We start from the raw sequence: 55816 nt of genomic DNA, 5'->3' as shown, positions 1-55816 counted from the left end.
TGACCCGGCGTGCGGTTGTCGCCGGCATGGGCGTTCTCGGGCTTGGCCTGCTGGCAGGCTGTAGCCCGGCCCGGGGGCTCGAGTTCAAGTACGGCAAGAACATGAGCAACGAAATCCTCGGGCGCAAGTTCAGCCTCAAAGACCCGCAAGGTAACGTGCGCACCCTGTCGAGCTTCTACGGCAGCATGCCGATGGTCTTCTTCGGCTTCACCCAGTGCCCAGCCGTCTGCCCGACCACGCTTGCGCGTGCGGCGCAGATTCGCAAGCTGCTGAGGGGCCGCGACCGCGACCTGTTCCAGGTGGTGTTCATCACCCTTGACCCGGAGCGCGACACGCCCGAGGTGCTCGATGCCTACGTCAAGGCCTTCGACCCGACGTTCACCGCGCTGACCGGCACCCCCGAGGAAATTGCCGCCGTGGCCAAGGAATTCAAGGTGTTCTACGAGAAGGTTCCGGCCGGAGACACCTACACCATTTCTCACTCGTCCACCAGCTACGTCTACGATACACGTGGCACCCTGCGCCTGAGCCTGGGCCATTCCCTGAACGCCAAGGAATGCGCCGAAGATCTGGTCACCCTGATGGAGATCTGCTGAATGTCGATGCAACCGATCAAACGCGGTCTGGCTGCCCTGGTACTGATGGGGCTGGCCCTGCCGGCCCTGGCCCAGACCACCGTGAGTGATGCCTGGGTGCGTGCCAGCGTGCCGCATCAGCAGTCCACCGGTGCGTTCATGGTCCTGACTGCCAGCAGCGACAGCAAGCTGGTGGGTGTGGCTTCGCCCGTGGCCAAGACCGTGCAGGTGCACGAGATGACCATGAACGGTGACGTGATGGGCATGCGTGAGGTCAAGGCTGTCGAATTGCCAGCCGGCAAGGCAGTGACCCTGGACCCGAATGGCCTGCATGTCATGCTGATGGGCCTGAACAATCAGGTGAAGGAGGGTGACAAAGTGTCACTGACCCTGACCATCGAGGATGCCAAGGGCGCCAAGGAAACCCTGGACGTTCAGGCGCAAGTGCGTGCGCTCAACGCCGACGCAGGTGGTGGGCATGATCACATGCACATGAACCACTGACAGATCAAAGGGCCGCGTTCAGCGGCCCTTTTCTTTTCAACTGCGCCTTTCAGCTACGAAAGCGCGGCAGCGGTCTGTCGAGGGTCAGCGACGTCAGGGTCTTGCGAACCTGGGCCTCATCGGCCTCCAGTGCCTTCAGGCTAGCGCGGATCTTGCCGGCGGCGGGCACATCGCCCTGCCGGTCGATCCAGTCGGCAATCTCCTTGCAGGCACTGCTCAGACAGGCCTGGCGCTGGTTCATCAACGACAGAAGGGTGGTGAGCTCTCTTTCGGACATGACAGGATCCTCCATTCAGCCTTGTCAGTGTAGCAGAGGGTTGGTCAGGCTCTTGTGGCCTTTGCAAGGCGCGCTGCGGCAGCTGCCAGTGGCTGCTCTTGCGGCGCAGTAACAACTCGTTACTTATAAACAGCATGTTTAAATTTGATGCTCGTGCCGTGCAAGGGATTCAGGGCTCGGTTTCTGAACGTGACCTGTTGAAGTGCTCAACTGCACAGTCGGGAAAATGCCGGCGGGTCTGCATTCAAAGAATGGTTGTTGTAGGAAAATTCCGGGTTTCTGATTTTCGCTTACATAAAGCATCGGCGTTGTTACAACTTTCATGTTGAGCTCAATCCTGGCCGAGTCTTAGATTGAGTTGGCCAATATTTGGCAATCTCAATCGGCTCAAAGGAGTGCCCATATGAATCTGCAATCCGAGTGTTCAGGAGCGATGTCGCCAGGAAGTACCCGCTAATGCTGGCATTGCGCCTTAACCCCGGAACGCGTTCGCTGTCGCTGGGCTACAGCTTTTCCAAATGTGGTGAATTTGCCTTCGAGGCTGCATTTGCCGTGGCGATCGTGTCCATCACAGATGCGGATATGCTTTTGATCGGCATCGCCTACTTTTTTCGTTACTTGCCAAGTGTGGTGTTTTCGCCATTGGGTGGCTGGCTGGCAGATAACGCCAACAAGAAACACACACTGTTAGCAATCGAGGTGACAAAAGGCCTGCTGGCACTTTCCTTCTTTGCCTTGTTCAGCGTGTTCACGCCAGTATTACTTGCGTTGGTGGGCCTCGCAATGGTCATGACAGCGCTCGAATGCCGGCGGCGGCAAAAACTGAGTGCAACACCTGACCTTTCCGGTAGGGTGTTGCCATGTCTTATCACGAACTCAGCGTTGAAGAACGCTCCGATATCCAGGTCAGTCTGCTGCGTGGCATGAGCCAGCGCGCCATTGCCCGAATGCTCAACCGCAGCCCCTCAACGATCAGTCGCGAGATCCGTCGCAATCGTGATGCCCGGGGTGAGTACACCACCCAGCATGCCCAACAAGCCATGCGCGATCGTCGATTGCCCTGCCGGCCCCGGCAAAAGCTGGTGCCCGGCAACGAATTGTTCGAGCTGGTCGCCCACCTGCTGCGACAGCGCTTTTCTCCCGAGCAGATTGCCGGCAAGCTGCGAACCATGAAATCCCCAAGCTTCGAAGACGCCTACGTCTGCCGCGAGACGATCTACAACGCGATCTATGCCCTGCCGGTCGGCGAACTGCGCAAGGAGCTGATCATCTGCCTGCGGCAAGGCAAAACCTCCCGCCGTCCGCGTTCTGGCGGCGTAGATCGCCGTGGCCAGATCCCGGACATGGTCAGCATCCATGTGCGTCCGCCGGAGATCGAGGATCGCGTGATGCCGGGACATTGGGAGGGCGACTTGATCAAGGGCAAAGCCAACGCATCGGCCGTGGGTACGCTAGTCGAACGCACCAGCGGCTACCTGATGCTGGTGAAGATGCAAGACGCGACGGCGACCTCGGCCGTGGAAGGCTTCAGTTCGGCGCTGAACCATATGCCGCTGGCGGCCCGCAAGAGCATGACCTACGACCAAGGGCGGGAGATGGCGCGTCACGCGGAAATCACCCAGAAGACCGGGGTGGCAATTTACTTCTGCGACCCGCACAGCCCCTGGCAGCGCGGCAGCAATGAGAACATCAACGGACTGATCCGCCAGTACCTGCCCAAGGGCACGGATCTGTCGGTGTGCAGCCAAGAGCAGTTGGATGCGATTGCCTACGAGTTGAACATCCGACCGCGTAAGCGCTTCGGTTTCAAGTGCCCCATCGAGGTCATGACCGAGCTGATGGCCAAGCATCACGAGGCTCCCGCCTCAATCCAGTAACTGTGTTGCACTCAGCTCCTGCAACCGCCGCCTTTATGTGCCCACGTTTCGCGCGTACTTTCCGGACCTTGTCGAAAAGGATGAGTTAGCCACGGTGAACAGCGGTATCCAGGTAATCGAGGACGCCGCCTCGATCCTCGGGCCGCTGGTCTTTTCGGCCTATGTGTTACTGCTGTCTCGAGAAGCCACTTTCTTGTTTTTTGCAATGTGCCTTGTCGTGTCGGCCATTTGTATCGCTACCCTGACGCCTGCCAGGCGTAGTGTCCAACAGGCATTCGATGGGTGCGCCATAATCAGGGATGCGGCGGGCAGTGTGAGTCAGTTGAGGGCCGGCAATGCGCCGTTGTTCGCTGTCATTGGCTGCACCACACTCTGTGCGATGTTCGCCACGTCGGTGATTCGCTTTATCCTTCCAGCATCGGTGCTGGAGCACTTCGCCTCTGAAGCGGCGGTTGGATACGTGTTTTCACTGCTTGCGGCAGGCACGGTGGTGGGGGGCATGCTCTACACGCGCTTCAATCCGCGCACAACCGCAGGGTTGGTGCTGCGTTACTGGATGCTCTATGGCGGGCTGTTTTTTGCTGCAGCAGTGGCGCTGCAATTCAATAACTGGCTGTTCCTGTTGATTCTGTTCCTGGTTGGCTTCATTGGTGCATTTGTCGATATCGCAATCGTGACCAACATCCAGTGCCTGTCGAGGGAACATGAAGTGGGCAGGAATTTTTCCCTCTATTACTTCACCGCCGTGATGGGTGATGCCGTATCAGGGTTGATTGCCAGTTTGGTCTTCGTGCTTGCGGGGCCGGCAACCTTTATCTGGATGACGCTCATGTTATTCATCGCGCCAGTGCGCTGGAACATGAAAGGACGTGGCCCAGATATCAACAATCGTACATAGCTTGGCCTGGCGCATAGACGCAAGTTGGAGAGGGCGCTGCCGCCCTCTCACGCGCGTAGAGCAGAGTGAACGCAGGCTTGTCGATACGCCCCCGGGGTCACCCCATAGGCTTGCTTGAACTGCCGGCTCAAATGGCTCTGGTCGGCAAAGCCGAGGTCGAACGCCACTTGCGAAGCGGCCAGGCCGTGCTTCAGCATTTCGCGGGCGCGGGCCAGGCGGCGTTGCTTCAGCCAGGCATGGGGTGGCAGTCCGGTGGCCTGGCGGAACACCCGGGCGAAGTGGAACGGCGACAGGTTGACTGCTGCCGCCAGCGCTTCCAGTGAGGGCGGGTCGGCCAGTTGGCTTTCCAGCAGTTCGCGGGCGCGGGCTACGGCGAGGGGTTCGTGGCCAGGGGCCGAAGGCTCGGCGCACTGCCCGTGCCGCTGCACCAGGGCCAGCACCGCCTGGCGCCAGGCCGTCTGCTGCTGCAAGGCGCTGGCGCTGGCTTCGGACAACTGATGCAGCTGGCTGAACGCGAGGGCCAGGGCCGGGTCATGGATCACGCTGTCCTTGAAGCTGGGCATGCCGTGGCGGCCCAGTTCCAGTTCGTCAAGCACACCGGTCACCCGCTCGTGCTCGGGATAGAAGCCGCGATAACGCCAGCCGGCTTCATGGGCCGTAGCGCCGGTATGCAGTTCGTCGGGGTTGATCAGCACCATGCTGCCGACCGGTGCCAGGTGCTCGCTGCCGCGGTGCCAGAAGCGCTGGGCGCCCGACTCGATCACGGTGAATACATAGCCCTCGTGCACATGCGGGGCGAAGCGCTGCTGGTAATAGCGAGCGTGCAGCATCTCGACGTCGCCAAGGGCTGGCGCCTGCCAGAGGTGTGTCTGCTCGCGCAAGGGTGGGCTCATGCCAGCCAGCTGCGCAGAAGGAAGAAGATCAACATGCTCACCAGCATGCTCAGCAATACGCTGCGGGTCAACAGCACCAGGGCGATGGCCACAAGGGAGCCCAGCAGGTAGGGGTTGAGCAGGCTCAGGTTGAGCTGGTGGTCAGCCATGAAGATGATCGGGCCGCAGATGGCAGTGAGCATGCCCGGCACGGCAAAGCCGAGAAACTGCCGGGCATTCGAGCTCAGGCGCAAGGGCAGGCGCGGCTCCAGGAATGCGTAGCGGTTGAGGAACACGATGGTGCCCATGGCGAAAATCAGGATCCAGGTCATGCGCGGGCTCCGGCGAATTTCTGGCAGATGAACCCGGCGCTCATGCCCAGCAGGCCTGCGACCACCAGGGCGGTTTCCCAATGCCAGTAACTGAACAGCACTGAACAGAACAGCGACACGGCTACGCACACCACGGTGGCCAGGTTGCGCACCAGCGGGGCGATCAGGGCGACAAAAGTGGCGACAATGGAGAAATCCAGGCCGAACTGGTCCAGGTGTGGAATATTCTGGCCCAGCAGTATGCCGGCCAAGGTGAACAGGTTCCAGGCAATGTAGAAGGTCAGGCCCACCCCCAAGGCATACCAGCGGTTGAATTGCTGCTGGTCGTACTGGCTGGTCAGGGCGAAGAATTCGTCGGTCAGCAGAAAGCCCAGGCCCAGGCGCCAGCGCAGCGGCTGGCTGGACAGTACCGGGCGCATCGACAGGCCATACAGCAGGTGCTGCGAGGTCAGCAGCAGGGTGGTGAGCAGGATCGACGCCAGGTTGGCACCCCCCTTGAGCATGCCAATGGCCACCAGCTGCGCGGCGCCGGCGAAGACGATGGCCGACAGCCCTTGCCCCTGCCAGGCGCTGAGGTTGGCCTCGATGGCCATGGAACCGGCCAGCAGGCCCCAAGGGGCAACGGCCAGGGACAACGGGAGAATGGCAATGGCGCCGTGAAGAAAGGCTTGGCGGGCGATGTGGGGCATGATGGCTGCATGACGGCTACGAGGCAGGCCAGCATGACAGACGGGGCAGGGGATGGCTTGAACGATCTTGCTGGTCTAGGCGTGTTCGCCTCAACCTCAGTGGCCAACTGACAACAGGGCCGTAAGGCGGCCCCGAATGACCCTGGGTTATGGGCGGCTGGTCAGCAGCTGTTGCGCCGTTGCGCAGCCATTGATGTCTACGGCTTTCTGCAGCAGGCTCGTGCGCTGCTGTGGGTCGAGGTCGCCAAGCAGGCGGTACACCTCGGCCTGGTAATCGCGCTGACGCCCCCACAGCATTTCCAGGCCTTGTGGCCGGCTGCGGTTGCAAGCCAGGCGTGTGGCCGGTTGCGGGTAGTAGGGGGCGTACACGGTGGCCATGCTGGGGATGGCCTCCAGCGCTGTACGGTACTCGCTGCTGACGTTGTACGGCTGGCACCAGGTGGCAATGGCTGGCGCCGGTGCGGCAAACCCCTGCTGGAGGCTGGCTTCGAGCAACGGGCAGGCGGCCTCCGGGATTTGCGCGGCGGGCAGGTACGTCATGTAGTACAGGGCCAGGCGGTACTGTGCGACAGGGTGGCCAAGCTCTACCGATTTTTTCAGCAGGGCAACCGCTGTCGGCAAGGTGTGAGCCATGGCCTGGCCCTGGCGGCTAAGCTCAGGGTCACCGCCTACTGCGGTGCGCAGCGTGCTGTTAGCGTCGCCCTGATCATCGGCCTGCTCCAGCAGCGGCAAGGCCTGACGGTAGAGCAGGTCGGCATGAGGGTCGATGCGTACCTCCAGCGCTTGCGCGACCAATGGCATCAGCGCAGCCAATAGCGGGGGCAGGCGCCGCACAAGGTTCACAGGCAAACCCCATGGATGGCCAGGTACGGAAGGACGGCTTCGGTGTTCATGGCGGTCAAGCGTGCGCCTCGGGCAAATCGTAACGACGACGTATTCTAGCCACCCAAGGGGGGTGGCCGAAAGACCACCCGACAACTGTCAGACGAGCTTGATCGGCGTGACCTTGCGCTGGGCATGTTTTTCCTGGGCCAGCCCAAGCTTGGCGGTGATCACCTTGGCCAAGGCATTGTTGCCCAGATCGTTCAGGTGCAGGCGGTCGATGAACAGGTCGGCGCCGAACACGGGCGAGCTGTCGAGCATGCAGTTCATGTCGTAGCAGGGCACCGGGTCGGCCTGGCTTTTGATGCGGCGGAAAAATGCCGAATGCAACTGTCTGTCGAATGCGCCCTCCAGCAGCCGGTCGAAGTTCGCCGGTTGTTGCTGCAGCGCGGTCAGCATGGCTTGCTCACCGGCGGGTAGAGTATCCCGGCACCAGGGCAGCAAGGGTTGCAGGATGAAGGTGAGCGTGGCGTGGCTGTCTGCCAGCAGGCGATCCCATTGGCGCAAGGTGCGGCCAATGTTGTCGGCGGCACGGGCCAGCCGTTTTTCCGGGGGCGACAGTGGCCAGCTGACCGGAGCTGCGACCACGGGAGGGGTCAGCGCCTGGCCGATGCGCCGCCACAGCGACTGCCGACGAGGTGGTGCGCAGGGCTGCAGGCCTTCGCTGAAACTGTTGAGAAAGGCCTGGTAGGCCTTGGCGTGCTGCGGGTCGTTGGTACCTGCGAGGACTTCACACAGGGCTTCGTGGGCCAAGCTGTTGAGGCCACTGAGCACCACCACATGGCCGAGCTGACCAAGGCGGTGCTGGTGGGTCAGGAACATCATCAATTCCTGGGTGGCGTTGAGCCCGCAGCCGGCCAGGCTCAGCCAGACTTCGCCCGTGAGCATCGACAGGTGCGAGGCCACCGTGTGTTCGTCGGAGCTGGCGCCGATGCCCAGGGCTGTGGAGCCGCCGACCAGCAGGTTGATGCGCGACGCACCACCGTGCTCGGCCGCCGAAAAGCGCTTGCCGGCGCAATGGCTGTAGCGCAGGCCAAGGGCATCGGTGTTGATGGTGCCGGAGCGGTAGCCGGTTTCGTGCACATGCAGGGTATAGGGGGCACGGCGACTGCCCAGCAGGAGAAAACGCTGGTAGTCCTGCTGCAGCGGCGAAGGAGACGGGCGCGTGTCAGTCGTGGTCATGGTCTCTCCTTCGCTGATGCCGGGTGCTTTGCAGCAGGTTCAGGCCGCCAGTTCCTTGAGGTTGTACAGCAGGCCGCCGGCGGCGATCAGCAGCAGGGCGACGCCCGACGCCAGGCTGATGATGCGGTTGCTGCGCTGCGAGGCGATCTTGCCGATGGCGAAGATGTACAGGCTGAGCACGGCGAAATCGATGGCCACCCACAGTAGCGACAGCACCACCATGCTCTTGCCGAACGACTCGGTGATCTGAATGAACTGCGGGAAGAAGGCGATGAAGAAAATGATGTCTTTCGGGTTGGAAATGCCCACCATGAAGCCTTGCATCAGCCCGCCGCGCCCAGCCTTGGGGGCCTCTCTCGCCGCGTCTGACGCGGGTGCCTGCAGGGCGTCCCTCAGCGTGCCCACGGCAATGTAGCCGATGAACAGGCAGCCCAGCAGGCTCATGGTGCTGAGCCATGTTTTGTCGATGGCGGCACTGGTGAGGATGATCCACGCTGCCGCGCCAATCAGCACCAGTGATGCCCAGTTGGTGCCGACGGCGGTGAACATGGCCTTGCGCGAGCCGGAGGCGGCCGCAGTGTTGACGATCAGTGCAACCACCGGGCCGGGAGTGGCGATCAGTAGCAGCACGGTGAGGGCGTAGGTGGCGGTGAGTGCGGTATTCACGGTCAGTTCTCGATCAGTATGTCGGGTGTCGGCTGGTGTGCGGCATGGGCGTGGAACGGGCAGCGTGACGGGTTGAGCGAGCCTGCCTCCTGCAGTTGATACTGCTTCCACTCGTAGTTGTCGGTATCGCCGAAAAAGCCAAGGGTGTCGGGCACAACGCCGTCGTTGTAGTGGTGCACGCGCTCGCGAATGCGCTCGCGGATGCGCTTGCCACTCTCGGTGTTGGCGTTGGCCACTTCGTCGAAGTTCTCCCGCGGGTTGATGACGAAGGTGATGTGCTGGCCCAGGTTGCGGCTTTTCATCTGCTGATGGCCGGGGAAGTTCATGTTGATGAACAGCGGCATGCCGGCATAGCAGAACGACCAGCCGGTATCGTCGGGATCGGTCGGGATGCCTTGAGGCCAAGGGTGCGGGTCGCGCGCATGCACGCCGCGCAGTACCTTCCAGGCCAAGGCCTGCTGCTCGGCCAGGCTGCTGCCGGCTGCGGTTTCGAGAAACACCACCAAAGGGCTGCCGATGCGCTGCTTGGGTGCGATCGGTGCGACGGTGCGCACATAGTTGGCCAGGCCCTGCGCGATATCATCGGCCAGTTGCTCGGCGCGGGCGAAGAGAATGTGGCAGGTTTCGCCGTTTACCGCCTTGCGGCCGAACAGGCAGGGGAATTCGGGGTTGGCGAGAATACTGCGAAAGTGTTCTATGGTTTTGAACGTCCAGTGTTGCATGGTGTGACCATGTTCAGCGGCAAGCTCCAGCGCATCCAGGCGATAGCAATTTCCATATCCCGTAAACATGATTTCCCCAGGCGTTGATTTAAGTGAACGTTCCAGTCACATGCAGGCAGGATCTTGGTTATGTTTGTTATTTACCGGCATTTTCCGAGACGCTCTTGTCGTTGTAAAACGCGTGGAGTTATGACCTACTATTAGTCCTACTCATGCTCGGGACGCCGCCATGTCGGAACGGATTCAGGCCTTGCACGCGCTGCGTGCCTTCGAGGTGGCCTCTCGCTATGGCTCTTTCACCCGTGCGGCTGAAGAGCTGGCCCTGACCCAGGGCGCCGTCAGCCACCACATCAAGACCCTCGAAGCCCTGTTCGGCTGCGACCTGTTCGAACGTCGGGGCCCGAAACTGAGCCTGACCGAGCACGGCCGCCTGCTGGCGCAAGAGCTGAAGGTCGGTTTCAAGATCATCGAGAATGCCTGCGCACTGCTGCGTCAGGATCGCTATGGCCTGCGCCTGAAGGCGCCGTCCACGCTTACGGTGCGCTGGCTGCTGCGGGCGCTGGATGCGTTCAAGAAGGTCGAGGACAACTGCAGCGTGCAGCTGTCCAGTGTGTGGATGGATATCGACAGCGTGGATTTCTATTCCGAGCCCTACGACTGCGCCATTCTCCTGGCAAGCGGGCGTTTTCCCGCCGATATCGAGAGTTTCAAGCTGTTCGATGAATGGCTGATCCCGGTATGTCATCCGGATTACATGACGCAGGCACAACCGCAACTGTCCGACCTGCCCCGATGCGAGTTCCTGCACCCGTCACCCGACCGGCGTGACTGGCGGCGTTGGCTGGCGCGAATGGACGCGCTGGACATCAGCATCGACCAGGGGCAGGTGTTCGATACCCTCGACCAGGGCATATCGGCCGCCCAGCAAGGCCTGGGCATTTCAGTGGTCGATCTGGTACTGGCCAGCACCGACCTGGCCGCCGGGCGCCTGGTCACGCCTTTCAAGCATGCCGTGGCCACCGGCGACGGTTACTACATGACCTGGCTCAAGGCCAGCCCAAAAGCGCGGCAGATGCACAAGCTGCGTGACTTCCTGCTCGGCCAGGTACCGCCGCTGGCCTACAAGGACATCAACTACCTGTACGGTTGAATACCCGAGCGAGCATGAAGTCGATGAATACCCGCAACTTTGGCGGCATCTGCCGCCCGGAAGGCCACAGCAGATAGAAGCTGCCGCGCCGTTCCATGAAGTCGTCGAGGACACTGACCAGTGAGCCATTGGCCAGTTCGCGACCCACGTTGAAGTCCGGCAGACAGGTAATGCCGCGGTGGTTCAAGGCAAAGCAGACGCGCGTTTCGACGTGGTTGCAGACCATCGAGATGGGGATGTCATAGGCTTGCTCGGGATGCTCCTGGCGCAGCGGCCAGGTTTCCAGCTTGCCGTTGCTGGGGAAGCGATAATGCAGGCAGGTATGCGCCGCCAGGTCGCGTGGGTGCAAGGGTGTGCCGCGTTCGCGCAGGTACTCGGGCGAGGCTACCAGGCGGTGCTGAAAGTGCCCGAGGAATTTGGCGCTGAGCCGGGAATCCACCGGCTGCCCGCCGCGCATCACCACATCGAAGCCTTCGCCGACGATATCCACCATGCGGTCGGAGAAGTCCAGGTCCAGTTCAACCTGTGGGTACAGTGCCATGAACTCGGCCAGGGCCGGCATTACCAGTCTGGTCACCTGCGGCATGCTCACCCGCAGGCGCCCGCGCGGCGTTTCGCTGGCCTGCGACAGCTCCTGCTCGGTGGCTTCGATTTCGGCGAGGATGCGCCGGCTGCGTTCGAGGAACATCGTGCCCTCGGCGGTGAGGGTGATGCTGCGTGTGCTGCGGTGGAACAGGCGCACGCCCAGGCGGCTTTCCAGGCGCGCCACGCGCTTGCCCACTGCAGAGGCACTGATCCCCAGTGACTGGCTGGCGGCAACGAAGCTGCGGGTTTCGGCCACCCGGTTGAAGACCACGAAGCCGCTGAGGCTGTCCATGTCGCACTCCTGATTGCGGACGCTGATGTCCTGGGTGAGCGGCATTGTAACCGTCTTTTTCCGTAATGGCCTTGTCTAGCAGACTGTTCGCCTCGTTTCTCACTCAAGGCATTTGCAATGTCCCAGACATCTTCCGCACCGTTGCTGGCTGCCAGCAACGAACGTCTACCCGTTGGCGGTCTGCTGGCGCTGGCCATGACCGGTTTCATCGCCATTCTCAGCGAAACCCTGCCGGCGGGTCTGCTCGATCAGATCGCCGATGGCATGCACATCAGCCAGGCCATGGCTGGGCAATGGGTCACGGCGTATGCCTTGGGCTCGTTGCTGACCGCCATCCCGTTGGTGACGTTGACCCAAGGCTGGTATCGGCGCCGGGCGCTGTTGCTGGCGATCATCGGCTTCGTGCTGTTCAACGGGCTGACGGCCTTGTCGGACTCCAACACGCTGACCCTGGTGCTGCGCTTTTTCACGGGGGCTGCGGCCGGCCTGGCATGGGGCCTGATCGCTGGCCATGCCCGGCGCATGGTGCCGGTGCCGTTGCAGGGCCGGGCCATGGCCCTGGCCATGCTCGGTCAGCCGATTGCCTTGTCGCTCGGCTTGCCGATTGCGACCTGGCTGGGAGCGGGGCTGGGCTGGCGCGCGACGTTCGTGGTTGTCACGCTGGTGGCGTCGCTGCTGGTGGTGTGGGTGTTGCGATCCGTGCCGGACTACCCGGGGCAGGCTGCCGGCAAGCGCCCGGCGGCCATGCAGGTATTGCGCACGCCGGGGGTGTTGATCGTATTGCTGGTGATCCTCACCTGGATCCTTGGCCATAACATCCTCTACACCTATATCGTGCCGTTGCTGGCGGCGGCTGGCATGGCTGCGGACATTGGCCCTGTGCTGATGGTGTTTGGTCTGTCGGCGCTGGCCGGGATCGGCCTGGTAGGGCTGCTGGTCGACCGACACCTGCGCAAACTGGTGTTGCTGAGCCTGGCCGGTTTTGCCTTGGCCACGCTGGCATTGGGGCAGGCATCGTCGTGGTTTGTGTACTTGAGCATCGCCTTGTGGGGAATGACCTATGGCGGCGCCCCGACCCTGCTGCAGACAGCGTGCGCCGACGCCGCAGGCCCGGGTGGTGACGTGGCGCAGTCGATGCTGGTGACGGTGTGGAACTGCGCCATTGCCCTGGGCGGGATCATTGGCGGATTGCTGCTGGCTGGGGCCGGTGTGGAGTGGTTTGGCGGGGTGGTGCTGGTGTTGATCGCCTTGGCCTGGCTGCTGGCCGTGGCCGGGCGGGGGAGCGGTTTTGTGGCGGGGAAGCGCTAAAACACTCATGCCAGGCACGACACAGGTAGAATAACGCCATCTACAGACAATCCAGAGGTCGACGCAGTGGAGTTGCAGCAGGGTTTTGTCCTGACCCGGCACTGGCACGATACGCCGGAAGGCACCTGCGTGGAGTTCTGGCTGGCCACCGATGACGGGCCGCGGCTGTTGCGGCTTGCGGCGCAGGAGTCGGTGGCTTTCATTCCTCAGGCGCAGGCCGAGCACGCCCGTGTGCTGCTGGCCAACGAAACCGGGACGAAGCTCAAGCCACTGCGCCTGAAGGACTTCGAGCATCGCCCGATGCTCGGCCTCTATACCCGCCAGCATCGCCAGTTGATGCAACTGGAGCAGCGTCTGCGCACGGCCGGTATCGACGTGTTCGAGGCCGATATCCGGCCGCCGGAGCGTTACCTCATGGAGCGGTTCATCACGGCGCCGGTGCAGTTTACTGGCCAGCCGGATGCGCAGGGCGTTTACCGGGAAGCCCAGCTCAGGCCTCTGCCAGGCTATCGCCCGGCGCTGCGCCTGGTGTCGCTGGACATCGAGACCAGCGAGCGTGGTGAGCTGTACAGCATCGCGCTGGAGGGCTGTGGCCAGCGCCAGGTGTACATGCTCGGCCCGGCCAACGGCGATGCCAGCGGGCTTGACTTCGACCTGGAGTATTGCGCCGATCGCGCCGCCTTGATCACCCGGCTCAACCAGTGGATGGCCAGGCATGACCCGGACGCGATCATTGGCTGGAACCTGGTGCAGTTCGACCTGCGCCTGCTGCATGAGCACGCCAAGTCGTTGCAGGTGCCACTGGCCCTGGGGCGCAACGGTGCGGTCATGACCCTGCGCAGCCATGCCGGTGGCGGCCATGTTTTCGCCGATGCGCCGGGGCGGCTGCTGATCGATGGCATCGAGGCGTTGCGTTCGGCCACCTGGAGCTTTGCCTCGTTCAGCCTGGAGAACGTTGCCCAGACCCTGCTGGGTGAAGGCAAGGCCATCGACACGCCGTACCAACGCATGGACGAAATCAATCGCCGCTTCGCCGAAGACAAACCGGCCCTGGCACGCTACAACCTGAAGGACTGCGAACTGGTCACGCGCATTTTCGCCCATACCCGGCTGCTCGACTTCCTGCTCGAACGGGCCTCGGTGACGGGATTGGCCGTGGACCGCAGCGGTGGGTCGGTAGCCGCGTTCTGTCACTTGTACATTCCACAGATGCACCGCCTTGGCTTTGTCGCGCCCAGCCTTGGCAGCCGGCCGGACGAAGCCAGCCCCGGCGGGTTTGTCATGGATTCGCGGCCAGGGCTTTACGACTCGGTGCTGGTGCTGGACTACAAGAGCCTGTACCCGTCGATCATCCGGACCTTTCTCATCGACCCGGTCGGGCTGATCGAAGGCCTGCGCCAGCCTGACGACGCACATTCGGTCGAGGGCTTTCGCGGTGGGCGTTTTTCACGCACACAGCACTGCCTGCCAGCCATCGTCGAACGGGTGTGGCAGGGCAGGGAAGCGGCCAAGCGCGAGGGCAATGCGCCGCTGTCGCAGGCCTTGAAAATCATCATGAATGCCTTTTATGGCGTGCTTGGCTCCAGCGGTTGCCGTTTCTTCGACCCGCGCCTGGCGTCGTCGATCACCATGCGCGGCCACCAGATCATGCGCCAGACCAGGTCCCTGATCGAGGCGTGTGGCTACGATGTGATCTACGGTGACACCGACTCCACCTTTGTCTGGCTCAAGGGTGCCCACGCCGAGGAAGAAGCGGCGCGTATTGGCCGCGAACTGGTGGCAAAGGTCAACCAATGGTGGCAAGCCCATCTGCACGAGACCATGAACCTGCACAGCGCCCTCGAACTGCAGTTCGAGGTGCACTACCGGCGCTTCCTGATGCCCACCATCCGCGGCACCGACGAGGGCAGCAAGAAGCGCTATGCCGGCCTGGTGCAGCGGGCCGACGGTGCTGAAGAAATGGTTTACAAGGGCCTGGAGTCGGTGCGCACCGACTGGTCACCGCTGGCCCGGCAGTTCCAGCAGGAACTCTACGGCCGTGTGTTCCGCAGCGAGCCCTACCGTGATTATGTACGCGAGTATGTACGGCGCACGTTGGCGGGCGAGCAGGACGAACTGCTGGTTTATCGCAAGCGCCTGCGTCGCCCGCTGGCCGATTACCAGCGCAACGTGCCGCCGCATGTGCGTGCCGCACGCCTTGCCGACGACTACAACAAGCGCCTGCAGCGCCCTCTGCAGTATCAGCGTGGTGGCTGGATCAGCTACGTGATCACCACCGCCGGGCCTGAGCCGCTGGAAAACCTGCAGGCACCGATCGACTACGATCACTACATCAGCCGTCAGCTACTGCCGGTGGCCGACGCCATCCTGCCCTTTGTCGGCGATGATTTCGCGCGCCTTACCGACCATCAGTTACTGCTGTTCTGAGCGGGTGGTAGATAGCTAGGCGTCAGCATGACGCAACAGTCTTCAGACTCGGCCTTCCATGTCGTCGCGGAGGCAGAGATGCAGAACAATAGCAGTCAACCATCGGCTGCGGTCGATACCCTTGCCATGGCACAAGCATGCCAGGACCACTACATCGCACAGCGGTTGCCGGCCTGGATGAAGCGGCTGAGCATGGCCGAATTCACCCTGCTGAGCGAGGCGCTGCCTGAACTGCTGGCCTGCCGTGCAGGCTTGTCGTCAGTGCTGGCGCGGCTAGGCAACCTGAATGCATTTGCCCGGCCCTTGCTGCAGCAAGCGCTCGGTGCCCACGGCGACCTTGATGTCGATCGCCTGTACTTTCGCCAGTGGTACACCTTTCCCTCACACACGATCCATTATGTAACCAGTAGGTTTCCGGTTGTCGGCAGCGACTACTACGACATTCCTCTGCTCGAGGCCGCTTTGTGCAATTTCACTGCAGACCAGCAGCGCGACCAGGCACAGGGCAATTGCCTGGTCGATGTGCGCGGCGCAAGGCGCAGTGAGCTGTCTGCACCGGGCTTCGCCAGGCTGTGTCGAGCGCTGGATCTTGGGCAGAAATACCAGGCGCATCTGGATTCGGTACTTCAGCCCGAAGTCAGGGGATTGCTGACGCGACGGCAACGCTACAGCATGCTGGTGGATGCCCTGCAGGCCAGGGCGCAGGGCATATTGAGCGCAGACGAACTGCAGTGGGTGGTGGCGCTCTGCACCAAGGACACGCTCGACAAGCTCGAAGGCGCATCGGTTCGCGTGCGCCAGTTGGCGGTGTTCGGTTGCCGCTTGCAGCAAATCGTCGTGCTGGACGTGATCGACGCGGGCTTGCTGTTCAACACCAGCAAGCGCGTGCTGGTCTATGTACCGGGTGACCCGCACGGCCCCTGGAGCGTGCGCAGCGACCTGGAAGATTATGCCCGCCGGGTGCTTGGCAAACGCCTGCGCAAAGATGACTACCGGCGTTTCTTCAACCGCTTCGTGCGCCGACGCGATAGCCAGCGATTCTTCTCGGCCGTCAGTGAGCGGCTCGATGACGTGCCCGGCTGGGCAACCCGGGACCTCGATGAGCAGACCTTTGCCTATCGCCTGCCATTGTTCGAGCACCTTGCTGACGACTGGGTCGCGCGGATCAAGGACGATGCTGCGATCATCGCCCCGCCCGTGGCCTTGCTTGATCGCGAGGTCCAGGCCGAACACGCCCGCCGTTTGCGTGCTGAAGGCTGGACCCTGTTGGGTGTCGCAGGGTTCTTCGTTCCGGGCATCGGCGCGGTGTTGTTGGGGGTGATGGCCTGGGAACTGCTTGAGCAGACGTTCCAGGCTGTAGGGGACTGGCAGGAAAACGAACGCAATGCAGCGCTGGCGCACCTGCTGAATGTAGGCAAAGGGCTGCTGGCTGTCGGGGCAACCGTTGCGGTAGTCGCCACGGCCCGACGCGCCTGGAGTCTGGTGGACAACCTGGTACCGGCGCAGCTGGAAAACGGTGAGGAAAAACTGTGGAACGCAGACCTCGGCCCCTATCGCTGCGAAAGCCCGCCAGACACGGCGGTGCCGGACATGGAGGGTGTGCACCGTGTTGGCGAGCGCCGCTGGATCAGCATGGACGGGCACTGGTATGAGATGACCTGGCACAACGACGATGAACAGTGGCAATTGCTCCCTTATCAGGGCTATGCGCCGCCGCTCCGTCACAATGGGGCCGGTGCGTGGCGGCTGTGGTGCGAACAGCCCGCCGGGTGGGGCGACACACGCCAGTTGTTCCGCCGCCTGGGCGGGCCATTCAGCGACCTCGACGACGCGCAGATCGACCGGTCGCTGGCAATTCATGGCCTGGATGATCAGCATCTGCGGGCATGGCATGTGTATGGCCGACCGCCGGAGGCCGCGCTGCTCGACACCGTCACGCGCGTGCGGCTCGCCGGCAGGATTGGTACGTTGGTCAACCAGTTGCGCGAGGGCGGTGTAACCGCAGACCCGCAACTGCTGGAGCGGGTCATGCGCCTTCCACAAGCCGCCGGCAAGGAAGGAGCAGCGTTGGCCGATGTGGCTTGGGCCGGGCGACGAGAACTGCTTCAGGCGTTGTACGAAGAGCAGAATCTCGACACTGAAACTGGCCGCCTCTTACGACAGAACTTTGCCAGCCTGCACCGCTTGGCCGCGGATGAGGTGCTGCGCGATGCCAGCGAGGATGACCTGCAGCTTTTGCGTGAGACGGGGCGTGTGCCGTTGCTGATGGCCGAGGCAGCAAGGTTGCAGGTTGCGCGGATTCGAATGGCGCGGGTGTACGAGGCGCTGTGCATCGATACGCCGCAAAACCTCGACCTGGCGCGTGTGGTCCTGAACCTGCTGGTGCATGTGCCGGGGGCTGGCGGGCCGGGGTGGCGATTGTACGACGGTGATGCCAGCGAGCCGTTACTGACGGTCGAGGGATCGGCGCAGACGTTTGACCTGCTTCATCGTCATGGGCTGTTCCGCCTGCGTGCCCCAACGCACACGGTTGCCGGTGAGAGGGGCGAGTTGTTCGAGACCTTGGCCGCAGCCTATGACGACGCATCGCAAGCGGCCATCGGCCAAGGCCAGCCCTTCGTGCCTGCGTTGCGCCAGGCGCTGACCAACGTTGCTTTCGACCAGCGCCAGACCGTGGTGAACCTGCTCAGGCTGGAACAGCCGAGCGGCTCGTTTCTCGCGCCGCAACGTCTTGCTGATGGCCGGATTGGTTACCCCATGGCGGGCGGCAGGCTCTGGGGGGCGTTAGGGCGAAACCGGCCAAGGGCGCTTCAGGCCCGGTTGCGAGACCTGTACCCGGCCTTTACCGACGAACAGATCGGGCGCTGGTTGGCCTCAAGTGACGCGCAGGCCCGGTTATCTGTGCTGGAACAGCAATATGGGGTGCTCAAAAGGCACTTGACCCAGTGGGCACGCAGTGCCTTGCTGTCACCAGAACTGGCCGCCCGGCGTGAGTTCAGAAAGGGGCTGATCAACTGCTGGCGCTGTCTTGTGCCGGAACTGCAAGGGCAAGCGGCACTGGACGACGGGCGTTTCATGCTGACCCAGACCATCAGCCGTTTGCGCCATCTGCCGGCCCTGCCCGCGCAAGTGGGCTTTCCTCACGTCTCGATCCTGGCCTTGCGCGCCATGCGCGTGGAGCACGTTCCGGACGAGTTTCTGCGGGCGTTTCCCAACTTGCGCAACCTGGAAATCACCCATTGCCGACTCACGCGCTTGCCATTGCCTCTGATGCTTGTCCAGAAGCTGGAGGTACTCGACTTGTCTGGTAACCAGATCACGCTCGACCAAGGCCAGGCGTTGGTCCTGGCAGATTGCCGGTCCCTGGTGTACCTGAACCTTTCGGACAACCCGTTGCGCAGGGCATTTTCCGTCCAGGCAATGACCGAGCTGAATGCCCTCTACCTGTCAAACACCCAGATGCCCGGGTTTCCCTACGGGCTGATGGACGCGCCAGAACTGCACACCCTGAACCTCAGCGACAACCGTATTTCTGAACTGCCCGAGGGTTTTCATCAGTCGCAGTTGTGGCGTTCGGGCAGGGTCGAGCTTTCCGGCAATCCGCTGGAGGCAGCATATGACGGGGTTTCAACCTGGCATTTGCTTGAGGCCAGTCGCGTGCCTTACCGGTTGCGCTTTCTGGATGCGTTACCTGGCGAACGTCGAGATGAAATGGCCGCACTGTGGGCCCATGTGGAGTCCGAGGAGCAGTCGGAGGAATTCTTCAATACCCTGTCGATGCTGACAGAGTCGGGTGCCTTCAATCGCTCATCGACCGCGTCCGCGCTCGCGGCCCGTGTGTTCGACATGCTCCAGGCGATGTCTGAGCATGATGCCCTCAGGCATGAGCTGTTCGAGCACGCAGCGGCGACCGGTTGCCAGGATAATGCCACCGCTCGTTTCGCTGACCTGGAACTGCGACTGATGATATGGCGCACGCGGCACGGTGAATCTGCCCGGCGGCCTGAGCTGGCCTTGCTAAGGCTCGGTGCCGGGATGTGGCGCTTGGCGTTGCTCGATCAGCTTGCCGCTGAACATGCCTATCGGGTGGGGGCGGGCGCTGAGTCGATCGAATTTGCCTTGGCCTATCGAATCGCCTTGCGCAATGTCCTGGACTTGCCTGCCCAACCCGGTGAAATGCTCTATGCAGGCATCCCGGCGCTGAGCCATCAGGACCTTCTCTTGGTCCGTGAAAGGGTCCTGATGAAACAAACCCGGGAAGATATCGCTCATTATCTGTCACGGCAGTGGTTCTGGCAGGATTACCTGCACAAGACTTTCCCGGTTCGCTTGCAAGTGCCACCCTCCATGCACGCTGAACTGGAACGGCTGATGGCGTTGGGAAATCGGGAAGAGGATATCGCACGGCTGCAGACCAGCAACCAGCAACGCGAGCATGCGGTGTTGCTGCAGTTGACGCTGGAGGCGCTGGACCGGAACACGGTGCAGCGTCCGCTCAGCTAGCGGGTTGGCGGTTGTCTGAGCGCAGGCATTAGCTATATAGCGCCTGGCGGGGAGCAGGCAACTTAGTCTGGCCTCTTTTCATGAAGAGGCCCCCGCTATGGACACCACTTTGCCGTCAGATGCGCAGGCCGCCATCGATGCTTTCCAGGACGGCATCATCGGCAGGCGCCTGCCACCTTGGTTGCGTCATGCACCTGCTGAGCAACTGCCTGAGATCGGCAGGGCATTGTCAAACAGCCTTCGCTGCTGTGAGCAAGTGAACACGGTGCTGCGAGGTATCGAGGGCATCGACAGTTTCGTCGCATCAGCCCTGGGGAAGGCCCTCGACGAGCGTTATGGGCTTGGCCGTAACCCTTACTCGCTCAGGTTTCTGGAGGGCCGCCGGGAAGCTGTGATCAACAGTCAGCCGGTGGGCGCGCACCTGACGGCCGTGGTCTATGAAGAAAAGCCGCTGCTCGAAGTGGCATTGCGCAACTTCACGGCCGCCCAGGCGCAGGAAGGTGGCCAGCCGCGCGGTAACCGCCTGCTGCTTCCACGCCACGGCACGGTCAAACCCCCTACAAGCATCGAGTTTGCCGGACTGTGTCGTGAGCTGGACCTGGGTGAGCGCTATCAACGTCATCTGGATGCCATCCTCACGCCCGCTGGCAGTGCCGAGCGCCTGGTGTCTCAGTTTGTAGATGCCAGGCGCTACACCATGCTTGTGGACGCCTACAAAGCCAGGCAGGAGGGAACGCTGGATGCCAGCGAACTCAATGTGATGGTGGCTGTGTGCGAGAAGGGGGAACTGCCGCGCCTGGCGGGCGACCTTGTGCTGGCCAGGCAACTGAAATTGCTGGGTTGCCCGATCGAGCAGGTCACCGTGTTCGTTGTCATTGAGCAGGGCGTCCTGTTCAACACGACGCGGCGGGTTTTGCTTTACGTGCCTGGGGACCCTTTTTCGCCTTGGCGCGCGTTCGAGAGCATCGACAAACTGAACCGCGAACTGGGCCGTTGCTTGCGAGACAAGGCCTACCAGCGTTTTTTCAGCCGCTTCGTGCTGCGGCGAGACAGCCAGGCTTTTTTCGCCCAGGTCGCGGAGCGCTTCGATGACCTGCCGAGCTGGGCTTTTCGCGATCTCGAACCGCGCTTGCAGGCTTACCCGCAGCCGTTGTTCATCAGCCTGGCACAGGCACGTATCCACCAGATCAAGGACGATGCGGCGATGATCGCGGTCCCCGTGGCCAGGCTGGATCGTGAGGTTCAGCGCCAGCATGACCTGCGCCTTGAAGCCGAAGGATGGGCGCTGCTCAACCTGGCCAGTTTCTTTCTGCCAGGGCTTGGCCTGGCGCTGCTGGCCGTGACGGCCTGCGAACTGCTGGGTGAGGTCTACCATGGCGTCGAGGCCTGGCAGGAAGGCGATCGCCAGGAGGCGCTCGACCATTTGATCCATGTAGCGACAGACCTTGCCGTGCTGGCGACCACGGTAGCCGGGGTGGGTGTGGCTCGACGGGTTTGGGCACGCTCTGCGAAGGTCGATGCCCTGGTGCCGGCTCGGCTGGAGGACGGCACAGAGAAACTCTGGCAACAAGATTTGACCCCGTTTCAAAGCCAGGCACCCGTTGCAGCCTCAAGCCCGGACGCCTTGGGTATTCGGCGTCAGGACGGGCGGGCCTGGATCGAAATGGACGGGCATCACTATCGCGTGACAGAGGCGGGTGATGATCAATGGCAGTTGTATCCGGTCGACGGCCACGGGCCGTTGCTGCGTCCCAACGGCTCAGGTGCCTGGCGGTTGTGGTGCGAGCAACCGGCTCGGTGGACCGACAAATACCGCATGTTCCGGCGTCTGGGCGAACCCTTCAGTGGGCTGAATGACGAACAGATCGATCAGGTTCTGCTGTTCCACGGCCTTGATGGCGACGACCTGCGTGGCCTGCATGTACACGCCCAGGCACCGAGCCCCGGGATGATCGACAGCGTGGCGCGGGTCAGGCTTGATCAACGCATCCGCAGCATGATTGGCCGTTTGCGCAGCGGCGAGCCGGTAGACGATACAACAGTGCTCGATCACGCTCGGCGCTTGCCAGGCGCGAGTGGCCTGGCAGATCACGCACTGGCCGCGTTGGCCTGGACGCAGCGGCGAACACTGCTGCAGCACCTTTTCGAAGCCTTGCAGCCCAGCGATACCCCTGGCAGCGCGGCGCTGCGCCGGGTGTTCCCGGGGCTGAGCGCGCGCACTGCGCAAGCACTGGTACAGGCCGCCAGCAGCGTTGATCGCATGCGGCTGCTGTCCAGCGGAAGGGTTGCACTGGGGCTGGCCGAGGCGGCAAGGGGCAGCGTGCTGGCTACCCGCCAGGCTCGGGTATTTGAAGCGTTGTACCTTGATACGCCGCAGCATGCAGACCTGGCACGGGTGGCCTTGGGCTTGTTGCGGTATCTACCCGGAAGCGAACAAGGTGTGTGCTGGCGCCTTTACGAAGGCTCCCTGGGCGGGCCGATACTGGCGAAGACCGAGCAAGGGCAGCGGGCGTTCGATCTGGTGCACGTTAACGGTAGGTTTCAACTGCATGGCAGCCAAGGCACGGGGCTGGGTGAGGCAGGTGAGTTGTTCGACGTCATGGCGCCAGCCTATACCGAAGCGCAACGGCAGGCGATGGGGATCGGCGATCCCTTCGAGCACAACCTCAGGGTGATACTGGCGCGCGAAGCGGCACGCCATCGTGATGAGATCAGTCGTTTGCTTGGCGCGGTACGCCCAGGTGCTGTCCGAGGGCCCGTGCGCTTGGCCGATGGACGTATTGGCTACCCGCTGGGTGGTGGCGGAGTGGGTGGTTTCGCATCAAGGGGGAGTGCCCTGAGGGCAACGCTGCGCGATCTCTTTCCGTGGTTGAGTGATGAGCAGGTCGAGACCTTCGCCGATGACGCCAGGCGTTCAGGGCATCAGATTGAACACGTACTGGCTGACCTTCGCAATGAGTTCGCCATCCTGCGCATGACACTGAATACCTGGGTGGCACGAGGGCAGGGCGATGTCAGGGAAGATCGAGAGGCTCTACGCCAGACGTTGTTCAATTGCTGGCGGCGGTCGGTGGGCGTGGGGGAACTGCAAATCAATGCACAGGAAAACCTCCACGTCATGTTCTGCAATTTCAGATCGAGCGGCTTGCCCAACATACCCCCACAGGTCAGCTTCAGAGGTGTGACCAGCCTGTCGCTGCTGCACCTTGACCTTCTGGAGGTGCCCAGCAGCCTATTGCTGGCTTTCCCTAACCTGCAAACCCTCGATCTGGGTGGGAACCTGCTGACGCGCCTTCCGCAGCCGTTGCTGCAGATAGCGCAGTTGCGGCATCTGAGCCTGACCAACAACCGGATCGTCCTGAACATTGCACAAACCGCCACACTGGCCAGTTGCACGAGCCTGCAGTCTCTCGACCTGTCCCACAACCCCCTGGGGAGCAGGTTCACGTTGGCGGGTTTGGCTGAATTGCGTTGGCTGAACTTGCGCGACACACAGATCTCGCAGTTTCCACTGGGCGTGTTCGACAACGCTCAGTTGGTATCCATTGACTTGCGGGATAACCGGATCAGGCACATTCCAGAGGGTTTCTATCAGTTGCCCGTGTGGCAGCGGCGGCGGTTCCGCTTGAATGCGAACCCCTTGGGCGAGGCCCAGACGTCACGCTTGCAGGCTTCGTTGAGCAGCGACGATCCTGCCCTCGACGAGGAGCAAGTGCTTCTGCGGCTGCAGCACGCGCGTGAAGTATGGGGGGATGCCGTGGCCCCGGAGCATCGCGGCTTGATGCTTGCTGCCTGGGACTCGCTGGATTCAGGGCAGGACGCCGAGCGTTTTTTCCGGGTGCTTCGCCAGTTGTTGCTGTCCGAAGACTTTCGTGTCAATGCGCGTGCACTGGGCAATCGGGTAATGGCGGTATTGCAAGCGATGGCCATTACGCCAGAGCTGCGGCAAAACTTGCTGTCAGTGGCCAATGATGAGTGGGGGTGCCAGGACGGTGCAACCTGGTGCTTGAGCAACCTTGAACTGAATTTGTTGGTTTGGCAGGTTGAGCACGCGGCTCAGGGAGGAAGCGAACGCGCTTTGCTAGACCTGGGCAGACGTTTATGGCGCCAGGATGCAGTCGACCTGTTCGCTACCCGATGGGCGCTACAGCATGGCAGGACGCAGGAAGGAAGCGAGGTGGGGTTGGCTTTCAGGATCGGGCTGAGGGAGCGTCTCGACCTGCCATTGCAGGTGGGAGAAATGAGCTTTCTTGCGATCTCAGGCGTCCTGGATGCGGACCTTGCACAAGCAGAGGCTGCGGTGCGGGATGCAGAAACCCCGGAAGAGGTTGCCCGCTCCATGGTTGACCGTGAATTTTGGCAGGCGCACCTGGAGCGTTCCCATCCTGAGCGATTCGCTGCGGTCGACCTGCCGTTCAGAAGGCAGCTTGAAAGGGTGCTTGACGACGAAGCGCTGAGCGAAGGGGCCATGATCGACCAGGCGGATGCCATTCGTGATGCTCAGCGCGCTGCACGCAGAGGGCTGATGCTGGATATGACGATTCAAGCGATGGAAGAGGGACCCAAGGGGCCATCGATCGATGTGCGTTGACATACGCTCAGGGCAAGGGCTCGCCTGGCCCTGCCAAAGCGGCTTTGGGCTATGCTCAATCAAGCTGACTGTGGTTTGTACCAGCGACGTAGTCTTGGCTTCAGGTGGCTCGGAAATCGACAGTTACTTTTGCACACCCCGTTCTGGAATGAAGTGGTTTAGGCTCCCTGTCGGATTTTTCTCCATGATCTGTAGTCATTGGTTTATCGAGACAATAAGGAGATACGCATGCTTGTCCGGTCACTGACCCTCGCAACCTTGCTTGCTGTTGCCGGCCCCCTGTTTGCCGCAGACAGTGATGCGCCTCTAGCCAAGGAACTGGGCAAGGCCAGACCATTGGTGGTTATCGCTCCCAGCAGTGCCGACCCGACGTTGCGAGGGCTGAACAAGGCGCTTGAGGACCCGGCCACCCAGGCCGCGTTCAAGGAGCGCAACCTTGTCCTGTACAGCGTCGCCAACATGATGGGCAAGCGAGAAGACAAGAACCTGGAGCAGCAGACCACAATGGCCCTGATTCGGGAACTGAAGCTGGGGGCGAGCAAGGGTACCAAGGTGATTCTGGTGGGCAAGGACGGTGAGCGGCACATGCTCAAGGACGACGACACCGGCGAGGCCATCGACCCGCAGGTGATCCTCAAGGCGGTCGATGATCTACCTGCCAGCGAAAAGGCGGTGGCGGCACCCGAGCCCGTAGCGGCGGCCCCGCAAGCCAAGGAAAAGGACAGCAAGCCGGCCAAGCCCGCCAAGCCAGCGGCCCCGCCCAAACCGCTGGAAGACTGATCACGCCTCATGGCCCCAAGGCACCTTGGGGCCCGTTGCCGGGTGGTGTGTATCGCACTGTATCTGCCTGTGCTGCAGACCTACTGCCATACAAAAGCGCGCCTGGCACGATACATCCCCGACAAACCGCAACGGCCTAATGGCTCCACTTTCCAACCCCAGTGGAGCTGCATCATGACTCAAGCAAAAAACACCCTCGGCCTGCTCGGCGCCGCCCTGATCGGCAGCATGGCATTGAGCAACAGTGCGTTCGCCGTCGAGCCGCTGGCTCAAGGTTACCAACTGGCCTCGGCCAAAGTGGCCGGCGAGGGCAAGTGTGGTGAGGGCAAGTGCGGGGGGAGCGGCAAGGCTTCCCAAAGCGAAGGCAAGTGTGGTGAGGGCAAGTGCGGCGCCGGCGCCAAGGCCGGGGCTGAGGGCAAGTGTGGTGAAGGCAAGTGTGGTGACGCCTCGTTCGCCAGAACCGACAGCAATCACGATGGCAAGGTCTCGCGCGATGAGTTTCTGGCGGTGGCCAAGGACCGTGCCGGTGATTTCGACACGATCGACCGCAACCATGACGGTTTCATCTCCGAGCAGGAAGCGGCGGATCACCTCAAGGCGATTTACCAGGCCAATGGCAAAGCCATGCCGGACGGCTTGTTCAGCCACCTGACCGGCAAACCCTGACGTTCTACCCCATGAAACGCCACAACGCTCCTCCTGCTGGCCAGGTGGGGCGTTGTGCCTGTTGGAGAACTTTTATGTTTCCTGCGATGTTGAACGTCGGCCTAGGCTTGCGTCGCGGCCTGTTGCCGGAACTGCTGGCCATGGAGGCGGGTGCAGTGGACTTTCTGGAGTGTGCGCCGGAAAACTGGATTGCCGTGGGCGGCGCCTATGGCAAGGGCTTGGCCCAGTTGGCGGAGCGCTTTGCTGTCACCTGTCATGGGTTGTCTTTATCGCTGGGTGGCAGTGCGCCGCTGGACCGCCATTTCCTCGAGCAGACCCGGCAGTTTCTCGACCGATACCAGGTGCGACTGTACAGCGAGCACCTGAGCTACTGCAGTGATGACGGGCACCTGTACGACCTGATGCCCATCCCGTTCACCGATGAAGCCGTACGCCATGTGGCCGCGCGCATACGCCAGGCTCAGGAGCAGCTGGAGCGGCGCATTGCCGTGGAGAACATCAGCTACTATGCCGCGCCGTATCAGGCGATGAGCGAGCTCGACTTCATCCAGGCGGTGCTCGAAGAAGCGGATTGTGACCTGCTGCTGGACGTCAACAATGTCTATGTCAACGCCTGCAACCATGGCTACGACGCCCAGCAATTCCTTGCAGGCTTGCCCCAGGCGCGGGTGACCGGGATGCACGTTGCCGGGCATTACGATGAAGCGCCGGACCTCAAAGTGGATACCCACGGGGCAGCCGTGAAGGAGGATGTCTGGGCGCTGTACGCCAGCGCTTGTGCGCGCTTTGGCGTACAGCCGACGGTGCTTGAACGTGATTTCAACTACCCGCCCTTGGCCGAGCTGTTGGCCGAGACGGCGCGTATGCGTGCTGTGCAATGCGCTGCCGGAGGGCAAGCAGATGAATGAGACCCTGCGTGCGCAGCAGTATGCCTTGGCCCGTCACCTGCGCGACCCACAGCGCCATGCCCCGCCGCCCGGCGTCGAGGCCCGGCGCCTGAAGGTTTACCGTGAGTTGTTCTATGGTGCCATCGAAGGCTTGCTGGCTGGCAGCTTCCCGGTGATGCGCCAGGCGTTGGGCGAGCAGCGCTGGCATGCCCGAGTACGTGATTTCTACGCCAGTTACCGTTGCCAGACGCCGTTGTTTACCGAAATTGCCGAGACGTTCGTCGACTACCTGCAACATGTGGCGCTGGACACCCCTTGGCAGCTGGAGCTGGCGCACTATGAGTGGGTCGAGGCGCAACTGTACCTGAGCGATGCCGAGGATCCGGCGCATGACCCGGGTGGTGACCTGCTGGCTGGAGAGCCGTTGTTGTCTTGTGTGGCGCGGGTCCTGGCCTATCGTTGGCCGGTGGAACGCATTGGCGTGGACTACCAGCCAACGGTTGCCCCAGCATCGCCGAGCTTGCTGCTGGTTTATCGCGATGCCCGGTTGCAGGTGCGCTTTGCCCGGTTGGCACCTATGGCATATCGGTTGCTGGTGGAGCAAGGGACTGGAAGAGAGCGGCTGCAGGCATTGGGCGGAGATATGCAGCAAGGGTTGGCATTGTTGGAAGCATTGCGCGAGCAGGGTGTCATTGTCGGAACAGTTTGAAGGCATTGGGGGGCTGCGCAGCAGCCCCCGATCCTCATTTGCCGAACCGCATGCCCAGCCAATGATCGAGGCTAAGGCGCCCGGCGCCCTTGAGCAGCAGTGGCAGCAACGCCACCAAGTAGATCAGCGGCAACTTGTAATTGCCGAAGCCCTGGTCGGTAATGGCATAGCCTTGGGCCAGCTCCGCCAGGCCCGACCAGTGCGCCGGCCAGTGCACTGCCGCTATCGCTACAACGGTCACCACCATCAAACCCAATGATGCCAACCGGGTACCCAGGCCCAGCAACAGCAGCAACGGCAGTACCAACTCGGCCCACATCGACAGCTGCCAGTTCAGCTCCGCGGGCAGCAGGTTGAAGGGGAACGGGAAGCTGGACTGCAGGTCGGCGAACCAGTTGCTGCCGTTGAATTTCTCCAGGCCGGATTCGTAAAACTCCCAGGCCAGAAATACCCGTAATGGCACGTCGGCGCTCCAGCTGCCGAGGCGGTCAACGGTGGTCAGGGTACGGGTCAAGGTCGTCATTTGCGGTGCTCTCTTCAGGCAAGGGCGCGGGTGCTGCGGCGTTGTTTACGGGCCACTTTGGCGGTTAGCTTGACGGCGATGGCGCTGAACATCAGGGCGAACGCCAGCGGGTACCAGCCCCCCATGGGAATGCGCTTGTAGAACGACAGGCAGAACACGGCAGCCAGCACCCACATGCCGCTGCTGTGCAGCGCTTGCCAGGCACGGCCGCCCAATAGCCGCATGGGGGCCTTGAACGAGGTGGCGGTGAGCAGCAGCAAGAACAGGTAGCCGACCGTGCCGGGCAGGCTGGAAGTGAGCGTGCGGCCGGCCCAGAACAGCTCGGGGAATTGCTGGGCGTAGCGATAGATCAGCACGCCATGCACGGTGTGGGAGAACGCGAATGCCAACCCCAGGTAGCGTCGCTCCTGGAGGATGCGGCGGCTTGCTGTGCCAGGCAGCAAGGTCACCAGCGACGAGGCCAGGAACGCCAGCAGGAACAGTGCGAACGAGCTGCGTGCGGTGGCACGGATGGCACTGCGCAAGCCGTCCGGGTCAGGTTGGCTGGCCAGTACTACGGCGGTCATCGCCAAGGTCAGGCCGGCGAGGGCGGCGAACAGCGTCCAGCCGGTGGGCAAGGTGAAGGCTTTCATCAGGGACTCCCGGGGTGTGGTTGTGTGACCGGGAGTGTCTCGAGGCGGGGTATCTGCAGTGTGTCAGGGGGATGCAGTTGTGTATCTGTTTGTAGAGGCGACCTCGCTTTTTACAGGAACGGCCCGATCGAGACACAAGGCCGTTCCTGCCAACGATCGCAGAAGCCGTTCAGGTGAGTTCGATCTGCGCGCACAATCCGCCCTGTTCGCGGTTGCTCAGGGTCAGCCGGCCCCCCATGGCCCGGATCAGCTGGTGGGCAATGGCCAGGCCCAAGCCGGTGCCACCCGTGCTGCGATTGCGTGAACCTTCCACCCGGTAGAACGGCTTGAGCACTTCATCCAGCTCGTCAACGGGTATCCCGGGCCCGTTGTCGAGCACGCGGATGATGGTGGTACTGCCCTCGCGAGACACTTGCAGCTCGGCAGCACCTGCAAACTTCAGGGCGTTGTCGACCAGGTTCACCAGTACCCGGCGCAGCGCATGCGGGCGGGTTTCCAGCAGGGTATCGCTGCTGCCGTGGCGTTCGACCTGGGCGCCGCTGTCCTGGTAGTCGAATACCAGGCTGTCGAGAAAGGCATCAAGGTTGACCCGGCAGGTCGCTTCGGTGCTGCTGTCCATGCTGCGGGCATACGCCACGCCTTCGCGCACCAGGTGTTCCATTTCATCCAGGTCGCTCCCGAACTTGTCCCTTTCGACCCCCTCATCCATCACTTCGACCCGCAACTTCATGCGAGTGATCGGGGTTTGCAGGTCGTGGGAAATGGCCGCCAGCAACTGCATGCGTTCCTTGAGGTGGGCAGCAATGCGCGCCTGCAGGGCGTTGAAGGCCACGGCAGCGTAACGCACCTCGCGTGGCCCGCTTTCATCCAGTTGCACGCCGGGCTGGTCCGGGTCGAGGTTGTCCACTGCCTGGGCCAGACGGGTTAGCGGGCCGATGGCCAGGCGTACCGCCAGCCAGGTACACAGCAACAGCACAGCCAGCTGAATCAGCAGTACCACGGGCAACCAACGGGCTACCGGGACCGGTGCTGGCGTCACGTCGATGGTAAGTGGCGCGCCGTCGGCCAGCTTCAGGTGCGCCTGGAAGTGCGCATTGGGCCCCGGGATTTCCAGGAAGGTCAGGCGGTAGTCGCTGCCAATGGCCTTGACGATCGACGCGGCGGCCATCGGTGGGTCACTGCTGGGCATCGCTTCGCCTGCCAGGCCCTGGTCGAGGCGATAGCGGTAGGTGCGCCGTTCCAGGCGTGGCAGCCAGGCGGCACGCTCGGCTGCGGGCAGGCGGTCAAGGATGGCAACCGAAGTCGCCACGTCCTGTTCGAGGTTACTGAGCATCATCGAGCGGCTGCTGATATAGCGCTCGTAGGCCTGCAGGCCGAACGACAGACCATAAGCCAATACCAGGCCGGTGAAGAAGATCAGCGCCAGACGCGAGGCCAGGGTGCGCGGCCATTTCATGAGGGGGTCTCGAGCAATTGCACCGGCAGCGAAAACACGTAGCCCTCGCTGCGCACGGTCTTGATGCAGCTGGGCTCGCGGGCATCGTCACCCAGGCGCTGGCGCAGGCGGCTGACCAGCAAGTCGATGGAGCGGTCGAAGATGTCGGCTTCGCGGCCCTGGGTCAGGTTAAGCAGCTGTTCGCGGCTGAGCACCCGCTGCGGGTGGTCGAGGAACACCCGCAGCAGGCGGTATTCGGCGCCGCTCAGGGCCACCAGGGTTCCTTCGCTGTCGAGCAGGTGGCGCGCGGTGGTGTCCAGGCGCCATTGACCGAAACCCAGCAGGCGGCTGCTTTCACTGATGGTCAGGTTGGGGGGCAGCATGCGTGTGCGGCGCAGCACGGCGTTGATGCGGGCGAGCAGTTCGCGGGCCGAGAACGGTTTGGTCAGGTAATCGTCGGCGCCCATTTCCAGGCCGATGATGCGGTCGGTTTCGTCATTGCGGGCGGTCAGCATCAGCACCGGCGTATTGCGGTGCTTGCCGGCGCGCAGCTCGCGGCACAACAGCAGGCCGTCGTCGCCAGGCATCATGATGTCGAGCACGATCAGGTCGACGCTGTTGGCTTCGAGAAAGGCGCGCATCTGCCGGCCGTCGGCAACGATGCTGGTGCGCAGGCCGTTCTTCTTCAGGTAATTGCCGACCAGTTCGCGGATCTCGCGGTCGTCGTCGACGATCAGGATGTGATCGACGTGTTCCATGCGCTGGGTTCCTGTGCAAAGTGGGTTGGGCGCAGTGTACCGAGCGCGTTCGCCCTTGCCTGCGGGAGTTTGTATTGCAGTGTATCTGGCACGGGTAGGGATACAGCAGGAGGCACATCACAACGTTGGGCGACACATGCGGGATACCTGGCTGACGTGAAATGGCTCTCGACCGGGGAGCAACACTCCCCACCCCTAAGTGTTACCCAGGAGAGAAGCCATGAACGTCAAGACTATCGCCAGCGCCAGCCTGTTCGCCGTGCTCAGCTTCGGCGCCATCGCTGCCCAGGCCGCCACTGCCCCGATGCAGGATGGTGGGGTCATGCAGTACCGCTACGATGAGCCTCTGGATGTGAAGAGAGTGCTGTCGGTGCAGGATGATCAGCGCAATGCCTGTGGCCTGGTGAATACCCGAATGGACTACCTTGACTCCCATGGCCAGCGGCAAAGCGTGCAGTACCTCACCTATGCCACGGACGGTTGCCATGAAAACTGATCGGCGCCGGATGCTCAAGGCAGGTGGTTTTGCGCTGGCGCTGACGGGGCTTGGATTGGCGGGGCACCTGAAGGCACGCGACAGCTACGGCGCCATGCCATCGCTGGCGGGCGCCAGCCAGTGGTTGAATTCGCCGCCCCTGGATGCCCCGGGGCTCAAGGGCAAGGTGGTGCTGGTGGACTTCTGGACCTGGGACTGCATCAACTGCCGGCGCAGCCTGCCGCATGTGAATGATTGGGCGCGGCGCTATGCCGATCAAGGGCTGGTGGTGGTGGGGGTGCACACGCCCGAGTTCGACTACGAGCATGATGTGGCGACTTTGCAGGACAAGGTAGCCCGGTTGGGTATCGGGTATCCGGTGGCGGTAGATAATGACTACAAGGTGTGGAATGCCTGGGGCAACCAGTTCTGGCCGGCGCATTACTTTGTCGACCGCAAGGGGCAGGTACGCCATGTGCACTTTGGCGAGGGGGATTATGGTGGGCAGGAACAGGTGATACAGGCTTTGCTGGATGAAAAAGGGTGATTCTCCTGTACCGGCCTCTTCGCGGGCATGCCCCACAGGGAGAGTGCAATCAGTAACGTTTGCGCAGTACCTGTGGGAGCGGGCGTGCCCGCGAAGAAGCCAACACTTTTCTATCAGGTGAAACTGGCAAAGTGCGCCTGCATCCGCGCCGCATCCGCCTGCCGCCCGCTGAACAGCTCGAATGCCTTCACCGCCTGGAACACCGCCATGTTGCTGCCATCCAGCGTGCGGCAGCCCAGTGCCCGGGCCGCGCGCAGCAGTTCGGTCTCCAGCGGGAAGTAGATGATCTCTGCCACCCACAGGCGGGGATGCAGCAACTCCACCGGCAGTGGCGTGCCCGGTAGCTTGGCCATGCCCACCGGCGTGGTGTTGACCAGCCCGTCCGCTTCGGCCAAGGCTGTGGCCAGGTCGGTGCCAAGCACGGCGCGCTCCGCGCCGAAATGGGTGTTCAGGTTGTCCACCAACGCCTGCGCACGGGTCGCATCCACTTCGAACAGCACCAGCCGTTCTACCCCTTCACCCAGCAGGGCATGGGCCACGGCCGAGCCAGCGCCACCGGCACCCATCTGCACCACCTGGCGCCGTGCAACGTCGGGCAGGCCACGGCGCAAGCCTTCGGCAAAGCCCAGGCAATCGGTGTTGTGGCCGACGCGCTTGCCGTCCTTGAGCACCACGGTGTTTACCGCGCCGATACCACGGGCCTCGTCGGACAGCTCGTCGAGCAACGGCAGGATTGCCTGCTTGAACGGGTAGGTAATGTTCAGCCCGGTGAAACCGGTATGTTGCGCGGCTTCGAGCAGGCCAGGCAGGGCGCTGTCGTCCAGTTGCAGCTGGTCGGCGTCGATCAGCCGGTACAGGTAGCGCAGGGCCTGGGCGTCGCCTTCGTGTTCGTGCAGGGCCGGGGTACGTGACAGTTGGATGCCGCGGCCGATCAGGCCGGCAAGGATGGCTTGCTGGCTCATGCCGCACGCTCCTGCAACAGCTCGGCGAAGTGGCTCAGCGCCATGCGGTAGCCGTGGCTGCCCAGGCCGCAAATGACACCGACGGCGATGGACGATACGAACGACAAGTGACGGAACGGCTCGCGTTTGTGCACGTTGGACAGGTGCACCTCGATTACCGGCAGTTCGCTGGCCACCAGGGCATCGCGGATGGCGACCGAGGTGTGCGTCCAGGCGCCAGGGTTGATCACGATGCCCGCGCAGCGGCCACGGGCGGCGTGGATCCAGTCGATCAGTTCGCCTTCGTGGTTGGTCTGGCGGAATTCGATTTCCAGGCCGTGGGCCTGGGCAGTATCGGCGCATCCCTGAGCCAGGTCAGCGAGGGTTTCGTGGCCGTACTGGGCAGGCTCGCGGGTGCCCAGCATGTTCAGGTTGGGGCCGTTGAGCACGAGAATAAGGGGCTTCATGACGGGCATCGCTTTGTTGTTGTTGAATGCCCGTAGTTTTGTACTGACTGGTTAGTTCCGTCAATTGGACAAGGTCGTCGCACCGGGAAAGTGGGCGATTATCGAACTTCTTCAAGGGGATTGGCGTGAAAGGCAGCAGGAAGACATTTGTGAATGTGGGGCTGCAAGGCAGCCCCAGAACGCTTAAACGGTCCTTCGGGCTCCAGCCCGCACACCGTCCACGCCTACGTCCTCATGTAAAGAAATCCGCGACGTTTCCGGCAACGCCAACCCGCCCACCAACGCCACCAGCGCAATCACCACCAGGTAGAACGCCGGTGCCAGGCTGCTGCCGGTCTGTCCGATGAGCCAGGTTGCCACCAGCGGTGCTGTGCCGCCAAACAGCGTGTAGGCCACGTTGTAGGTAATCGCCGAAGCGGTGTAGCGGGTACGGGTAGGGAAGCTTTCCGACAGCAATGCTGCGGTAACCACGCCGCTGCACAACGCCCCCACCGCGAGCAGGATTACCCCCAGCAGCGCACCCGACATCGAGCCAGAGCTGGCCAGCCAGTACGCCGGGAACACGCAAAGCATCACCCACAGGCAGGTAAAACCGATGGTCTTGCGCCGCCCCACCCGGTCCGAAAATGCCCCGGCCAGCGGGCAGCCCACGGCAGCGAACAGCAGGGCCACGGTGGTCACCAGCAGTGACTGCGCACGGGTCAGGTTGCCGACCAGTTGCAGGTAGGTGGCGAAGTAGGTGGTGAACATGTAGAACGACAACGCGGTCAGCGAAATGAACGCCCCCAGGTTGCGAATGACCCGGCCATGGTGGCGCAGGGTTTCCTTCAGCGGTGAATGCTCGTGCTCCTTGCCCTGGGCGACGGCTTCGCGGAACGCCGGGGTTTCTTCCATGCGCCAGCGCAGGTACAGGCCGACCAGTCCCAGCGGTGCGGCAATCAGGAACGGAATGCGCCAACCCCAGGCATTCATCGCCTCGGTCGACAGGCTGGCTTCCAGGCCATAAGCGATCACTGCCGCACAGGCAAAGGCGGAAAAGGTCGACACAGGCACGAAGCTGCCATAAAAGGCACGCTTGTCGTCAGGCGCGTGCTCCATCAGGTAGGCGCAGGCCCCGGCATATTCGCCGCCGGCAGAAAAACCCTGCAGGCAGCGGGCCAGGGTCAGCAGCGCCGGGGCTGCCAGGCCGATACTGGCGTAGGTCGGCAGCAGGCCGATCAACGTGGTGGAGCCGGCCATCAGCAAGATGGTCAGCGACAGGATGCGCTTGCGTCCCAGGCGGTCGCCCAAGGCGCCGAAGACGATGCCGCCCAAAGGGCGCAGCGCAAAGGCCACGGCGAATACCGCGAAGGTTTTGAGCAAGGCCACGCTGGCGTCTTCGCTGGCGAAGAACTGGCTGGCGATCAGCGTGGCGAGAAAGCCGTACACGGCGAAGTCGAACCATTCGACGAAATTGCCGATGGCCGAAGCGGCAATTACCCTGCGCAGGGTGGCGGGGGATACCTCATGATGTGCGGACATGCGGGTGCTCTCCGGTTTCCTTTGGCAGCCATGTTGAAAGTGGCGCAGTCGGGCCGCGCCATCGTTATTGTGCTTGCCAGTAGATAGCCGAGCGCTGCAAGGCGCTTTGTCGAGGGCGACCTCGGTATACCTGATTCGACCGGTGCAGCAGGTTACAGCCGGAGTGCCCCCAATGGCCTGTCAGGCCGCACGCTCAAGCACATCCAGCAAATCGATGAACTCCAGGGCAAGTTTATGCCGCGGCGCCAAATGCACCAATGGCACCGAGGCATGGTGCGATTCACGCATCTTGATCGAACTGCTCAGGTACACCGGCAGCACCGGCATGCCTTCGTTGCGCAGCTGCTCAACCAGGGTCTGGTGCAGCGCGGTGCGGCCGGCGAACTGATTGACCACCACACCTTCCACCTGCAGCGCGGGGTTGTGGTCCTGGCGCAGTTCTTCGACCTCGGCCATGACACTGTGCAGGGCCTGGCGCGAGAAACTGTCGCAGTCGAACGGAATCAACAGACGCTCGGCCGCCACCAGCGCGCTGAAGGTGTAGAAATTCAGCGCGGGTGGGGTGTCGATGTAGATCCGCTCATAGTCCTCCTCCAGTGCCACCAGCAACTTGCGCAGCTTGTTGATCTTGAACTTGCTCTCCAGCTTGCTTTGCAGGTCGCTGAGGTCTGGGCTGGCGGTGACCAGGTGCAGGTTGTTGTAGCGGGTTTCGGTGATTGCCACGCGGTGCTTCTTGCCGGCGGCGGTAACTGGCGACAAGGTCTGGCGGAAGAAGTCGGCGATGCCGGGTGGAATGGTGTCGTTGACCAGCCCGGTGAGGTAGAAGGTGGCATTGGCCTGCGGGTCGAGGTCGACCAGCAAGGTTCGGTAGCCCTCGGCGGCGCTGGCAGCGGCGAGGTTGCAGGCGATGCTGGATTTGCCGACGCCACCTTTCTGATTGAAAACCACACGACGCATGAGACGCTCATCCATGAAGTAAAAATGTCAGGTCGGGGTCAATCCTATGACTGAAAGGCTGCAGTTTTATGACAGGAATTGTTACAAGCCACCGAATCATCGTAGCCTGTACCGGCATTTTCACGGGCAAGCCCGCCCAATGGGGACAACACAAGACGTTCAGGCAAAAGCGACCCGGTTGCGCCCCTCTTGCTTGGCCCGGTAAAGCGCCCGGTCAGCCTCGCCCAGTGCGTTCATGGGCTCACCGTGAGTCTCGCCATCCCAGTGCGTCACTCCCAGCGAAATCGTCACGGCGCCCACCGATTCCACTGGCATCTCCTGTACGGTCACACGCAACCGTTCGGCCACCGCGGCCGCCACGTTCAGGGTGGCCCCAGGCAGCAAAATCAGGAACTCCTCGCCACCGGTGCGACACAACAGGTCGCCCTCGCGGCAACAACGGCGCATGAGCTCCGCCAGCTGGCGCAGCACCTGGTCGCCCACGTCGTGTCCATGGCTGTCATTTATCCGCTTGAAGTGGTCGATATCCAGCGCAATGGCTGCAAACTCCCGGTTTTCAGCCTCCAGTAACGACAGGCTGATTTCCAGGCTGCGGCGGTTGCCCAGGCCGGTCAGCGGATCGGTCTGGGCGTCCCGATTGAGCCGGCCGATACGCTCTTGCAGCAAGTTCAGGCTGAACAGCAACGCGCGCTTGAGCTCGGCCGCCTCGAAGTACCAGGCCCGCACCTGATGCAAATGCTCGGCGGTACCGGCGCGGTCCATCGTGCGGGCACCGGCGGCGAGTTTCCACAGCGGGCGGGCGATGGTACGGGCCAGCCACCACAGCAGCAGGCTGCCAACCAGCGCCAAGGGCGCCGAACTGGCGATCACGTTCAGCACCAGGTGGTGCAACGGCGCCACCGTCTGCACCAAGGGCTGCTGCGCTACCACGCCCCAGCCGGCGCTGGGCACAGTGGCGAAGCCAGCGAGCATTTCCACGCCCAGGCTATTGGTCAGCTGCCGGGTACCACTGTCCAGTTTCGCCATCTGGTCGATCAGCGCATTGCCCTCCACCACCGTGCCTACCCGCTCGCTATGGGGGTGGTACAGCAGGCGTCGGTTGCGGTCGACCACATACAGGTACGAACCGTCCTTGTAGAAATGCTCGCCCAGCAGGCTGTTGAGGATGTTGCGTTCACGCAGGTACAGGCTGCCACCGACATACCCCAGGTAGCGGCCGTTGCGATCGAAAATGGGTTGCGACAGCGCGACCACCAGGTTGTCGGCCGCCGACAGGTAGGGCGTGGAAACCAGTGGACGGCGTTCGTGCAGGGCTTCGAGGGCGCCGGGTGACTGCACGTGGGTGCCGACCAGGTGGCGTAGCGGGGCGGGGGATACTGCCAGCAGTACACCGTTGGCATCGATCACGAAGGTGGAGTTGAAGGCCATGCTCTGGCCCAGTACGCGGTCGCTTTCCACCTGCAGCGCAGCGGCATCGCTCAACTGCCGGCTTTGTACGCTGGCGCTGAACATCAGTTGCTGCAAGGCATTGCCTATGAAGGTTTCGGTGATGCTGGCCAGCTTTGTCGCATACACCCGGTTGGCTTCCAGGGCATTGTCGATCAATAGCTGGCGCTGCACCCGGTAGCTGGCGAAATAGCTGGCGCACAGCATGACCACTGCGGTGAGGGCGCAGAGCACCAGAATGAGTGTACGTAGATCCAGGCGCAATCCATGCTTGGTGTGTGTCAATCCTGACCTCGGGTGATCGTAAAGGGCGGCTGAACGGAAGTTACCTTGGCCAGCAGCGCTCAAGAGCCTGCATTGTCCAGCGCCTCAAGTTCGTCTTCCACCCGTTGCATGCGCTGCTCGACCAAGGCCTGCACGTTCACATCGCGGGCGGTTTCGCGCATCAGGGCGGTGAGTTTTTCGCTCAAGCGTTTGCCGGCTTCGGTGTCTTCCAGGGCGCGAGCTTTGGCTGGGTCCTGGGTGGCGGCGACGATGGTGGCGAATTCGGCGTCGCTGAAGTTCTTTTCGCTGTACAGGCGGAACAGGTCCCGGCGCTGGTCCTCGACGGTGAGGTGCTTGCGCAGTACGTCCTGGATGGTCGCTTGCGACAACTGCGGATGACTGCGGCCCAGCAGCGCGGACATGCGCTCGATGTTGTGCGTGTAGGCGTCCTGCAGCGGCAGCTGGCTGAGGATCTGATCTTCACGGGAGGGTTTCTGGTCGCAGGCGGTGAGTGCAGCAGCCAGCAACAGGGGTAACAGCAACTTCGGGAGGCGAGGCATGGTGTGGCCTGGTCGGGCAGTGAAGACTGCTGATTATACCGATGTCCGCCTTGCCGCGACGAGCCCCGTGATTTGCCTTGAGCGGCACGCTGCGGTAGAACCCTACGCTCCCAACCACACTGGCAACAGCCCGATGCCGAACTGGACCCTGCAACCTGTGGCGCGTGACGCCATTGCCGAAGTGCTGGCGTTTGTCGACAGCGCTCGCCGCGCGCTTTTTCCGATGCTCGCCAACGCACCCTTGCCGCGTGACCTGGCGCATTTCGCCGACACTTACCTGGACGGCGCCGGCTGCTTTCTGGAAGCCCGTGAGGGTGGGCGGCTGGTTGCGGTGATCGGTTACTTGCCCTATGACCATCGCTTTGCCCAGCTTGATTACCGCGCAGAGCGGGTAGTCGAGGTGGTGCGGCTGTTCGTGTTGCCGGCCTACCGCAGGCATGGCCTGGCTGCTGCCTTGTTTGGTGCCTTGCGCGAACGGGCGATGCAAGCGGGCTTGGACTGCCTTTACTTGCATACTCATCCGTTTCTGCCAGGTGCCATTGCGTTCTGGGAGCGGCAAGGCTTCACGGTGGTGGATGTGGAGCAGGACCCGGTGTGGCAGACCACGCACATGCAGTTGCGATTACGCTGACCTGTGGGAACGTGCCTATTGGCGATGAAGATCGCGCCCTGGGTCACTGGGTCGAACGCACTGCGGTTGAGGAGGTTCCAGTTGCCATCCTCGGTAAAGCCCATGCTTCGCAACTGGGCGGAGCCGGCCAGGGTGTGAGCGGCCCGAATAGCCGCCTCACTGCCCGGCCTCGAGCTTTTGCAACTGTGCGGCAAAGCGGGCTTTGGCCCGCGCCGGCAAGCTGGCCGGCAATTCGGCTGCAGGCGCGTCACCGACCTGGATCACCATGACCATGCCCATGGCCACGTGTGGAATGCACTGGATACCGTAAACGCCCGGCACGCTGAAGGTGTGCTCGAACGGCTGGTTCAGCTTGCTCTTGAACGGTTCGGCACCGGTGGGTAGCAGGCCCGCCACGCTGGCGGCATTATGCCCGCTGTGGCTCGGCAGGAAGCGCACGCTGTCGCCGGGGGCAATGCGCAAGTGGTCAGGCTCGTAGACCATGGCGCCGTCGCTGCCACGGTTGAGCATTTTCACTTCATGCACTTCGGCCAGTGCGGTCGGGGCTAGCAGGGTGCTGGCGAGCAGCAGGGCGACAGGGCGCAACAGCATGGGCAGGGCTACCAGGTTCAGGGGGCGCGAAAGCGCAGGATGCGCACGCCGTCGAAAGGGTCGGTGAGGTAGTGGGCGTGGACGCCGAAGGTGCTTAGCAGGCGCTCTGGGGTAAGCACTTCGAAGGGGGTGCCGAGGGCGACGAGACGGCCCTTGTCGAGAACCGCGACACGGTCGCAGGTCAGCGCCTGGTTGAGGTCATGCAGCGCCACCAGGGTGGTAACCGGCAGCGCCTGCACTTGTTGCAGCAGGCTCAGCTGATGCTGGATGTCCAGGTGGTTGGTCGGTTCGTCCAGCAGCAGCACCTGCGGCCGTTGGGCCAGCGCGCGGGCGATGTGCACACGCTGGCGCTCGCCACCGGACAGCGACCCCCACAGGCGCGTGCGCAGGTGCAGGGCGTCGAGGTCGGCCAAGGCTTGCTCGACGATGGCGCAGTCTTGCCGGGAGAACGGTGCCAGGGCCGAGAGCCACGGCGTGCGGCCCAAGGCAACCGCGTCGAACACGCTGATCGCATCGAGTGTGTCGGCCTGTTGCTCGACCAGCGCCAGCGCCTGGGCAACACGGCGGCGGGGCATCTGTGCCAGTGGCTCACCCAGGAGCTGCACGCTGCCGCAGGCGGGTTTGCGCAGCCCTGCCAGCAACTTCAACAGCGAGGACTTACCCGAGCCGTTGGGGCCGACGATGCCCAGGGTTTCACCGGCGACAACGCGAAGGTCGATATCGCTGAGCACGGTATTTCCGGCCAGTTGCAGCCCCAGCCCATGGCAGGCCAGCGGAGGGATGCGAACAGCTGCCATGGCGGTCATGGGCGCCCCCGACGGCTGACCAGAATCAGCGCGAATACGGGGGCACCGATCAGCGCCGTAACCACGCCCACCGGGATCACCTGGCCGGTGATCAGCGTGCGCGAAAGAATGTCTGCCGCAATCAGGAACAGCGCACCGCCCAGTGCGCTGGCGGGCAACAGACGGCTGTGCCCGGGGCCGAGCAGAAGGCGCAGGGCATGGGGGATAACCAGCCCGACAAAACCGATGGCGCCGACAATGGACACCATCACAGCCGTCACCAACGCTGCGCAACTGATCAGCAGCAACTGGGTGCGCCGCACCGGGATGCCCAGCGAGGCGGCCGAATCGGCACCGAAGGTGAAGGCATCCAGCGCACGGCGATGCCACAGGCACACCAGCAAGCCGAAAACCGCCACCGGTACGGCCAGCCACACCGAAGGCCAGCGCACGCCGCTCAGGTTGCCCAGCAGCCAGAACAGGATGCCGCGCGCCTGTTCGGCGGTGGCCGACTTGGTGATCAGGAAGGCGGTCAGTGCATTGAACAGCTGCGAGCCGGCGATACCGGCAAGGATGACTGGTGCATTGTTGCTGCTCGGGCCGGCCGCGCGGGCCAGCACCAGCACCAGGGCGAATGCGGCCCCGGCACCGATGAAAGCCCCTGCGGACATGCTTAATGCCAGGCTACCCAGGCCCAACAGGCCGACGAGTACCGCGCCGGTCGAGGCGCCGGCAGACAGCCCCAGCAGGTAGGGCTCGGCCAGTGGGTTGCGCAACATCGCCTGCAGGATGACACCGCAGGTGGCCAGCCCAGCGCCGCAAGCGGCCGCGACCAGGGTGCGGGTCAGGCGGTAGTTCCAGACGATGCCGGCGTCGATCGGGTCCACCGGGTAGGCGGCTTGCCACAGGTGGTTGGCCAGCACCTGGCCGACCACGCTGGGCGACAGGTTGGTTTCGCCAATGGCGGTACCGGCCAGCAGGGCGACCAACAGGGCGGCCAGGGCAACTGCGATGCAGGGTAACAGGCGGATCATCACGGGGCTGCTTTACCGCTGGCGAAGGCCGTGGACAGCGTCTGCACGCCGCGGAACAGGCGAATGCCGGCCTGCATGGCGTCGGCGTCCAGGATAATGATGCGGTCGTGCTTTACCGCGTCCATGTTGCGGGTTACCGGGTCACTGCGCAGGAATTCGAGCTTTTTCTGGTAGTCGTCGGCGGGGAAACGGCGGCGGTCCATGCGCGCGATGATCAGCCAGGTCGGATTGGCCTTGGCCAGGGTTTCCCAGCCTACGCTTGGCCATTCTTCGCTGGACTCGACCACGTTGCGCACACCGAGGGTGCGCAGCATGAAGTCGGCGACACCCTGGCGGCCGGCCACATAGGGGTCGATGTCCAGGTCGGCGCTGGAGAACCAGAACAGCGCCGAAGTTGCCGACAGGTCCTTGCCGGCCAGTTGTGCCCTGGCGCTGTCGAGGCGCCCTTGCAACTCGGCGTTCAGTGCCGCGCCGCGGTCCTGAACGTCGAAGATCTCGGCCAGTTCGCTGACGCTCTTGTAGATGCTGTCTACCTGGAACGCTTGCAGGCGGGTGCCGTCTGCACCGACCAGGTTGTCCTTGCCCTCGCAGTCCGATGGCAGCACGTAGGTGGGGATCTTCAGCTCATCGAACTGCTCGCGGGTGGCGACCACGCCCTGGGCACCGACCATCCATTCAAACTGCGCCGCGACCAGCTGCGGGCGCTTGCCGACCACCGCCTCGAAGCTGGGGTCGTTGTCGGCCAGGCGCGGCACCTTGGCGTTCACCGCCTGGTATTCCGGCAATACGTTGTTGAACCACAGCGAGGTGCCCGCCAGCTTGTCACCCAGCCCCAGGGCATAGAGCAGCTCGGTACCGGCCTGGCCGATGGTGACGGCGCGCTGCGGCGCCTGGGCAAAAACCTGCGGCTTGCCGCAGTTGTCGACCGTCAGCGGATAGTGGGTGGCAGCGGCCTGGGCCAGGCCAGTGAGGCTTAGGCCCGCGAGCAGGGTGGCGAAACGGGGCAGCATGCTGGGCGATCTCCTATCGGACAGTTCTGGTGAGGAACGCACGGACAGGCATCGCCGAGCCCCAGCGGGTGGCTGGGGCAACACGGATGGCCAATCCCGGACACCCCGCCGGTTGGTGAATGTAGGCCGGCAGGTCTCCTGACTGGTGCGTCACGGCCCGGCTCCGGCCTTCCCGGGCGGCAGGCCCAGTGGCATCGATGGAGCAGGCTCGGCACCTACAGTTGCGGGGGCAGTTCCGATTGGCCTGTATTGGCAGGCCTGGGATTCCCTGTTAGTTCCGTGGTGGAAACCGGCGGCCCGCATGGTAGACCATCGCGCCGCCAGGTGAAAACGCTTTTCAGAAGTACTTCAGCCAACGGATGTCGCGGCGACGCTGCTTCAGGCGGGCGAACCCGCGCACCGGCAGGTACAGCGCAACCGCCAGCAGCACCGCGCCCAGCCACACCGCTGCAATACCGTCGAAACCGAAGTAGTCGCCATGGTTGAGCCCGAACAGCGCCACGCAGGCCAGGTACAGCAGCTTCAGCACATACAGGTGCAGCAGATAGAAGAACATCGGTGCCGCACCGAACACCGCCAGGGCAGTGATCCAGCGCGCCTGGCCGGCCCGTTCGAACGCGCGCAACAACAACAGGCCGCAGCCCAGGGTCAGGGTCAGGAACAGCAGCGACGGTGGGTATTTGGTGATGTTGAAGAAGCTCATCAGGGTTTGCATGAAGGTTGGGTAACCGCTCCACGGTGCCTCACCGTAACCGTTGAACATGCGCAGCAGGACAAAGCCAAGCAGCGCGAGCAAACCCGCCACCAGCAGGTGTTGCTGGCGTTGGCCGGCATCGCTGCCGCGGGCGAACCAGGGGCCAAGGCCGTAGCCCAGGGCGATGACGCCGATCCACGGCAGCACCGGGTAAGACGTGCGCAGGTGCAGGTCTTCGGAAAACGCCAGCCAGCCGCGATCATGCAGGATTGCCCACGGCACATGCAGGGCTGAATCCACGCCAAAGTGCAGGCCGTCGAGCAGGTTGTGGCCGGCGACGATGCTGGCGCCCAGGGCGAGCAGTGCGGCGCGCGGCAGCCACACCAGCAGCGACAGGGCGATCATGCTGACGCCGATGGCCCAGATCACTTGCAGGTAGATCACGCTGGGGGGCAACTGGAAGGTCCAGGCGAAGTTGACCAGGGTGAACTCCAGCACCACCAGGAACAGCCCCCGTTTGAACAGGAACGCCGAGACGTCGCCACGGCCCTGATGCTTCTCGCCATACAGCCAGGCCGACAGGCCGGTCAGCAGGACGAACACAGGCGCACACAGGTGGGCGAGGGTGCGGCTGAAGAAAAGCGCCGGTTCCGTGGTGTCGATGGCCATGGGGTCGCCGACCTGGCGGTGCAGGAGGAAAGTCTCGCGGACATGGTCCAGGAGCATGAACAGGATCACCAGGCCGCGCAGGGCATCGATGCTCTGCAGGCGCTGGGTGATCAGAGTGGGCGTGGCGATGGCGCTTGTCATGGGTGGACGCTAATAGTAATGAATTTCATATAGAACGTTATCTTATAACCAGCAGATGAAGGGTTGGTAGCGGTTTTTGTGCATCGGTGCTGTGAAGGGGTATTCAGGTCAGAAGCTGTAATCCACCGTCGCGAAGTACGACCGCGGCATCCCCATCAACCACTGCTGGCCGCTGAACGCCGACTGCACATACTCGCGATCGAACAGGTTGTTCAACTGCAACCCCAACTTCACATCCGGCAACACCTGCCAGGCGATGTTGGCATCGACCACGGTGTACCCGGGGGCGCTCTGGGTATTGGCGGTATCGGCATAGCGCTCATCCACATAGCGCGCCCCAATGCCGGCCTCCACCTGCTGGCCGAAGCCTTTGCTCAACCAAAGGTTGGCGGTACGCCGTGGCACGTTGGCCGGCCGGTTGCCTGCCCGGTCCTGCGGCATGCCGCCGACCATTTCGTCGAAGTCGTCGTACTTGGCGCGTACCAGCGATGCGTTGGCCGATACCTGCCACTGATGGGCCAGGGCCAGCTCCAGCGTCGCTTCCAGGCCATCGGAGGTCTGCTGCCCGGCTTGTTGCTTCTCGTGCGTGATCGGGTCGTCCACCAGCAGCTTTTTCTTGACGATGTGGTAGGCGGCAAGCGTCCATTCGCCACGTCCCTGCCAAAAGCGCTGCTTGAGGCCTGCCTCGGTCTGCTTCGCCTCGGTCAGGTCATAGTTCATCTGCGCGGGGCTGAGGCTGATGAGGTTGTTGACCCCGTCCTCGCTGGTCGAGTACTGGCCGTACAACGACAGGTCGTCGTTGAGTGCGTACACCAGCCCGACGCGCCAGTTGCCCCCTTGCAGGCTGCGATCGCTGCGGCTGTCGTTGGTCAGGTTGTCGCGGTCGATGTGGTTCTGGTCGCGACGCACACCGGTAACCAAAGACAGGCGGTCGCTCAATTGCAGGCGGTTTTCGGCAAACAGGGCAAAGGTATGGGTGGTCGAGAGCGTTTGCGGCCGCAACGGCGAGGCGCTATGAAACCAGCCTGGCTGTGGCTGCCACGGGTCGATGTAGTCGCCGCCCACATCGTTGTAGGGTGAATTGCTGTCGACGTTGAATCGCACCTTGTTGTACTCGGCACCGAGTACGGTCTTGCTGGCCAGGCCGAACAGGCTGTGGTCGAAGGTGAAGGTCTGGCGGTCACCGAACTGTTCCTGGTTGTGCTTGATCTCCAGGTAGCTGCCGCGCAGCAGCTGCTCACGCCCGGTGTCCCAGCTGTAGTCCTCGGCGTTGCGCCAGTGGCGGCGGCTTTTGATGTAGTACAGCTGGTTGCTGGCGCTGAGCTGGTCGTTCAGCGCCCAGTCGGTCGTGAGCCGGGTCCATTCATCAACGTACTGCTGCACGTCGTTCTGCACGTTGTAGTTCTTCTTGCGCAGGCTGCTGCGGTAGTGGCCGTCGATCAGCGGGGTACCGTAGTAGTTGGCAGGTTGTGCATCGCCGCGGTCATGGGCCAGCGTGAAGCTGAGGTCATCACTGGCATCGAAACGCAGCGCGGCGCTCAGGGCCAGGCTACGTGAAGTGGTGCGGTCGACCCAGCCATTGCCGGCCTGTTGGTTCAGCGTCAGGCGGTAGCTCAGGCGCTCGCTGAGGCTGCCGCCGCTGTCCAGGCCGAGCTGCTGTCGGTCCCACGAGCCGTAACCCAGGCGCAGGTGGTTGCGCACCTCGCCGGCAAAAGGTTTTTTCGGGATCACGTTGATCACTGCGCCGGTGGCGCCTTCGCCATGCAGTACCGAGGCCGGGCCGCGAATCACTTCGATGCGTTCGACCATCCACGGGTCGACCGGGAAGGTCTGGGTGCCGGCACCGGTGTACAGGCGCGCGCCGTCGAACAGGGTCATCACCGAGCTGTGGCCGGCAAAGCCGCGGGCAGACAGGCCAGTACCGCCGTCCCCCGGGGAGCCGACGAAGGTGATGCCCGGCGAGCGGGTCACTGCATCCTGCACCGTGATGTTGTTGCGCTGCTGAATCTGCCGTTCGCTGATGCTGCTGGTGCTGGCCGGTGTTTCCAGGGCGCTGAGGCCAAGGCGCGAGCCGGCCTGGGTCGGCGTGGCCAGGTCGATGGCGCGGCTGTCCTGGGTGTCGGTGATGGCCGTGGAAGGCAGGGCCAGAGGTTGCGGGTCGCGGTCATCAGCCAGCGCCGGCAGGGCGACGGCCAGGCAGGCCGCCAGGGGGTGAAGCTTGAACATACGGGACATGTCGTTCCACTGCTGCAGGAATGAATGGATCCCGGTGGAAAACACGCAAAGGCGAACCATGCAGGCAGGCGCGCGCACGGATTCCGGCCTGCGCCCGCCCACCGCGGGTTGCCAAGTGAAGCTCCAGGCCGGTCTCCGGGCTTGCGAGGGGCATGAAACCTTCACCTTCCCATGCTTGAGCACAGTGGTATCTCGAAGGGTTCGCTCGCTTACCGTTGCGGGGGCAGCACCGGACTTGTCGTGGGCAACACGACGCACCGGTTTCCCGTTTCACCCTGCGCGCGGCGGCGCAGGGCACCTGAAACTGGCGCGCATCTGACCACTGAAATGCTGGGGCGTCAAATGTTGGCGTGCTGTGAATGCTGAGAAAAAACAACAGGTTGTGCGTTCTTGGGGTGCCGATACCCCTTTGGCAAGAACATCAGGCCCCAGCGTGATGAGCTTGCCGGGAAGGCAGGCTTGCCTGAGATGGCTAGCGCCCGCGGCGCCGCGATACCCGTGCCTCGATGTTCTTGCGCCCGATCAGCAGGGGTGGCTTTTCCACCACCGGCTCATCCGCCAGCCACTTGTACATCACCAGGCAGTCCACCAGCCCCAGGCGGGCATGACGGTAGGCCTTGGGCAAACGGCCGACTGTTTCAAAGCCCAGCTTGTGCCATAGCGCCACGGCCACTTCGTTGCTAGCTACCACCGAGTTGAACTGCAATGCCAGAAAGCCTTCCTGGCGCGCCAGCTTTTGCGAGTGTTCGCACATCAAGCGCGCTACGCCCCGGCCGCGCGCCTGTTCGCAGACCATGTAGCCGCAATTGCCCACATGCGCACCAGGCCCGGCAGCATTGGGCTTGAGGTAATACGAACCCAGTAGCTCGCCATCTTCTTCGGCCAGCAGCGTGTGCAAGGGCAGCTCCAGCCACAGCTGGCGCGCCTGTTCGAAGCTCAGGGCCGGGTCGAAAGCGTAGGTTTCACGGGCTTGGACAATGGCCTGGAAGGTGGGCCAGAAACGATCGAAATCGTCCGGCGTCATGGGGCGAATGTGGATCATGCGGGTTCCTGCGCGGGGTGAGCCGCTCAGTCTGGGTGGCGCGGCGCCGTCGCGCAAGGGCGGCGACGCCGTTTGTGCTCAACCGTTGGCCTTGCCCACCGCGTCCATTGCACGGGCGGAGTACACCAGCGCGGCACCGGCGTTCATGGCCACGGCCACGCCGAGGGCCTCGGCAATTTCCTCGCGGCTGGCACCCGCTTTGACGGCCTGCTGCGAATGCACGGCGATACAGCCGTCGCAGCGGGTGGTCACAGCCACGGCCAAGGAAATCAGCTCGCGGGTCTTGGCATCCAGGTGGTTGGTCTTGGCGCCTGCACCGCTGGCGGTCATGTAGCCGGCTACGGTGTCGGGTGAGAGTTGCTTGAGATCGCCGATGCCGGCCATCAACTGCTTACGGTAGGCGTCCCAGTCCATCATGCTCATCGTCTTCACCTTGGGGTGGTTGCGAGTGGAGCTTTCAGGCTAGTCGAAACGTGGCACGTGCGAGGCGGTACTTTGGTGGGTAAACGCAGGCCACTCGTACAGTGGCCTGCGTTGCGCCTTCAGATGTAGATGAACACCAGCACCAACGCCGCGACCACTGCCCATTTTTCCAGGTAGTAGCGCATGCGGTTGCGCTTCTTCAGCGCCTTGCCACGCTCGCGGATCTTGTAGATGCGGGTGAACAGGCGGTTGATGCCACCGGTCTTGTCGCTGGCGTCGTTGGGCGCAGCGGCAGCGGCCATCACGTTGCGGCTGAACCAGCGGTTGAACGCGGTTGCCCAGCGGTACTTGAGCGGGCGTTCGACGTCGCAGAACAGGATGATGCGGTTGTGCTCGGTGGTGTTGGCTGCATAGTGGATGTAGGTTTCGTCGAAGATCACCCCCTCACCATCGCGCCAGGCGTATTTCTCGCCGTCCACGTCGATGTAGCAGCCGTCGTCATTCGGCGTGTCCAGGCCCAGGTGGTAGCGGTACGAACCGGCATACGGGTCACGGTGGCGCACCAGCTTGGCTCCCGGAGGCAGGGTGGCGAACATGGCGGCCTTGACCGTGCCGATGCCTTGCAGCAGCTCGGTCGTGCGTGGGCAAAGGGCCATTGCCGACGGGTGGCTTTCGCCATACCACTTCAGGTAAAAGCGCTTCCAGCCGGTCTTGAAGAACGAGTTGAAACCGACGTCATCGTAATTGTCGGATTTCTTGATTTCGCCTACGTGCAGCAACTGGCGGCCTTCCTCACGGATCTCCTGCCAGTGGTCCTGCAGCGGTTTCAGTTCCGGAAAGGCCTCGACCGGCAGGTAGGGCTTGGCCGGGTGTTTGGAGAACAGGTACAGGAAGCTGTTGATCGGGGCCAGGAAGCTGGAGTGGTCGCCCAGCTGGCGAGTCAGCTTGTGGCGAACCCGACCGCGCAAGTGAACATAGGCGATCGAGAGGGCGAAGATAAGTACGAGTGCAATTTTCATGGACGTTTACTTGTCGAAAAATGGCCATGCGCCATGGCATGAGCCCGCCAGCATAAACAATCATGGGGGCAGTTTGTACTTATTGTTATGAAACTGCGGGGCGACATTGGTGTAATACCTACCGTCTTGCGCAAACGTTTCATGTCAGGGAGTTTGTATGGTTCAGGATATACGTCCCAGCGGTAGCCCGTTCAAGCGGCTGTTCTTCGCCTTGCCGGTCAGCGACGCCCAGCGCCGTGACCTGGCCCAGTGGCGGCGCGGGCTGAACCTGCGCAGCGGCAAGCCGGTGCCGACGGCCAACTTCCACGTCACGCTGCTGTTCCTCGGTGATGTAGATACCGCCCAGGTGCCTGCGATCTGTGCGGCAGTCGATCAACTGGCGCTGCCGGCCAGGGCACCGCGGCTTCTGCTTGACCGCTTGCAGGTGTGGCAGCGGGCCGGCGCGCTGGTGCTGGAGCCACAGCAGACACCGCCAGCCCTGTTGCAACTGGTGTACGGCTTGCAGCAGGCACTGCTGCCGTTGGGGGTGGAGGCGGCCAACCGTGAGTATCGGCCACACTTGACCCTGTCCAGGGATTACCGCGGGCAACCACCCGAGGCCAGCAGCGCGCCGGAGTTCTACCTCAGCGCGCGCCACTTCACGCTTTACGAGTCACGCAAGGGCGCTTACCGGCCCTTGGCGCAGTGGCCGCTGGCAGGCTGACCCGGGGTCAGAGTTGCGGAGTGTATTTCACCGTCAGCATGAAGTTGCGTGGCTCGCCATAGTTGTTGCTGCCATTGAGCTGGTTGAAGCCTGCAACCCAGTACTTCTTGTCGAACAGGTTGTTGGCGTTGACGGCAAGGTTCACTTCGGGGGTTAGCTGGTACGCCAGGCGTGCGCTCCACACGGTATAGCCAGGCACGGTATAGGTACGCTCGTAGCCGAGGGTGTGGCTCTGGGTGGTGAAGCCCAGGCCGGTGCTCCAGCGCTGGCCGTCCAGTGGCAGGGTGTAATCGGCCCATGCACGTAGCATGTGCTTGGGTGTCCACTGGCTGAAGGTGCGGCCTTTCTCGTCAGGGTCATCGAGGAACTTGGTGGTGTTGTAGGTGTAGCCTGCGAACAGCTGCAGGCCACTCAGCACTTCGCCGCTGATTTCGGCTTCAACGCCTTGGCTGCGCACCTTGCCCGCTGCGGTGGAGCAGTACCAGTCATCGCAGGCGAAGCCCGAGGCTACGTCGGTGACGGCGCGATTTTCCTGGTCGTAGCGAAACAGTGCGATCGAGGCGTTGACCCGGCCGTCGAGGAGTTCGCCCTTCAAGCCCGTTTCGTAGTTGCTGCCGATCACCGGTTTGAGCGGCGTATTGCCCACGGCGCGTTCGGTTTGCGGTACAAACACGTCGGTGTAGCTAGCGTACCAGGCCCATTCGCGGGTCAGGTCATAGACAAAGCCGGCATAAGGGGTGACTTGGCCCGTTTCGGTCATACGGCTGGTGGGGTAGCGGGTACCGGAGTCGGTCAGGCTCTCGAAGTCGATCGAATCCCAGCTGTAGTCGAACCAGCTGACACGCGTGCCGAGGATCAAGGTCAGATCCTGGGTAGGCTTGATGCGCCAGGCGCCATACAGGCCCTTCTGGCGGATGTCGTAGCTGGCCCTGTTGGAGCGTGCAGCTTCGCCATCGAATACGCTGTCGCGGCTGGGCTCCGGGCGGTCATGGTCGATATCGAAGATGTTGCCGCCGGCGTCGAAGTTGCGCCAATAGGCGTCATCCGAGGTCAGTTTGGAGTAGTTGCCTCCCACGGTGATTTCGTGGGCCAGGGGACCGGTGTTGAAGTGGCCCACCACGTTCATGTCCAGGCCCAGCTTGGTCGAGTGAAAATCGGTGAGCCAGTCGGCGTAGGTGATGCCGCTGCCGTCAGGCGCAACGCCCTGGCGGGTGCTCTGCACGCGCTGGTGGGTGGATGTGTTGGTTTCATCCATGCGTACGGCTGCGGCCTTGAAGGTCCAGTCATCGTTGAAGCGGTGCTCAAGGTCCAGGTAGTACGTGGTGACGTCGGTTTCTGCGCGGCTCCAGCGGGCGCCGGTGTAAGTCGAACGCGGCAGGTCGACCGGTTTGCCACTGGCGTAGCGTGGGAGGCCGCGCAGCATCGGCCGGGACTGCTGACGGTTGTAGCTTATGCCGCCGCCCACTGTCGTCGCATCGGTCAGGTCGATGTCCAGCGCACCGTACAGCGAATGGTTTTTGCTCCAGACATAGTCGATGAAGCTGTCGCTTTGGTCCTCGTCAGCGACAAGCCGCCCGCGCACACGGCCGTCGATCGTCAGCGGGCCGCCGGCATCCAGCTGCAGGCCATAGTGGTCCCAGGAGCCAGCTTTGCCTGTCAGCGTAACGGCCGGCGCCGTTTGGCCACGCTTGCGCACCAGGTTGATTGCGCCACCTGGGCTGCCGGTGCCTTGCAACAGGCCCGAAGCACCGCGCAGCACTTCCACCCGGTCGAAGAACACCAGGTCCTGGGTTGCCCAGTTGCCCAGCGAATAGTTGTTTCGCGGAATCGGCACACCGTCGTACTGCCAGTCATCAATCTGAAAGCCACGCGAGGTCACGACCACGCCAGGGCCAATGCCCTGCGCGCCGACAATGCCTGTGGTGTGGTTAAGCGCGTCCTGCAAGTCGGTGATGCCCTGGTCATCCAGTTGCTTGCGCGTGATGACGGTGACCGACTGGGGAATCTCCTTGAGGGTGTGCGTGCCTTTGCCCAGGGTCACCGCGCGGGCGGCATACGACCCGGTGCCTTCGCTGGTTGCGTCCACATAGTTGTCGGTGATGCTGGTGCTGCCCAGCTCCATGACGTCGCTGCCCAGGTTGCCGGGCGCCACACTGAAATGGCCCTCGGCGGAAACCCGCAACTGCAAGCCGCTACCGGCCAGCGCAGCTTGCATGGCCTGCTCGGCACTCATCTGGCCGACCACGGCAGGTGCCTGCTTGCCGTGCACCAGTGCTGGCTCCAGCGCGATGATGTGGCCGCTCTGGCTGGCGATGCGGTTGAGCGTGTGAGCCAGGCTGGCCGGTGGCAGGTCGAACACTTGGGTTTGCGCCTGGGCAAGCACGTTGAAGCTGGCCAGGGCAGCGACCAGGGGCAGGGCGCGGGGCAAGGGGTTGTACACGGATTACTCCCGAATGAAGTGGCTGTCAGGAGGTATGTGGGATGAGCAAAGAAAACTTGCCACGATTGCGAATGATTTTGATAAATATTTCTATCTGTCGGAGTTCAGGTCGATCAACATCAGCCACGGGCCATAGCGCTCCACGCTGATTGGAAGGGCCTCGGCCAAGGCCTTGAACGCCTGCTGTGGCTGGTCCAGAGGAAATACGCCCTGCACCCGCAGATCGCGTGCCGCGGGGGCGAGCCGGATGTAGCCGCGCTGGTAGGGGCGCAGCGCGTCGACCACCACATGCAGAGGCTGGTCGAGGACCTCCAGGCGGCCCTCCAGCCATGCAGCACGTTGCTGTTGCTCGCCTGTCAGGCGCTCAATGGTGTTGTTCCGTAGCAGGGCAGCCTGCCCTTGCTGCAGCTCCGCCCACTGTCCATTGGCCAGACTGGCGCGGACGCTGTGCTGCAGTACCACAACACGTGTGGCGTCCTGCTCCTGGCTGACCAGAAACCGCGTCCCCAACGCCTGCACTTGCCCTTGCGCGGTGCGCACGCGCAAGGGGCGCAACGGATCGCGCGCAACCTGGATCAGCAACTCGCCGTGACGCAGCACCAGAAGGCGCTGCCCGGCATCGAACTGCACGTCGACCGCACTGGCACTGTTCAGGCTCAGGCGGCTGCCGTCTGCCAAGGTAAAACTGCGCCGCTCGCCACGGCCCGTGTGCAAATCGGCCAGCCAGCCCTGGGTGGTGTCGCTGCGCCAACCACCCCACAGCGCCGCGCCGAACAGCCCCAGACTGGCCATGGCGCCAAGTACGTCACGCCGTGAGCGAGTAGGCTGCATCAGCAATCGGCGTGCCTCTGCTGCTTGGCCAGGGGCCCGCTGATCCAGGGCGAGCAACGCGGCGAACGGATGGCCAAGGCGTTGCTCCAGGCGGTTCCAGGCCTGTTGGTGAGCGGGGTCTTGCTGCAGCCACAGCCTGACCCGTTGCAGCAGCGCCGGGTCAGGCGTAGCGGCCCTGAGCTCCACCATCCAGTCGATGGCCTGCTCGCTGACCCGGTCCAGAGCAGGCCTGCTCATGGCTGCACCTCGCACAGGTAACATTGGCGCAGCGCCTGTTTCATGTAGCGGCTGACAGAGCGTTCACTGATCTGCAGCTTTGCCGCGATGTCGGCGTAGTGCATGCCGTCGAGCTGGCTGTAGAGGAAGGTGGCTTTGACGACTGCCGGCAAGCCGTCCAGTGCCTGATCGATACTCACCAGGGCCTCGATCAGCAGCAGTTGCTCCTCGGCCGATGGCGCTACGGCCTCAGGCAGCCGTGCCAGGTGTTCCAGGTAGGCCTGCTCGAGCTGGCGACGGCGATGGCGGTCGAAGATCAGCCGACGGGCGATGACGGTGAGGTAGGCGCGAGGCTGCTGAATGCTGTCTGGGTCGACACGTGCGCCGAGCATCTGGCAGAACGTTTCGGCGGCGGTGTCCTCTGCGTCGGCGTGGTTGCGCAGGCGTTTCTGGATGTGCTGGAGCAACCAGCGATGGTGGTCGCTGAAGAAAAAGCCCAGTTTACGGGTCGATGTGCTGTCCAACGCCTGGCTTCCGGTTGTGAGTGTGAATCGTTCTCAATGGTAGCCGGGTCGTCTGATTTCCTGCAATGGGGTGGCTTGCAGAACCGAGGCTGCCGCTACCTGAGTAGCGGCACTGTGCCGGTTCAGGCTGCGGCCTGGCAATCTGCAAACAGTTTTTTGCCCAAAGCGTGTGCGTGGTGCAAGTGGGGAAGTTGGTCAGCCCCTTCGCTGTCATCCAGCAATGTGGAACTGAGTACTTCTGCGCCGCAATAGTCGAAGATGCCGTGCTCGATCTGCACGCGCATCGCCTCGCCATAGCCATGCCGCTCGAAGGTGCCTGTATCGGCACCTGCAATGCCGACCAGGTGAACCTTCATGCCGCGCAATTTCTTGACCGTGGTGCCCCCTTCATAGTCGAACGCCCAGCCGTTGCTGAATACCCGCTCGACCCACCCCTTGAGCAAGGCCGGCAGCGACCACCAGTAGATCGGATAGACCAGCACCAGGGCATCGGCGCGCTCGATGCGTGCCTGCTCGTTGAGTACATCGGCCGGCGGTGCTGCCAGCCGGCGGTGCACGGCATGGTCTGCCAGGCTGAAGCGGGGGTCGAAGCCTTCGCTGGCCAGGTCGGCGATTTCGCTGCTGTGGCCGACGCTGGCCAGGCCGTCGGCAACCTGCCGGGCCAGCGCGTGGGTGAGGGATTGCGGGTCATGGTGACCGACGACGATCAGAGCGTGCATGGTGGCTCTCCATTCAAGGATGCAGGGTAGCCTGAAGCGTTATATACTCCAGGTAAGTTACGATTAGTAAGTTACTTTTGGTAGGTAATCGATGTCAAGCGATGATCAAGCACGTTCCCGCAAGCGCCTGAGCCGCGACGACCGACGCAGGCAGTTGCTGGATATGGCCTGGCAATTGGTGCGGGAGGAGGGTACCGATGCCTTGAGCCTGGGCCGCCTGGCCGAACAGGCGGGGGTGACCAAGCCGGTGGTCTACGACCATTTCGAGACCCGCAACGGGCTGCTGGTGGCGCTGTATCAGGAATACGATGCGCGTCAGTCGCAGATGCTGGCGCGAGCCTTGGCCAGCTGTGAAGCCAGCCTGGCCAGCCGCGCCCGGGTGATCGCCGAGGCCTACGTGGACTGCGTAATGAGCCAGGGCCGGGAGATACCTGGAGTGTCGGCAGCGCTGGCCGGGTCGCCGGAAATGGAGGCGCTGAAGCGGGCGTACGAGCAGCCGTTCCTGGACAAGTGCCGCGAAGCCTTGGCCGGGTTTTCGCCCAGCGGCAATGTAGGGGTTGCCGGCATGCGCCTGCTGGTGGGGGCAGCGGATGCACTGTCCCAGGCGGCTGCAGCAGGGGAACTGGAGGCCGGGCAGGCCAAGGCTGAGCTCAAGGCCGCAATTATCGCCATGGTCGAACGGCAAACATGAAGCGCCGACCACTGTGTGTGGGCATGCTTGATAAACTGGCTTCGCTACACAGGCAAGCTCTGATAGGGCTGTTCATCCCCCGGGCTGCGTTCGAACTGGCGCTTGTACTCGCGGCTGAACTGCGAGGTGCTCTGATAGCCCACCCGGTGCGCAGCCTGTGCCACGCCCAGGCCTTCGCCAATCAGCATTTGCTGCGCCTTGAGTAGCCGCAAGCGCTTCAGGTACTGCATCGGCGCCATGTCGGTGCAGCGCTTGAAGTGTTCATGGAAGGTCGAAACGCTCATGTTGGCCCGCGCGGCCAGTGCCTCCACGCTCAGCGGCTCGGCGTAGTGCTCGCGCAGGTGGGCGAGGGCGGCGCCGATGCGGGCGAAGTGCCCCTGTTGCTCCACCAGTGCCCGCAAAACACCGGCCTGCGGGCCGCGCAGCGCGGTATACAGCACCTCGCGTACGCGCGCCGGGCCCAGTACCTTGGCGTCAAGCGGGTCGTGCAGGCAGTGCAGCAGCCGTTCCACACTTTCGCGCATGGGTGCATCCAGTGCCGCCGAGGTCATCGATTGCGGGGTTTGCGCCTGCACTTCAGCGTCCGGTGCCAAGCCCATGCTCTGCACCAACTCGCCCAGCACGCCACGGTCGATGCCCACCGCCACGCCCAGCAATGGCGCGTCAGGGGTGGCGAAGGTTTCGCACATGAACGGCACCGACAACGCCTGCACCAGGTAATGCCCGGCGCCGTACTCCAGGGTGCGAGGCCCCAGGCGCGCCAGTTTGCTGCCCTGGGCCAGGATCATGAGGCTGGGTTCGTAGATCTGTGGGCTGCTGGCCACATAGTGGTCCCAGCTCAGCACCTGCACCTGGGGCAGGAGGGTGGGCACGAAGCCCGGGCGCGTGGTGAGGCTGCGGATCAGTGAGCAGAGCGGCGCATTGGCATCGACGTGACGGGTCAGTTGCATGGTGGACCAGGGGCAGAGAATCAGACAGCTTGATCATCGCAGATTGAGGGCGTGGCGCCAGCCATGGCTTGGCATCTTCGTAGAATCAGGCATGCATGCCGGAGAATCAGCCGTGGGCGAGGCGGCGAACGACGCGCAGAATGCGTCGCCTGAATCGTTTCACTTCACTGCGAGGCCCTGCATGTATACCGCCATCGGTTATGCCGCTCAAACCCCCACCAGCCCCCTGGCTCCCATGACGTTCCAACGCCGCAGCCCGCGCCCGGATGACGTCGCCATCGACATCCTGTACTGCGGCGTGTGCCACTCCGACATCCACCAGGCGCGCAACGAATGGGGCATTGCCGTGTACCCGCTGATGCCGGGCCACGAGATCATCGGCCGGGTCACGGCGGTGGGCGACAAGGTCACCGCGCACAAGGTCGGTGACCTGGTGGGCGTCGGCTGCATGGTCGACTCGTGCCGTACCTGTGAAGCCTGCGCCAAGGACCTGGAGCAATATTGCCTCGAAGGCCCGACCATGACCTACGCCACCCCGGACCGGGTCGACGGCAGCAACACCATGGGG

General features: G+C 63.0%; 51 protein-coding genes, 2 pseudogenes and 2 riboswitches (2 of these 55 only partly in view). Of the genes and pseudogenes, 20 read left to right on the top strand and 33 right to left on the bottom strand.

What is annotated here, in order from left to right; translation table 11 throughout:
* Both AC3RCM_RS17925 and AC3RCM_RS17920 read left to right on the top strand, forming a co-directional pair.
* Window positions 1-596 carry the 3' portion of an SCO family protein gene (locus AC3RCM_RS17925; RefSeq protein WP_003250418.1) on the top strand. 13 nt of this gene lie to the left of the window's left edge, so the window shows 596 of its 609 coding nt (coding positions 14-609); the start codon falls outside the window, past its left edge; the stop codon is at window positions 594-596.
* Entirely contained in the window at window positions 597-1079 is a 483-nt protein-coding gene (locus AC3RCM_RS17920) for a copper chaperone PCu(A)C (RefSeq protein ID WP_104887364.1), read from the top strand. It begins immediately after the preceding gene.
* 49 nt (window positions 1080-1128) lie between these two features.
* On the opposite strand, the gene AC3RCM_RS17915 is transcribed toward AC3RCM_RS17920, so the two are convergent.
* The gene (locus AC3RCM_RS17915) at window positions 1129-1356 is read right to left on the bottom strand and encodes a hypothetical protein (RefSeq protein ID WP_003250422.1); all 228 of its coding nucleotides are present in this window, start codon (window positions 1354-1356) and stop codon (window positions 1129-1131) included.
* 456 nt (window positions 1357-1812) lie between these two features.
* Between AC3RCM_RS17915 and AC3RCM_RS17910 the strand changes: the two are divergent.
* The 3 genes and pseudogenes from AC3RCM_RS17910 to AC3RCM_RS17900 form a co-directional block, all read left to right on the top strand.
* A pseudogene (locus tag AC3RCM_RS17910) lies at window positions 1813-2163 on the top strand (MFS transporter); the annotation flags it as partial.
* Between the two features lie 53 nt (window positions 2164-2216).
* A complete protein-coding gene (locus AC3RCM_RS17905; protein WP_008435491.1) occupies window positions 2217-3233 on the top strand; it encodes an IS30 family transposase in 1017 nt (338 codons plus the stop codon).
* A 31-nt stretch (window positions 3234-3264) separates the two neighbouring features.
* A pseudogene (locus tag AC3RCM_RS17900) lies at window positions 3265-4131 on the top strand (MFS transporter); the annotation flags it as partial.
* 47 nt (window positions 4132-4178) lie between these two features.
* Here AC3RCM_RS17900 and AC3RCM_RS17895 read toward each other — a convergent pair.
* From AC3RCM_RS17895 to AC3RCM_RS17865, 7 genes are all read right to left on the bottom strand, one after another.
* Window positions 4179-5024 carry an AraC family transcriptional regulator gene (locus AC3RCM_RS17895; RefSeq protein WP_003250425.1) on the bottom strand — a complete coding sequence of 282 codons (846 nt, stop codon included), beginning with the start codon at window positions 5022-5024 and terminating at the stop codon, window positions 4179-4181.
* Window positions 5021-5335 carry an AzlD domain-containing protein gene (locus tag AC3RCM_RS17890; protein WP_064492421.1) on the bottom strand — a complete coding sequence of 105 codons (315 nt, stop codon included), beginning with the start codon at window positions 5333-5335 and terminating at the stop codon, window positions 5021-5023. The genes AC3RCM_RS17895 and AC3RCM_RS17890 overlap by 4 nt, the downstream gene beginning before the upstream one ends.
* On the bottom strand, window positions 5332-6024 hold the full coding sequence (locus AC3RCM_RS17885; protein ID WP_004573762.1) for an AzlC family ABC transporter permease: 693 nt from the start codon (window positions 6022-6024) through the stop codon (window positions 5332-5334). Before AC3RCM_RS17885 ends, AC3RCM_RS17890 begins: the two co-directional genes overlap by 4 nt.
* A 147-nt stretch (window positions 6025-6171) precedes the next feature.
* Window positions 6172-6867 (bottom strand): SEL1-like repeat protein, encoded by a 696-nt coding sequence (locus AC3RCM_RS17880; protein ID WP_020193372.1) that lies wholly within the window; start codon window positions 6865-6867, stop codon window positions 6172-6174.
* Window positions 6868-7005: 138 nt separating this feature from the next.
* Entirely contained in the window at window positions 7006-8088 is a 1083-nt protein-coding gene (locus tag AC3RCM_RS17875) for a hypothetical protein (protein ID WP_064492422.1), read from the bottom strand.
* A gap of 39 nt (window positions 8089-8127) precedes the next feature.
* Window positions 8128-8754, bottom strand: coding sequence for a LysE family translocator (locus AC3RCM_RS17870; protein ID WP_064492423.1), 627 nt, complete (start codon window positions 8752-8754; stop codon window positions 8128-8130).
* A 2-nt stretch (window positions 8755-8756) separates the two neighbouring features.
* A complete protein-coding gene (locus AC3RCM_RS17865; protein WP_010953345.1) occupies window positions 8757-9545 on the bottom strand; it encodes a YqcI/YcgG family protein in 789 nt (262 codons plus the stop codon).
* Between the two features lie 160 nt (window positions 9546-9705).
* Here AC3RCM_RS17865 and AC3RCM_RS17860 point away from each other — a divergent pair, with 160 nt between their 5' ends.
* Window positions 9706-10626: a LysR substrate-binding domain-containing protein gene (locus AC3RCM_RS17860; RefSeq protein ID WP_003250438.1), complete on the top strand. Its 921-nt coding sequence runs from the start codon at window positions 9706-9708 to the stop codon at window positions 10624-10626.
* Here AC3RCM_RS17860 and AC3RCM_RS17855 read toward each other — a convergent pair.
* Window positions 10607-11503 carry a LysR family transcriptional regulator gene (locus AC3RCM_RS17855; RefSeq protein ID WP_014591618.1) on the bottom strand — a complete coding sequence of 299 codons (897 nt, stop codon included), beginning with the start codon at window positions 11501-11503 and terminating at the stop codon, window positions 10607-10609. The genes AC3RCM_RS17860 and AC3RCM_RS17855 overlap by 20 nt on opposite strands.
* Window positions 11504-11620: 117 nt before the next feature.
* On the opposite strand from AC3RCM_RS17855, the gene AC3RCM_RS17850 reads away from it, so the two are divergent.
* The 8 genes from AC3RCM_RS17850 (at window position 11621) to AC3RCM_RS17815 (ending at window position 27374) form a co-directional block, all read left to right on the top strand.
* Window positions 11621-12811, top strand: a complete 1191-nt coding sequence (locus AC3RCM_RS17850) for an MFS transporter (RefSeq protein WP_104887366.1) — start codon at window positions 11621-11623, stop codon at window positions 12809-12811.
* Between the two features lie 66 nt (window positions 12812-12877).
* Window positions 12878-15238: a DNA polymerase II gene (locus AC3RCM_RS17845; RefSeq protein WP_492629044.1), complete on the top strand. Its 2361-nt coding sequence runs from the start codon at window positions 12878-12880 to the stop codon at window positions 15236-15238.
* A gap of 78 nt (window positions 15239-15316) precedes the next feature.
* Entirely contained in the window at window positions 15317-19741 is a 4425-nt protein-coding gene (locus AC3RCM_RS17840) for an NEL-type E3 ubiquitin ligase domain-containing protein (RefSeq protein WP_492629043.1), read from the top strand.
* A gap of 97 nt (window positions 19742-19838) precedes the next feature.
* A complete protein-coding gene (locus tag AC3RCM_RS17835; protein ID WP_492629042.1) occupies window positions 19839-24332 on the top strand; it encodes an NEL-type E3 ubiquitin ligase domain-containing protein in 4494 nt (1497 codons plus the stop codon).
* A gap of 228 nt (window positions 24333-24560) precedes the next feature.
* Window positions 24561-25112: a DUF4174 domain-containing protein gene (locus AC3RCM_RS17830; protein ID WP_049587595.1), complete on the top strand. Its 552-nt coding sequence runs from the start codon at window positions 24561-24563 to the stop codon at window positions 25110-25112.
* 174 nt (window positions 25113-25286) lie between these two features.
* Window positions 25287-25778: an HvfA family oxazolone/thioamide-modified RiPP metallophore gene (locus AC3RCM_RS17825; protein WP_064492429.1), complete on the top strand. Its 492-nt coding sequence runs from the start codon at window positions 25287-25289 to the stop codon at window positions 25776-25778.
* 74 nt (window positions 25779-25852) lie between these two features.
* On the top strand, window positions 25853-26686 hold the full coding sequence (locus tag AC3RCM_RS17820; protein ID WP_064492430.1) for an HvfB family MNIO-type RiPP peptide maturase: 834 nt from the start codon (window positions 25853-25855) through the stop codon (window positions 26684-26686).
* Window positions 26679-27374: an HvfC family RiPP maturation protein gene (locus AC3RCM_RS17815; RefSeq protein ID WP_190869109.1), complete on the top strand. Its 696-nt coding sequence runs from the start codon at window positions 26679-26681 to the stop codon at window positions 27372-27374. Before AC3RCM_RS17820 ends, AC3RCM_RS17815 begins: the two co-directional genes overlap by 8 nt.
* Window positions 27375-27408: 34 nt before the next feature.
* Here AC3RCM_RS17815 and AC3RCM_RS17810 read toward each other — a convergent pair whose 3' ends face one another.
* The 4 genes from AC3RCM_RS17810 to AC3RCM_RS17795 form a co-directional block, all read right to left on the bottom strand.
* A complete protein-coding gene (locus AC3RCM_RS17810; RefSeq protein WP_492629041.1) occupies window positions 27409-27897 on the bottom strand; it encodes an HvfX family Cu-binding RiPP maturation protein in 489 nt (162 codons plus the stop codon).
* A 14-nt stretch (window positions 27898-27911) separates the two neighbouring features.
* Window positions 27912-28529, bottom strand: a complete 618-nt coding sequence (locus tag AC3RCM_RS17805; protein WP_020192806.1) for a ferric reductase-like transmembrane domain-containing protein — start codon at window positions 28527-28529, stop codon at window positions 27912-27914.
* 169 nt (window positions 28530-28698) lie between these two features.
* Entirely contained in the window at window positions 28699-29985 is a 1287-nt protein-coding gene (locus AC3RCM_RS17800; RefSeq protein ID WP_010953357.1) for a sensor histidine kinase, read from the bottom strand.
* Window positions 29982-30722 (bottom strand): response regulator, encoded by a 741-nt coding sequence (locus AC3RCM_RS17795; RefSeq protein ID WP_014591607.1) that lies wholly within the window; start codon window positions 30720-30722, stop codon window positions 29982-29984. Before AC3RCM_RS17795 ends, AC3RCM_RS17800 begins: the two co-directional genes overlap by 4 nt.
* Window positions 30723-30942: 220 nt before the next feature.
* Here AC3RCM_RS17795 and AC3RCM_RS17790 point away from each other — a divergent pair, with 220 nt between their 5' ends.
* A complete protein-coding gene (locus tag AC3RCM_RS17790) occupies window positions 30943-31218 on the top strand; it encodes a DUF2790 domain-containing protein (protein ID WP_064492435.1) in 276 nt (91 codons plus the stop codon).
* A gap of 10 nt (window positions 31219-31228) precedes the next feature.
* Window positions 31229-31744, top strand: coding sequence for a thioredoxin family protein (locus tag AC3RCM_RS17785; protein ID WP_064492436.1), 516 nt, complete (start codon window positions 31229-31231; stop codon window positions 31742-31744).
* A 113-nt stretch (window positions 31745-31857) separates the two neighbouring features.
* Here the strand turns inward: AC3RCM_RS17785 and AC3RCM_RS17780 are convergent, their stop codons facing one another.
* The 6 genes from AC3RCM_RS17780 to AC3RCM_RS17755 all read right to left on the bottom strand — a co-directional run bounded on the left by AC3RCM_RS17780 (window position 31858) and on the right by AC3RCM_RS17755 (window position 37900).
* Window positions 31858-32706 carry a shikimate dehydrogenase gene (locus AC3RCM_RS17780; RefSeq protein WP_010953360.1) on the bottom strand — a complete coding sequence of 283 codons (849 nt, stop codon included), beginning with the start codon at window positions 32704-32706 and terminating at the stop codon, window positions 31858-31860.
* Window positions 32703-33152, bottom strand: coding sequence for a type II 3-dehydroquinate dehydratase (gene aroQ, locus AC3RCM_RS17775; protein WP_014591603.1), 450 nt, complete (start codon window positions 33150-33152; stop codon window positions 32703-32705). Before aroQ ends, AC3RCM_RS17780 begins: the two co-directional genes overlap by 4 nt.
* A 183-nt stretch (window positions 33153-33335) precedes the next feature.
* Complete coding sequence (locus tag AC3RCM_RS17770; protein ID WP_064492437.1) at window positions 33336-34673, bottom strand: MFS transporter; 1338 nt, start codon at window positions 34671-34673, stop codon at window positions 33336-33338.
* 180 nt (window positions 34674-34853) lie between these two features.
* Window positions 34854-35630: a ParA family protein gene (locus tag AC3RCM_RS17765; RefSeq protein WP_104962090.1), complete on the bottom strand. Its 777-nt coding sequence runs from the start codon at window positions 35628-35630 to the stop codon at window positions 34854-34856.
* A gap of 159 nt (window positions 35631-35789) precedes the next feature.
* Entirely contained in the window at window positions 35790-37361 is a 1572-nt protein-coding gene (locus AC3RCM_RS17760) for a sensor domain-containing diguanylate cyclase (protein ID WP_064492439.1), read from the bottom strand.
* 59 nt (window positions 37362-37420) lie between these two features.
* Window positions 37421-37900, bottom strand: a complete 480-nt coding sequence (locus tag AC3RCM_RS17755) for an FHA domain-containing protein (RefSeq protein WP_064492440.1) — start codon at window positions 37898-37900, stop codon at window positions 37421-37423.
* 133 nt (window positions 37901-38033) lie between these two features.
* On the opposite strand from AC3RCM_RS17755, the gene AC3RCM_RS17750 reads away from it, so the two are divergent.
* Window positions 38034-38531 carry a GNAT family N-acetyltransferase gene (locus AC3RCM_RS17750; RefSeq protein ID WP_003250486.1) on the top strand — a complete coding sequence of 166 codons (498 nt, stop codon included), beginning with the start codon at window positions 38034-38036 and terminating at the stop codon, window positions 38529-38531.
* A gap of 156 nt (window positions 38532-38687) precedes the next feature.
* On the opposite strand, the gene AC3RCM_RS17745 is transcribed toward AC3RCM_RS17750, so the two are convergent.
* From AC3RCM_RS17745 to lpxO, 9 genes are all read right to left on the bottom strand, one after another.
* Window positions 38688-39122, bottom strand: a complete 435-nt coding sequence (locus tag AC3RCM_RS17745) for a pseudoazurin (RefSeq protein ID WP_409322068.1) — start codon at window positions 39120-39122, stop codon at window positions 38688-38690.
* 17 nt (window positions 39123-39139) lie between these two features.
* Window positions 39140-39928, bottom strand: coding sequence for an ABC transporter ATP-binding protein (locus AC3RCM_RS17740; RefSeq protein ID WP_104887371.1), 789 nt, complete (start codon window positions 39926-39928; stop codon window positions 39140-39142).
* Window positions 39925-40941, bottom strand: coding sequence for a FecCD family ABC transporter permease (locus AC3RCM_RS17735; RefSeq protein ID WP_064492443.1), 1017 nt, complete (start codon window positions 40939-40941; stop codon window positions 39925-39927). Before AC3RCM_RS17735 ends, AC3RCM_RS17740 begins: the two co-directional genes overlap by 4 nt.
* Window positions 40941-41951: an ABC transporter substrate-binding protein gene (locus AC3RCM_RS17730; protein WP_064492444.1), complete on the bottom strand. Its 1011-nt coding sequence runs from the start codon at window positions 41949-41951 to the stop codon at window positions 40941-40943. Before AC3RCM_RS17730 ends, AC3RCM_RS17735 begins: the two co-directional genes overlap by 1 nt.
* Window positions 41952-42062: 111 nt before the next feature.
* A riboswitch (cobalamin riboswitch) is annotated at window positions 42063-42260 on the bottom strand.
* Window positions 42261-42288: 28 nt separating this feature from the next.
* Window positions 42289-43455, bottom strand: coding sequence for an acetyltransferase domain-containing protein (locus AC3RCM_RS17725; protein ID WP_492629040.1), 1167 nt, complete (start codon window positions 43453-43455; stop codon window positions 42289-42291).
* A 108-nt stretch (window positions 43456-43563) separates the two neighbouring features.
* Window positions 43564-45690, bottom strand: coding sequence for a TonB-dependent receptor (locus AC3RCM_RS17720; RefSeq protein WP_064492464.1), 2127 nt, complete (start codon window positions 45688-45690; stop codon window positions 43564-43566).
* 109 nt (window positions 45691-45799) lie between these two features.
* A riboswitch (cobalamin riboswitch) is annotated at window positions 45800-46007 on the bottom strand.
* Between the two features lie 155 nt (window positions 46008-46162).
* The gene (locus AC3RCM_RS17715; RefSeq protein WP_049587612.1) at window positions 46163-46732 is read right to left on the bottom strand and encodes a GNAT family N-acetyltransferase; all 570 of its coding nucleotides are present in this window, start codon (window positions 46730-46732) and stop codon (window positions 46163-46165) included.
* 78 nt (window positions 46733-46810) lie between these two features.
* Window positions 46811-47155, bottom strand: a complete 345-nt coding sequence (locus AC3RCM_RS17710; protein ID WP_014591592.1) for a carboxymuconolactone decarboxylase family protein — start codon at window positions 47153-47155, stop codon at window positions 46811-46813.
* A gap of 119 nt (window positions 47156-47274) precedes the next feature.
* Window positions 47275-48174 (bottom strand): lipid A hydroxylase LpxO, encoded by a 900-nt coding sequence (lpxO, locus tag AC3RCM_RS17705; protein WP_020193192.1) that lies wholly within the window; start codon window positions 48172-48174, stop codon window positions 47275-47277.
* Between the two features lie 157 nt (window positions 48175-48331).
* Between lpxO and thpR the strand changes: the two genes are divergently transcribed.
* Entirely contained in the window at window positions 48332-48877 is a 546-nt protein-coding gene (thpR, locus tag AC3RCM_RS17700) for an RNA 2',3'-cyclic phosphodiesterase (RefSeq protein WP_064492446.1), read from the top strand.
* A gap of 7 nt (window positions 48878-48884) precedes the next feature.
* Here thpR and AC3RCM_RS17695 read toward each other — a convergent pair whose 3' ends face one another.
* From AC3RCM_RS17695 to AC3RCM_RS17680, 4 genes are all read right to left on the bottom strand, one after another.
* Complete coding sequence (locus AC3RCM_RS17695; RefSeq protein ID WP_492629039.1) at window positions 48885-51317, bottom strand: TonB-dependent siderophore receptor; 2433 nt, start codon at window positions 51315-51317, stop codon at window positions 48885-48887.
* Window positions 51318-51407: 90 nt separating this feature from the next.
* Complete coding sequence (locus AC3RCM_RS17690; RefSeq protein ID WP_409322508.1) at window positions 51408-52385, bottom strand: FecR family protein; 978 nt, start codon at window positions 52383-52385, stop codon at window positions 51408-51410.
* The gene (locus AC3RCM_RS17685) at window positions 52382-52888 is read right to left on the bottom strand and encodes a sigma-70 family RNA polymerase sigma factor (RefSeq protein WP_336086238.1); all 507 of its coding nucleotides are present in this window, start codon (window positions 52886-52888) and stop codon (window positions 52382-52384) included. The genes AC3RCM_RS17690 and AC3RCM_RS17685 overlap by 4 nt, the downstream gene beginning before the upstream one ends.
* A 122-nt stretch (window positions 52889-53010) precedes the next feature.
* Entirely contained in the window at window positions 53011-53607 is a 597-nt protein-coding gene (locus AC3RCM_RS17680) for an NAD(P)H-dependent oxidoreductase (protein WP_064492450.1), read from the bottom strand.
* Between the two features lie 91 nt (window positions 53608-53698).
* Between AC3RCM_RS17680 and AC3RCM_RS17675 the strand changes: the two genes are divergently transcribed.
* Window positions 53699-54298: a TetR/AcrR family transcriptional regulator gene (locus AC3RCM_RS17675; protein ID WP_076403271.1), complete on the top strand. Its 600-nt coding sequence runs from the start codon at window positions 53699-53701 to the stop codon at window positions 54296-54298.
* A 44-nt stretch (window positions 54299-54342) separates the two neighbouring features.
* On the opposite strand, the gene AC3RCM_RS17670 is transcribed toward AC3RCM_RS17675, so the two are convergent.
* The gene (locus AC3RCM_RS17670; RefSeq protein ID WP_064492452.1) at window positions 54343-55248 is read right to left on the bottom strand and encodes an AraC family transcriptional regulator; all 906 of its coding nucleotides are present in this window, start codon (window positions 55246-55248) and stop codon (window positions 54343-54345) included.
* A 181-nt stretch (window positions 55249-55429) separates the two neighbouring features.
* Between AC3RCM_RS17670 and calA the strand changes: the two genes are divergently transcribed.
* On the top strand, window positions 55430-55816 hold the 5' end (the start) of the coding sequence (calA, locus tag AC3RCM_RS17665; RefSeq protein WP_010953379.1) for a vanillin reductase. Its footprint extends 666 nt past the window's final position; 387 of the gene's 1053 nt are visible here — the first part of the coding sequence; its start codon is at window positions 55430-55432; the stop codon falls past the right edge of the window.

The organism is Pseudomonas sp. GW823-FHT05G12 (assembly GCF_058795575.1).
This window is presented reverse-complemented; position numbering and strand designations above follow the sequence as displayed.

Coding starts and splice junctions, on each gene's coding strand:
- AC3RCM_RS17895 (WP_003250425.1), bottom strand. CDS start 5,024: ATGAGCCCACCCTTGCGCGAGCAGACACACCTCTGGCAGGCGCCAGCC.
- AC3RCM_RS17730 (WP_064492444.1), bottom strand. CDS start 41,951: ATGCTGCCCCGTTTCGCCACCCTGCTCGCGGGCCTAAGCCTCACTGGC.
- lpxO (WP_020193192.1), bottom strand. CDS start 48,174: ATGAAAATTGCACTCGTACTTATCTTCGCCCTCTCGATCGCCTATGTT.
- AC3RCM_RS17855 (WP_014591618.1), bottom strand. CDS start 11,503: ATGGACAGCCTCAGCGGCTTCGTGGTCTTCAACCGGGTGGCCGAAACC.
- AC3RCM_RS17770 (WP_064492437.1), bottom strand. CDS start 34,673: ATGTCCGCACATCATGAGGTATCCCCCGCCACCCTGCGCAGGGTAATT.
- AC3RCM_RS17810 (WP_492629041.1), bottom strand. CDS start 27,897: ATGACGACCTTGACCCGTACCCTGACCACCGTTGACCGCCTCGGCAGC.
- AC3RCM_RS17675 (WP_076403271.1), top strand. CDS start 53,699: ATGTCAAGCGATGATCAAGCACGTTCCCGCAAGCGCCTGAGCCGCGAC.
- AC3RCM_RS17805 (WP_020192806.1), bottom strand. CDS start 28,529: ATGAAAGCCTTCACCTTGCCCACCGGCTGGACGCTGTTCGCCGCCCTC.
- thpR (WP_064492446.1), top strand. CDS start 48,332: ATGGTTCAGGATATACGTCCCAGCGGTAGCCCGTTCAAGCGGCTGTTC.
- AC3RCM_RS17825 (WP_064492429.1), top strand. CDS start 25,287: ATGACTCAAGCAAAAAACACCCTCGGCCTGCTCGGCGCCGCCCTGATC.
- AC3RCM_RS17875 (WP_064492422.1), bottom strand. CDS start 8,088: ATGACCACGACTGACACGCGCCCGTCTCCTTCGCCGCTGCAGCAGGAC.
- AC3RCM_RS17860 (WP_003250438.1), top strand. CDS start 9,706: ATGTCGGAACGGATTCAGGCCTTGCACGCGCTGCGTGCCTTCGAGGTG.
- AC3RCM_RS17840 (WP_492629043.1), top strand. CDS start 15,317: ATGCAGAACAATAGCAGTCAACCATCGGCTGCGGTCGATACCCTTGCC.
- AC3RCM_RS17835 (WP_492629042.1), top strand. CDS start 19,839: ATGGACACCACTTTGCCGTCAGATGCGCAGGCCGCCATCGATGCTTTC.
- AC3RCM_RS17865 (WP_010953345.1), bottom strand. CDS start 9,545: ATGTTTACGGGATATGGAAATTGCTATCGCCTGGATGCGCTGGAGCTT.
- AC3RCM_RS17815 (WP_190869109.1), top strand. CDS start 26,679: ATGAATGAGACCCTGCGTGCGCAGCAGTATGCCTTGGCCCGTCACCTG.
- AC3RCM_RS17720 (WP_064492464.1), bottom strand. CDS start 45,690: ATGTCCCGTATGTTCAAGCTTCACCCCCTGGCGGCCTGCCTGGCCGTC.
- AC3RCM_RS17790 (WP_064492435.1), top strand. CDS start 30,943: ATGAACGTCAAGACTATCGCCAGCGCCAGCCTGTTCGCCGTGCTCAGC.
- AC3RCM_RS17885 (WP_004573762.1), bottom strand. CDS start 6,024: ATGCCCCACATCGCCCGCCAAGCCTTTCTTCACGGCGCCATTGCCATT.
- AC3RCM_RS17670 (WP_064492452.1), bottom strand. CDS start 55,248: ATGCAACTGACCCGTCACGTCGATGCCAATGCGCCGCTCTGCTCACTG.
- aroQ (WP_014591603.1), bottom strand. CDS start 33,152: ATGAAGCCCCTTATTCTCGTGCTCAACGGCCCCAACCTGAACATGCTG.
- AC3RCM_RS17800 (WP_010953357.1), bottom strand. CDS start 29,985: ATGAAATGGCCGCGCACCCTGGCCTCGCGTCTGGCGCTGATCTTCTTC.
- AC3RCM_RS17780 (WP_010953360.1), bottom strand. CDS start 32,706: ATGAGCCAGCAAGCCATCCTTGCCGGCCTGATCGGCCGCGGCATCCAA.
- AC3RCM_RS17820 (WP_064492430.1), top strand. CDS start 25,853: ATGTTTCCTGCGATGTTGAACGTCGGCCTAGGCTTGCGTCGCGGCCTG.
- AC3RCM_RS17850 (WP_104887366.1), top strand. CDS start 11,621: ATGTCCCAGACATCTTCCGCACCGTTGCTGGCTGCCAGCAACGAACGT.
- AC3RCM_RS17905 (WP_008435491.1), top strand. CDS start 2,217: ATGTCTTATCACGAACTCAGCGTTGAAGAACGCTCCGATATCCAGGTC.
- AC3RCM_RS17915 (WP_003250422.1), bottom strand. CDS start 1,356: ATGTCCGAAAGAGAGCTCACCACCCTTCTGTCGTTGATGAACCAGCGC.
- AC3RCM_RS17765 (WP_104962090.1), bottom strand. CDS start 35,630: ATGCGTCGTGTGGTTTTCAATCAGAAAGGTGGCGTCGGCAAATCCAGC.
- AC3RCM_RS17830 (WP_049587595.1), top strand. CDS start 24,561: ATGCTTGTCCGGTCACTGACCCTCGCAACCTTGCTTGCTGTTGCCGGC.
- AC3RCM_RS17735 (WP_064492443.1), bottom strand. CDS start 40,941: ATGATCCGCCTGTTACCCTGCATCGCAGTTGCCCTGGCCGCCCTGTTG.
- AC3RCM_RS17745 (WP_409322068.1), bottom strand. CDS start 39,122: ATGCTGTTGCGCCCTGTCGCCCTGCTGCTCGCCAGCACCCTGCTAGCC.
- AC3RCM_RS17785 (WP_064492436.1), top strand. CDS start 31,229: ATGCTCAAGGCAGGTGGTTTTGCGCTGGCGCTGACGGGGCTTGGATTG.
- AC3RCM_RS17710 (WP_014591592.1), bottom strand. CDS start 47,155: ATGAGCATGATGGACTGGGACGCCTACCGTAAGCAGTTGATGGCCGGC.
- AC3RCM_RS17795 (WP_014591607.1), bottom strand. CDS start 30,722: ATGGAACACGTCGATCACATCCTGATCGTCGACGACGACCGCGAGATC.
- AC3RCM_RS17690 (WP_409322508.1), bottom strand. CDS start 52,385: ATGAGCAGGCCTGCTCTGGACCGGGTCAGCGAGCAGGCCATCGACTGG.
- AC3RCM_RS17920 (WP_104887364.1), top strand. CDS start 597: ATGTCGATGCAACCGATCAAACGCGGTCTGGCTGCCCTGGTACTGATG.
- AC3RCM_RS17715 (WP_049587612.1), bottom strand. CDS start 46,732: ATGATCCACATTCGCCCCATGACGCCGGACGATTTCGATCGTTTCTGG.
- AC3RCM_RS17890 (WP_064492421.1), bottom strand. CDS start 5,335: ATGACCTGGATCCTGATTTTCGCCATGGGCACCATCGTGTTCCTCAAC.
- AC3RCM_RS17725 (WP_492629040.1), bottom strand. CDS start 43,455: ATGACAAGCGCCATCGCCACGCCCACTCTGATCACCCAGCGCCTGCAG.
- AC3RCM_RS17755 (WP_064492440.1), bottom strand. CDS start 37,900: ATGCCTCGCCTCCCGAAGTTGCTGTTACCCCTGTTGCTGGCTGCTGCA.
- AC3RCM_RS17750 (WP_003250486.1), top strand. CDS start 38,034: ATGCCGAACTGGACCCTGCAACCTGTGGCGCGTGACGCCATTGCCGAA.
- AC3RCM_RS17680 (WP_064492450.1), bottom strand. CDS start 53,607: ATGCACGCTCTGATCGTCGTCGGTCACCATGACCCGCAATCCCTCACC.
- AC3RCM_RS17740 (WP_104887371.1), bottom strand. CDS start 39,928: ATGACCGCCATGGCAGCTGTTCGCATCCCTCCGCTGGCCTGCCATGGG.